Consider the following 57,671-nt stretch of genomic DNA (forward strand, 5'->3'; position numbering starts at 1 on the left):
CGGAACAGATACACGTGTATTTTCGATATTAATAGGTGCAGCTTTAGCAATTGTTTGGCCAAGTAGTAAGTTAAGTCAAAAACTTCCTGATGAGAGTCGACGAATTCTTAACATAACAGGTATTGTGTGTGCTTTATTAGTAATATTATCATTCTTTAAAATGAATGGTGAAAAAGCTTTTGTATATCATGGTGGGATGTACTTATTTTCAATAATCTCTGCAATACTTGTCGCAACAGTAGCACATCCGGGAGCCAATATGAATACCTGGTTTACTAATCCAGTTTTTACATGGATAGGTAAGCGTAGCTATGGAATTTATATTTATCAGTATCCAGTGATGGTTTTCTTTGAGTCAAAAGTTAAGAATATTGCTGCACATCCTTGGTTGTATGGATTAATAGAAATAACAATAATATTTGCTATAAGTGAATTATCTTATCGATATATTGAAATACCTTTGAAAAAATTTGATTATAGTCAAACTCTACTCAAAGTTAAACAAGTCTTTAAACGAGATAAATCACATTTAAATTCCAAAATTGGTGTAGCTGTGGGAGCAATTGTATTTTTGATTGCTGGTGCTGGTTTAATACAACAGCCAACTAAGAAACCACAGGATAATGCCTTGGCAAAACAAATTAAAGAAAACAACGCCAAAGTTAAAAAGAGAAACTCTGAATTAAAGAGTGGTAAAAAGCAATCAACTGAACAAGTTTCCTCATCTTCGAGTTCTGAAGTGAAGAAGTATCAGTTAACCGCTGCTCAAGCTGATAAAGCAAGGAATATGAAGATTACAGCAGTAGGAGATTCTGTATTAGCTGATGGAGCTAGTTCATTACAAGAAATTTTCCCTAACATGTATATCGATGCTAAAGTTGGTAGGCAGTCAGCTGAAGCAGCAAAGATAGTACAACAATTAGCGCAAACTGGAAAATTAGAACAAACAGTATTGATAAGTGAGGGCACAAATGGTGCTTTTATGGGACATGAAATTCAAGATATTATGAATGCTGCTGGTAAAGATCGCCAAGTATATTGGATTAATGTTCATGTACCAACAAGACGTTGGCAAGATCAAGTGAATCAAGATTTGGCATCAGCTAGCAAAAAGTATAAGAATTTACATATAATTGATTGGTTTAGCTATAGCCAAAATCATGCTGATTGGTTCTATAATGATAATGTTCATCCTAATCCACATGGCTTGGAATATTATGGCAGTTTTGTTGCTAAAAAAATAGTTAAATAAAATCTTACATACTCTATAATGGTTAGATAAAATCTGACAGTTATAGAGTATTTTTATTGCAATAAAAAACAATCCTTATGAGATGCAAGGATTGTCGAAAAATAAATTTTTTAGTTTTTAGCTTTGCTTGGTACAACAAGAAATCCTACTAATAAGATTCCAATAACTGCAACAAATGCAGCTGATAATACGTTGCCTGCTAGGTAAATACCCATAGCAACAGTCGCAAACATACCAACGATTGTAAAAATAATGCCTAAACGTTGAATTAGATTTAATTCTTGGAAGTCTTTACGGAAACCAACTTCTAAAAGAAATGCACCGATAAGAGCCATTGTACCGAATAGAATGTGTCCAAATAACATCATAGTATTCACCAACCTTTAATAAATTGTACAAAACAAGTATAACACGAATTATTTATCCTCTACAATATAAAAATATTACTGAGTTTTTTTATTATTTTTTTGCAGCAGATATAAAGGTTTATATGCCAATTCTAATTCAGATTGGGAAATTTTAAATGACATAAGTGGGAGAGTATAATTTTCTTTCTCAACATCTCTAACCCTTAATTTAGCTTTTTTAGGATATTTTTTTAAAATGCTTAATAATTCAGAAAGGGTAACTAATTCTGGAGAAGGAGAAATAAGGATTGTATTAGCATCTTTTACAGTGACTTTTCCAGAGATAATATTTTTATGATCAAATTCTTGAGTAATAACTAATTTAGGATTTAAGAAATCGGTAGCAGTAATGAAGTCTATTATACGCATATTAATTCCCCTCTAGTTTGGCAGTAAAGTATATTATCTATTATAAGATATTTTGAAAAATTTTGAGAAACTTTAAATTGATACGCATTAATGATAGAATTAAGAAGATACTGTCTAATTAGTTAATGATAAGGATGAAAGATAAATGGAATTAGAATTTTTAGGAACAGGTGCTGGATCACCTTCTAAGAGTAGGAATGTATCCGCAGTTGCATTAAAATTATTGGATGAAATCAAAAAGATTTGGTTGTTTGATGTAGGCGAAGGAACACAACACCAAATTTTAAACACAACAATTCGTCCACGTAAGATTGATAAAATATTTATAACTCATATGCATGGTGATCATATTTTTGGATTACCTGGCTTTTTGAGTAGTCGTTCATTTCAAGGCGGCGAAAAAATGGGACCATTAACAATTTATGGACCTAAAGGAATTTCTGATTTTGTTAATATTAGTTTAAAGGTTAGTCAAACAAAATTATCGTATGAATTAAATTTTGTAGAACTTGAAGAAGAAGGTTTACTTTTAGAAAATGATCGATTTAAAGTTTACGCTTATAAATTAGATCATCGTATTGAATGTTGGGGCTACAGAATTGAAGAAAAGGATTATCCAGGTGAATTACAAGTTGAAAAACTTAGAGAAGCTAGAGTTCCATCTGGACCAATCTATGGTCGTCTTAAAGCTGGAGAAGTAGTAACACTTGAAGATGGTAGAACTATAGATGGGAAAGACTTTATAGGTAAAGCTAAGAAAGGTCGAATTGTAACGGTTTTAGGTGATACTAGACAAACACCTAACTTGAAATTACTTGCTAAAGATGCTGACGTGTTAGTTCATGAAAGTACTTTTGGTAAGGGTGAAGGGAAATTAGCACGTAATTATCATCACTCAACTTGTGTTCAAGCAGCTACTTTAGCTAAAGAAGTAGGCGTAAAACAATTACTGTTAACTCATATTTCAGCTCGTTATGTAGGTAAGATGGTGAAAGTTTTAGAAAAAGAAGCTAAGAAAGTATTTCCAAATACTAAGGTTGTTAAAGATTTTGATACCTTTAATATTCCTTTTCCTGAAAGAAAGGACGATGAGCAATGAAAAATTATAAAAGTTTAAAAGACTTAACTAATAAAGTTGTGTTGATAACTGGAGCATCAGGTGGTTTAGGTGAACAAATAGCTTATCAAGTAGCTAAAAAGGGTGCAATAGTTGTAGCTTGTGCACGTCGTAAAGAAAAGTTAGATGTAGTTGTAGAAAATTGTCAAAATTTGTCTAAGAGATTAGCATATGCATACCAACTAGATATTTCCAAGCCAGAAGAAGTAGAAAAAGTTGTTAATGAGGTAGAGAAAGAAGTGGGACCTGTCTCAGTTTTAATTAATAATGCTGGCTTTGGACTAATGGAAGACTTCCTTGACTTTGATATGGATAGAGCAGAAGCAATGTTCAGAGTAAATGTTTTAGGATTAATGTATGCTACTAAATATGTAGCTACAAAAATGGCTGAAAGACAAGTAGGTGCAATAATTAATATTGCTTCTATGGCTGGCAAAATAGCTACACCTAAATCAACTGTCTATTCTGCAACTAAATTTGCAGTGCTAGGCTTTTCTAATGCTCTACGTTTGGAATTGAAACCATTGGGAATTTCAGTAATGACCGTAAATCCTGGACCTATCAGAACAGAATTCTTTGATAAAGCAGATAAAACACATAATTACCTAAATTCTCTAGGAAATATAGTTTTAGACCCAGAGGAAGTAGCTTATAAAATTGTTTCAAAGATTGGAACTAGTCGACGTGAAGTGAATTTACCATATTACATGGAAGTTGCTCATCACTTATATGAAGTCTTCCCACATATGGCTGATTATTTAACAGGTGGTATTTTTAACAAGAAATGAGGAAAAACTCTTGATTGATGCTAAAAAAGAATGGCAAGAAATTGAATTATCAGAAAATGAACATCTTGATGAATTAATTGAAGAAACAGGTTTTCCTAAGATAGTTTTACAAATATTAATAGAAAGAGGATACGATTCTCTTGAAGCTATTAACAATTTTTTAGATCCAGATGCTCGTGGATTGTACGATCCTAATTTTATGCATGATATGGAACTAGGTGTAGATAGAATTCAACAAGCAATCATGAATGGTGAAAAAATAGTCATTTATGGAGATTATGATGTTGATGGAATCACAAGTACTGCCCTTATGTACGAAACTCTTGAAGAATTAGGAGCAGAAGTTGAATATTATATACCTGATAGATTTAAAGATGGCTATGGTCCAAATGTGGAAGCCTATAAGCGTTTGATTGATGAAGGTGTTAGTTTAATTGTAACCGTGGATAATGGGGTAGCTGGACATGAAGCCATTGATTATGCAAATCAACATGGAGTAGATGTAGTCATAACAGATCATCATGAGTTACCCAAAACTTTGCCAGATGCATATGCGATTATTCATCCTCGTCATCCTGAGGGCGATTATCCTTTTGGTGAATTATCTGGAGTAGGTGTGGCTTTTAAGGTGGCGGCTGCTTTACTAGAAGAACTACCACAAGATGTATTAGATTTAGTTGCTTTAGGGACAGTAGCTGATTTGGTTTCTCTAACTGGTGAAAATAGAATCTTAGTTAAGTATGGTCTGCAATTGTTACAACAAACAATGCGTCCTGGGTTGCAAAGTTTATACAAAGTAGCAGGGATAGAAGTTCCTACAATTACGGAAGAGACAATTGGTTTTTCACTTGCTCCACGTTTAAATGCATTAGGAAGAATGGAAAATGGAAGTTTAGGGGTAGAATTGCTAACTACTTTAGATGAGGAAAGAGCTGAAGAGTTAGCAAAAACTACCAACCAATTAAACATAAAAAGGCAAGAAGAAGTTAATAAAATTGTTGAAGAAGCGGTGGCACAATTAGCTAATAAATCTGAAAATCATTTAGTCAATGTAGTGGCTGGAAATAACTGGCATGAAGGTGTAGTGGGTATCGTGGCAAGTAGGTTAGTCGATATGACTGGCAAACCTTCTTTAGTTCTTAGCATTGATGAAAAAACAGGTATTGCTAAAGGCTCAGGAAGATCCATTGAAGCATTTCAAATGTTTGATGCCTTAGATAGTCATCGAGATATTCTCATGAAATTTGGAGGACATCATATGGCTTGTGGCTTGTCTCTAGATAAGGAGAAGTTGTCAGATTTACAACAAGTTGTTGATGAAGAAGGAAAGAAACAAGGAATTGAACATGCTACAAAACCGGTAGTAAAAGTCATTCCTGTTAATTTAGATGATGTTAATTTGGATTTAGAAGCACAATTAGAAGCTTTAGCACCATTTGGTACAGATAATCCTCGTCCTGTTTTTGAATTCAAAGATTACGAAGTGAATACAGTTCAGGCGATTGGGCAACAAAAAAATCATCTTAAACTTCAATTGCAATCCAATAACTCTCAAGTAGATGCTTTGGATTTCGGAATTGGTAGTAAAAAAATTTCTGAAATTGAGCGAAATAAAAATTCAGTTCGTTTGATAGGAACTCTGGGAAAAAATGTTTGGCAAAGTAGGATTAATCTTCAAATTATGATAGAAGATATTTTGTTGGATGATAGTAATACTGGAACAGTTGTTGAGATTCAACGAAAAAATAAATTAACTAAGTCAATGTTTCAACAAAAAGCAACATATGCTTTCTTTGATAAAAAACTATATAATCAAGTAATGCCATATCTAGCAGATAGTAGTGAAACTTATTTATATAATTTTAGCGATGATAAGAAGTTAAATTGTGATACGTTGGTTGTGGTAGATTGCCCAAATAATATAGAAAAATTAAAGTCTCTACTTGCTAAAGCAACTGTTAAGCATTTTATTTTTGTTGGTTATACTAGAGAAAATACTTACTTAAATGGCTTGCCAACTAGAGAACAGTTTGGTAGACTATATAAGTTCTCGCAAACACACACTAATGTAAATATAAGAAGAGATTTACAGAAATTAGCGGACTATTTAAAATTAAAACGTGAACTTTTAGTTTTTATGATTAATGTGTTTTTTGAAGCGGAATTTGTTAAAATAGAAAATGGGTTAATGAGTGGAAACACAAATATAACTCCGCATAGTTTAGAAGATACAAATTCATATCAAGCATATTTACAAAAAATGAAAGCACAAAAATCGCTAATATACAGCAAATCAACAGATTTACAGAAGTGGATATTAAAGTATCTTGATGAAAATAATTAGAGCTGAAAAGGAGAAATTTTAATGGCTTTAGATTTAAGAAACTATATTGCAAGTATTGAAAATTATCCAGAAGAAGGAATTGTATTTAGAGATATTTCTCCATTAATGGCAGATGGTGAAGCTTATCGCCAAGCTACTGACCGCATCGTTCAATTCGCTAAAGATAAGGGCGTTGAAATGATTGTTGGACCAGAAGCACGTGGCTTTATCGTTGGTTGCCCTGTAGCTTGTGAATTAGGTGTAGGCTTTGCTCCAGCACGTAAGAAGGGTAAGCTACCTCGTGAAACAGTTAAGGCTGATTACTCATTAGAATATGGTACAGCTTCACTTTATATGCACAAAGATGCAGTTAAACCAGGACAAAAAGTTTTAGTTACAGATGATTTATTAGCAACTGGTGGTACAATCGGCGCAACAATTGACTTAGTTGAACAACTTGGTGGCGTGGTTGTAGGTTGTGCATTCATCATTGAATTGGAAGATCTACATGGTCGTGACAAGATTAAGGGTTACGATACTTTAGCTTTAATGAAATACTAAATCTTAGTATAGAAACAATAAAAGACCAATATATCAATTCTTCATTTGTGAAGATAGATATACTGGTCTTTTTAATTATTTATGAACTTTTCTTTTTACCATTCCAGGAATAAATAGCAACATCAATGAAATAACTGATACCACAAGTCCTTGATAAAGATATGGGGGAGTAAAGGTTAATTTTACTTGATGCTTGCCTTTAGAAATAGGGAATCCAATAAATGTTTGTTGGATCTTATAAGTAGGAACCTCTTTTCCATCAACATAAGCTTTCCATCCATCATTATAAGGAATAGTAGTTGCAAACCATTGATTTGACTTAACAATATTAATGGTTCCATTTAATGAAGTTGACGAATAATCTTGTATCTTCCAAGAATATTTTTTAATTTGAGTTAGCTTTTGCTTTACTAAATTATTATCTAGTTGATATAGAACAAAATTATTCAACCAAAGATTATCTTTTTTAAATTTAGCAGTAATAGAGATTTTTTTACCTTTATCGTTATTTGCAACATTCACAAGAGTTGTATGTCTAAAAGTAGAATAATTATGAAGTACGCGATCATTAATTAGAAACTCGACATTATCATTATCAAGTGAAGTGCCTAATGTAAGATAATAAGAATTATTGGTTGTCGGAATGAATTCAAAAGTAATACTTGCATCCTTACTTTTATCAATTTTCTTAAAATCTGAGTTGGTTAAAGTTGTTTTTTCTGCTGTATTAGTAAAAATAACTTTATTAAAGTTCATGGCCGTAAAATAAGTTGTTCCAGGCATTGAACTAGATGCAGCGTTGAGCCAATTAGATTGATAAATAACGGGATTGTCAAACAAACGTTGCATCTTTGAAATAGTAGATCCTGCACTATAACCAATACTTGTAGCATATGGATTTTGATAAATTGAAGTACGAGGATTATTTTTTAGTAGTTGGTATGAGCTTAAATCACTACGCTCTGAAGTTTGGATTAAAGGATAACCGTGACTGCTACCTTCAGTAACTTCATTATTATTTTTAGGAGCAATAGCATATTTCATATCAAGTAAACCATCAGTTATCAGACTGCCATTAGAATAAGTAACATAGTTATCACCATCCGGTTGACCAATCATACCATAAAAATCTGGGATATTCTTTTCTAGAGCAGAACTGAAATATGCACCAGCATTGAGATTATGTGTTATACCATCATTTTTAGTTCTAGAATAAATTTGGGCAGTTCTATAAAAGCTAGAATCATGGCGATGTAACCAAGAACTATCAGCAGTAAGTGCAGTTGTTGGATCTGCAAATTCGCGTTTGGATAAATAGCTAATATTATTCAGAGAAAAAATCATATTGGCAGACATTTCAGATACGGCTACTAGGAAAAGTAACAGAAACTTAATGATGCTTCTGTCATTAGTACTATTAATACTTAAAAGTAGTAAAACTAAAAATGCAAAGGTAGCAGAAAAAATTAAAGTCTCAGTAGTAGCATAGTTGAATTTTTTAACATTAATCCATACATAGGAAATAATACCGACTTCTATGAAGAATAAAAGAAAAATTTTCCATGGCTTAACATTAACAATGAAATTAGTGATACCTTGACTTCCCAAGAAAAGCATCCAAAAACTTACAATAAAGGTAAATCTATATGGATACCAAACCGGAAATTGCATTCCATGCCAAAATAAATCTAGTGGTTCAAAGCACATTGAAACTGTAAAGAAAATACTGATTAAAAATGCACTTATTCTGGATTTGATTGTATTTTGACGATTAAAGAAGTACAAAATAAAGGCAAATAATGCAAGACTACCAATAAAAATATTAGGAAACCCAGATGGCATTTGATCAAAATTAAATGAACCAATCGTTAATTTTGATAACATTTTAAGTGGATTATATTCTAATTTAGCTTGGATCGAGCTTTCTGTGTATTGGCCTTTACTGCTAGTAAGGGTTATCGCAGTAGGAATTAAAATAACAGCGGCAATGCCTCCTGCTAGAATTGATCGACTTGCAAATAACCAAGTTCTAGATAGAAATTCTTTGAATTTGGTAGTATATGTTATCTGGTACCAAATAAAGAATAGAACTAGGAAGATACATACCATATATGCCATGTAATAATTATCTATAAGCATTAATGCAAGTAAAAGAGGATAGGCCTTCATCTTACGTTTTTCCATTAAATCATAGAAACTAGCAATAATTAGAGGAAGTAAAATAGCCGCATCCATCCATAATAAATTAAGTTGATTAACAACATTCCACGCCATTAAAGCATAACTAATTGAGAATGTAGGTATCATCCAACCTTTTTGCAATTTTCTTTTAGATAAAAGATATGCAAAAGATAGGCCACAAAAACCATATTTCAAGAGAGTAACGACTAAAACTCCAGCGGTAATCGATTTACCGGGGAAGAAGATGAATAATAAATTAAATGGACTAAGTAGGTAATAAGCCCATTCTCCAATCATTTCACCACCAATAGCTTTTGAGAAAGAGTAGAAGAAACTCCCAGGATGATGAAGTAAGGTTTCTCTAAAAAAAGCAAAGAAGTCTACATATTGTTGTCCTAGGTCAACAGTTAGAATTGTGCTCGAACCAAATGGATACATGTGACGAGCAATAAAATAGGCTAACATTATGACAATAGGGCCAAAAAAGCTAAGTAAAAATGGATATTTATTATTTATAAAAGATTTCATTTTAATCCACATGATAAAAAAGAATCCTTTCTGTTAAAGAATATAATATCTATAGAATATCATAGGTAAAGAGTAGGTAAAAGATAGTAAGTAATATCTTAACCTTTTAGAAAATTTTAACGGAATTTATGCCCAAAATTGTGATAGTATGGTAGGATAGAGAATGGATTTAAATATAATTATCATAGTAAGGTTAAACTTTTGGAATTATATTTGTTAGTCGCAATTTTTTCCAAAATAGATAGGAGAAATTAAAGTGAAATTTTTACGCAGTTCACGGAGAAATAGACGGAATAGTAATCAAAATTCATTAATTCCGTTTAGATTAAATTTTCTCTTTGTTATTGTATTTTTATTATTTGCAGCATTGATTGCTCAGTTAGCATATTTACAAATTGTTAATGGACAGAAATTTTCAAGTGAAGCAGCAAATAATGATACTTATACTGAAACCACTAATGTTCAACGTGGGATGATGTATGATTCAACAGGTAAGTTAATTGTTGGTAATAATTCTTCAAGAGCAATTACCTATACCAAACCCCTTGGCGTTACGAATCAAAAAATGAGAGCAATTGCTGATGAATTGGTAAAATTTGTATCTATCAAAACAGATTCATTAACGAGTGGGATGAAGGCTGAATATTATCTAGCTAATGTAAAGAACTATGACGCTGTAAAAGAGCATATTAAAAATGCTGATAGTTTAGATAGTAGTGAGTTAAATCGTCTAATGATCACTTATGTTAGAAAACACGGTTTAGTTTCTGATATGACTAATAAGGAAAAAGAGGCAGCAATTGTTTATAACAAGATGAGTGGTGCTTATGCTCTATCAAGCGTTTATATTAAGACTAGTGGTGTTAGCGATACTGAAATGGCTGAAGTTGGTGAAAATCTTTCTTCAATGCCTGGAATAAAGATTGGAACAGATTGGACACGTAGTTATCCAGATGGAACATCGATAAAGAATTTAGCTGGGACTGTAACAACTGAAAAGCAAGGTTTACCAGATGATTCTATTAATACTTTCTTAGCTCAAGGATATTCAAGAAATGATAGTGTTGGTTCAAGTTATTTAGAAAAGCAATATCAGGATGTCCTAAAGGGTACTAAGAAAACTACAAAAGTATTTACTCAAAATGGTAAAATTACTAAAGAAGTTGAACAATATGGTGGACAAGCCGGTGATGATGTTCAGCTAACAATTAATGCTAAATTCCAACAAGATATGCAAAAAATAATGGATAGCGCAGTTGCTGGATTAGGTGGTTATTCAAATGGTGGTTATGCAGTAGCGATTAACCCACATACTGGTGGCATTTATGGTATGGCCGGTGTTTATCGTGACCCTAATACTGGTAAGACAACTGTTGATCCTGCTGGGGCAATTAATCAATCTATTACTATGGGGTCTGTTGTTAAGCCAGCTATGATTATTGGAGCTTTGAAGTCAGGCGTTATTACACCTGATAATAATGTATTGACTGATATGCCAATTAAAGTTAAAGATACACCAGTCAAGGGATCATGGTTCAACAAGAGTGGTGGAGCTAATGTGGCTTTAACTGCTTCTGATGCTTTGATGGTTTCTTCTAACTCGTACATGATGCAACTTGCTATGAAGGAAGCAGGATTTAAGTATAGTTATGGTGCAACCTTAACTATGCCAACCTCAATTTTTAAGAAATTAAGAAATAACTTTAATGAGTTTGGCTTGGGTGTAAAAACAGGAATTGATTTACCTGGTGAAGTTTCTGGATTGGAAGGTAAGAGTACAGCTAAATATATTGGTAGTGCCCTTGACCTCTCTTACGGGAACTATGATTCTTACACAACAATTCAATTAGCCCAATATGCTTCCATTTTGGCTAATAAAGGTTATAAAATTCAACCACATTTATTACAATCAATCAGAGCAAATGGCAAAGATGGTAAGATGGGCGCTGTAAAATATGAAGTTAAGCCTAATATCACGGGCGTAATAGATGTTCCAGATTCTTATTGGAATATTATTCACAGTGGTATGTATAAAGTAGTACACGGAACTAGTCAATATGCAACTGGTACAGCAATGAAGGATATTAATCCAGCCATTGCAGCTAAAACAGGTAATGCTGAAACTGTTTATAAGAATACTGATACAACTACATTAAGTGCTATTAGTTATGCCCCTTATGATGATCCACAAGTAGTAGTGGTTGTAGCTTTCCCAAATCTTGCTAGTGATGAAAGTAGTGTTAGAATGAATACTTTGAAGAGTATTTATGAAGCATACTGGAAAGATGTTCAATCTAGCGATGGATATAAAACATCTAAATAATAGTTGATGTTATTTATTACTTAGACTTTTTGAGTTATGTATGCTACAATGATTTCGAAAAGTTAAACCAAAAGAGGTGAGAAGATTTTTTCTTCTCATCTCTTTTTTTAGGTGCTTGAATTTCTATTTGGTAATAGCTATAATTGTCATAATTTATGTTGAGACGGGTGAATTTATGGACTTTTATACATTAATATATCTTCAGGAACAAAATAATGTAGCACAATTTGTCCAATATGGAATTGTTGTAATTATCTTTTTAGTTCTAATTATAGCGACAATTTTGTATATAAAAGATAAATTTCAAACTAAGTATCGTGACTTAAGTATTATCATGGCACTGATATTACTTTTTATGGCAGGAATAAACTTTACTGAATATCAAAATGGTAGAGATACAAGTGTTCAAGCTGCAGAAGCAACAACTTTTTTGAAATCTATTTCTGAAGAATATCACGTTAAAAAAGATCAAGTTGCTATTAACGCACGTGGATTATCAGATGGGATAATTGTGAAAATTAATAAAAAATTTTATAAAGTTAATTTAAGTTCTGATCAAACTAATTATGTACTTGTTCGGACACATCTTATAAATCAAAAAGTAAAGATACATAGATAGAGGTGAAGAACTGGATGGATTATTATTTACCAATTATTATTAAATTTGTATTGGGACTATTGGTATTTATTTTACAGATAAATCTAACAGGTAAAGGAAATTTAGCACCTTCGACTGCTTTAGATGCTGTTCAAAATTATGCACTTGGTGGAATTATTGGAGGAGTAATATACAATGAAAATATTACTATTTTGCAATTTGTTATGGTTCTGATTATTTGGACTATAATTGTATTAACTCTAAAATTCTTTAAAGACCATAATCGTTTTATTCGTAATATCATTGATGGACAACCGGTAACTTTAATTAAAAATGGCAAAATTAGAGTAGAAGAATGTTTAAAACATGGGATATCAGCAAATGATTTAATGTTCAAGTTAAGAAACAAAGGGATTTATGAAGTTGCTAAAGTAAAAAGTGGAATCTTAGAACAAAATGGGCAGCTAACAGTTATTGAATTTAGTGATAAAGATCATGTTTGTTATCCGCTTATAAGTGATGGACAGTTAAATGTTGACGTATTGGAACTTATTAACCAAGATGAAGAATGGTTAATAGGTAAATTGAACAAAATAGGTTATAAAGATTTAAGTGAAATATACATAGCTGAATATGTAAACGGTGACTTGCGTATTGTAAGTTATCCCAAATAGAGAGATCGTACATTTATCATATAAGGATAATTGTACGATTTTTTAATTAAACTTCACAAAAAATTCAAAAAACTATCACGAAATATTTATGTATAAATGATATTGACAAAATAGCGTGGGGGAGGTAGAATGAGGGCGTTATATAGGTACCATATAACATTCCGATTAGGAGGGATAAATTATATGTTTTCTAAGAATAATAAAAAAATGATAGCAGAGCGTAGTGCAGAGAGAACTCTCAAATACGGTCTAGTAAAATTAAATGTGGGGTTAGCATCTGTCTTATTAGCAACAGGTTTGACATTTGCTGGAGGCCAAGCTGCTAGTGCTGATACAGTTACAACAAGTACTGAAGCACAAACAACAGAAGTAGCACCAGGCCAAAATGATGCAACAACAGAAACAACAAACAAGGCTGATGCAGCAACACAAACAGAAAGCCAAGGCCTTACAAAAGAATCAGCAACAGAATCTTTGAAGGATGCTAAAGCTACTCAAGATAAGGCACAAGGTGAAGTTACAGAAGCTACAAAGAATGTAGAAGATGCAACTACTGTTCGTAACGATGCAAAAGATGTTGAAGCATCTGCTCAAAAAGACTTAGATGCTTCACTTCAAGCAAAGAAGGATATTCCAGCCGCAACAGACAAAGTTAAAGAAGATAGTGCAGCTTTAGATAACGCAAGAGATGATGTTGATAAAGCACAAGATAACACAGAAGTTGCTAGAGAAGCAGAAAATACTGCAGTCGTAAATGAAAACGCTGTCCAAGAAAAGGTTAATGCACAACAAAAAACTGTTGATGACTTAAAACCAGCTGCTGATCAAGCAACTGCAGCACAAAATACTGCAAAAGCAGCAGATGACATCGTTTCAGATCAAGCTGCAATCCAAAAAGATACAGAAGATGAAGCAAACTTACAACAAGTTGTAAAGGAAGCTCAAACAACTGTAAATAACTTAGTAGAAACAGCTCGCCAAGCTGCTGAAACAGAAACTCAAGCAGTTGACGCTTTGAAGAAGGCAAAAGAAGCAGAAACAGCTGCTCAAGCAAATGTTGATGCTGTACAAACAGCATTGAAGGATGCTACTGCACAAGCAGAAAAAGATAAGGCTGCATTAGAAGAAGCTCAAAAAGCTGGCGATGCAGCAAGAGCTACTGTTAAGGGATGGGAAGATAAGATTGCTCAATGGCAACAATTCCTTGTAGATGAAAAAGATACTTCTTCAAGTGAACACTTAAATAACTTGAAGAAAGGTATTGCAGCTATGAAAGTTCGCTTAGGTCAAGCACAAGATGCAGTTGCAGAAGCTCAAAAGGCTATTGATTCTGCATTAGATGTTTATGGTGCAAGCCGTGCTAAGCAAACAAAAGCTGAAGAAACTTTAACAAAAGCAAATGCTGCATTAGCAATTGCTAAGATGTCAACAGCTGCAGCACAAACAAAAGAAAAAGCAGCAGCTAAGAGTAATGCTGAAGCACAAGCAGCTCTTGAAGCAGGTAAAGCTGCATTAGAAAAGAGTCAAGCTGAATTAGCAAATGTACAAGATAAGTTGGCTGCAGATAAGGATAAATTAGTTGTAGATCAAGCTAAGTACAATGACTTGAAATCACAAAATAATTTTGCTGATGACGAAGATGTTGCAGCAGCACAAGCAGCAGTAGACGAAGCACAAACAGCAGTAGACAAAGTTCAACCAAATGTTGACAAGGCAAATCATGCTGTACATGCACAAGAAAAAGTTGTTAAAGCAGCACAAGCAGTAGTAGATGAAGCACAAGCAAATCTAGATGCTGTAAGTGAAAAATTAGCACAATGGAAACAAGCTCTTGTAGACGAAAAAGACACTGCAACAAGTTACCACTTAGATAACTTAAAGAAGGGTATTAAAGCTCTTACAATCCGCCAAGGACAAGCACAAGATGCATTGAAAGCTGCTCAAGAAAACTTGGCAAATGAACAAGCTAAATTAGCTAAGTTCCAAGCAGTTCAAGCAAAGAACCAAGCAGCATTAGATTCTGCAAATGAAGCTTTAACAAATGCTAAGAATACATTAGCAGATACTGAAAAGAAGAATGCAGACTTTAAGGATGCTTTGGCAAATACACAAGCAATCAAAGATTATGAAGCAGCAAGTACTACATTAGCTGAATATCAAAAAGAATTAGCTAGTGCACAAGAAGCAGTAGCTAAAGCTGAAGCAGCATTTAACGAAGCACAACAAAAAGAAGATGCAGCTAAAGCAGCTTATGAAACAGCTAAAGAAACATACTTAACTGATAAAGCTAAGTTGCAAGACTTAGAAGCTTTAGCAGCTAAGGAAGATGAATATGTTGTAGCATTTGAACAAGCTTCTGATAAATTGAACGAAGCACAAGCAGCTCTTGATGAAGTTCAAAAAGCATTACAAGATAAGAATGTAAGTTTGAGTGTAGCAAATGGCGAAGTTAAGTACTGGGAAGGTGTATTGGCTGCATTAGAAAGCAAGCCAGCTACGTCTGATGAAGGTACACAAACAGACAAACCAGATACAGGCAAGACTGATCAAGGTGCTAAGGATAACGACGAATCAGGCAAGACTGATCAAGATGCTAAGGATAACGACGAATCAGGCAAGACTGATCAAGATGTTAAGGATAACGACGAATCAGGCAAGACTGATCAAGATACTAAGGATAACGACGAATCAGGCAAGACTGATCAAGATGTCAAAGACAACAATGAACCAGCTAAGACTGCAGACGAAGACAAAGTTGTTGTAAATGACGTTAAGAAAGTTGCTACAACACCTGAAAAGAAAGTTGAAGTTAAGGCAATTGCTAAGAAAGCTGAAGCTCCAAAGGCAGATACTAAGGCAGCTACACTTCCACAAATGGGTGAAAAAGACAACAACGAAGCAGCTGTAGTAGGTCTAGGACTTGCAGGTGTTGCTGGAGCATTAGGTTTAGGTGTCTTGAATAAAAAACGTTCATAATTATTAACTGTTATCAGATAGTTATGTAATTTGAAAGTTTGAGTTATATCAGAAAAATGAGTGAAGATAATAGATAAATTTGGGGAAATTTGTCGATTGATCGGATAGAAACTCTGTATAGAGAATGATTACTATAATAAGTATTAGTAATCATTAATTAAATATAGAAAACAATAACTATTTATTTTTACTTCTATCAAGGAATGTTATTGTATAGATACATTTTAGAGATAAATAATTAGTTGCAGTTTTTGGAACCGGTATGAGCTATAAACTAGGGAGAATTTATAGCAAGTACCGGTTTTTATTATGGCTAGCATTAGGTATTTGAACGTATTTTTGTTACAATTAAAAATAAATGTCTAAAGAAGGTTTTAAATATGACGATTTTTCAAGAACGTAGAAATAGGTTAAGAAATTTAATGTCACAGATGAGTGTCGATGCATATTTGATAACTAACAGGTTTAATATTTACTATCTAAGTGGTTATACAGGCGATGATGGAGTAGTTTTAGTTACTGAACAAAGTGCATATATTATTACTGATAGTCGATTTGAAGAACAAATAAAAACAGAAAATCCTGATATAGACGCAATTATTACACGTGATTATTTGGGCGAAGCACTTAATGTTGTGGCTAAGGAAAATTGTGTAGCTTTGGCATTTGAAAGTACTTTAGATTATGAATCGTTTGATTATTTAGATGAAAATGCAAGTAGTGATGTAGTAGCTTTAACTAAAGTAATTGAAAAAATGAGAGCAGTTAAGGATGAAGATGAAATTTCGACGATAAGAAAAGCTTGTCAACTCTCAAGAAAAGGTTACGAACATATTTTAACTAAAGTACATGCTGGTGTGACAGAAAAAGAAATGGCTTTAGAACTTGACTATTATCTAAGAAAAAATGGAGCTGCAGAAGCATCGTTTGAAACTATTTTTGCTAGTGGGGATCGAACAGCTTTACCTCACGCTACCTATTCTGATAAAAAGATTGGTGAAGGAGAACTGGTAACTTGTGATTTTGGATATTATTTCAATCACTACACTTCCGATATAACAAGAACTTTTGTAGTTGGTAAAGCAAGCGATGAAATAAGAAAAATATATGATATTGTTAGAGTAGCTAAAGAAAAAACAATTGAGGCAATTAAAGCAGGTATTAGTTCAAAAGAATTAGATGAAATTGGTAGAGGATATATTAAGGAACAAGGGTACGGAGAATACTTTACTCATGGTATGGGACATGGAATAGGCTTAGATATACATGAGTTACCTAATATTAGTTATAGTTATCCAGATGTCTTAGAAGCCGGTGAAATAGTCACTATTGAACCTGGTATCTACATTCCAGGATTAGGTGGAGTAAGAATTGAAGATGATATCTTAGTTACGGAAAAAGGATATGAAAATTTAACTGACTTTAAACAGGATTTGATAGAAATCAGTAATTAAGAATGAAATTATTAAAAATATCTTATGAACTAAAAATAATAACTGACAAATTAAGATGTTCATGATATTATTTAAAAAGAACAACCGTATAATAAATAATTAAGTGTTAGGATGGACATTTTAATGGAAAATAAAAAATTACACATTGCATTGTTATTTGGAGGAAACTCATCTGAACATGACGTTTCAAAACGTTCTGCACACAATATTTATGATGCTCTTGATAAAGATAAGTATGATGTATCTGTCTTTATGTTTACTAAAAAAGGTTTCTTGCTTGGTAATAAAGACTCTATGCGTATCTTTGACGGAGAAAATGAAGATGATGTTGTTGCAGAAGTTATCAAAGATGTTGATTTCTCCAACCCATTGGCAAATATCCAAAATTTAGCCGAAGTTAAAGATGTTGATGTATTTTACCCTGTTATTCACGGTAACATGGGTGAAGACGGTACAGTTCAAGGATTATTCCGTTTATTAAACAAGCCTTGGATTGGTAGTGGTGTTGCTTCTTCTGGTGTTTCATTTGACAAGGATTTGACTAAGAAATTACTTACTTTGAATGGAATCAGAAATACAAAGTATGTTTTAGTAACTCCAGAAAATAAAGCTGACTATCCATACGCTAAAGTAGCTGAAGAATTAGGTGAAACATTATTTGTAAAACCTGCTCGTCAAGGTTCTTCTGTTGGTATTCATAAAGTAAGAAATGAAGAAGAATATAATGCTGCTTTAGAAGATGGTTTTAAGTATGATTACAAGATTTTAGTTGAAGAAGCAATCAAGAATCCACGTGAAGTTGAATGTTCAGTACTAGGTAATCGTGATATCAAGGCATCCAAGTTAGGTGCAATCCGTATTCCTGAATCAGATGATTTTTATGACTACAACAATAAATTCGTTGATGCATCTGGTGTGGTATTTGAGATGCCTATCAAGTTACCAGAAAAATTAACTAAAGAAATCCAACAAATGTCCTTAGATGCATTTAGAGCATTGGATAACCGTGGTTTAGCTCGTATGGACTTCTTAGTTGATGAAAATGATGTTCCATACTTTGGTGAAGTAAATACTTTACCAGGCTTTACAAACATTTCCTTATATCCACAATTATGGGAAGTTTCAGGCATTAGTTATAGCGAATTAATTGATCAATTGATTCAATTAGCTATTGATGAATTTAACGATAACGCTAAGATTCACTATGACTTTACAGAATTAGGAACAGAAAAAGTGGGTAAGAAGATTATCGGCGAATAATCTTATATAAATTTTAGAGGCAATCATTGCTAACAAAGCTATGGTTGCTTTTTTTATAGTGAAAAAGAACTTATTTTCGATTTTATACTAAAAAATTAAAAAGTTAGCGTATAATAATATAATGAGATTTTTGATAGAAGGTGAGCTTAAAATGAAATGTGCATGGATTTATGGAGCAGATCAGTTAATGATAGATTATCATGATAAGGAATGGGGACGTCCTTTACATGATGAAAGAGGACTATTCGAACTTTTATGTTTAGAAGGATTACAGGCAGGATTGAGTTGGAAAATAGTACTGAATAAAAGAGAGTTTTTAAGGGAAGCATTTGATAATTTTGAAGTTGAAAAGATTTCACAATATACTCTTGATGATGTCGAAAAATTATTGACTGATCCTAAAATAATAAGAAATAGACGAAAAATAGAAGCAATTATTAATAATGCGAAAATAGTTAATGCGTTACATGAAAGAAATGAATCATTGGATAGTTTTTTCTGGGGAATAATTGATAATCAGCCAATTATTAATAATTTTAAGAATCCGGAAGAAATACCTACAAAAACTAAATTATCTGAACAAATTTCTAAAACGTTAAAGAAAATGGGATTCAAATTTGTAGGACCAACGATTATCTATTCATTTATGGAAGCTAGTGGAATGGTAAATGATCATTTGGTAGGGTGTTATGGTCGTAATTAAAAGGACGTGAGATTTTACGCTCACGTCCTTTAGTTTAATATATATTAGTCTTTACGTTGGAATCCTTTACGTTGTTCTTTTGAAAGGGCAGGCTTGTTATCTAAGTCTGTACGAACAACTAAAACATCACAATCAGCAGTTCTAGTTACGTATTCTGTAACAGAACCAATCAACAAGCGTTCAACAGCATTTAAACCAGTAGCTCCAATCATAATTAAATCAGTTCCTAATTCCTTAGGAAGATCCTTAGCAATGATAACTTTAGGAGCACCGTATTCAACAGAGTAGCTGATGTTTTCTAATCCAGCTTCTTTAGCTTCTTTTACGTAACCATCCATTGTCTTACGTGCTGTTTCAGTTACTTGTTCAACCATAGCTGTATCGAAACTTGAGATGTTTTGGAAAGCACGAGTATCAACAACATGTACAAGTTGAAGTTTTGTTTCCTTACCATTACGCTTAGCTACTTCAACAGCTTTTTTAAATGCTAATTCAGCTTCGTAAGAACCATCAATTGGAACTAAAATATTTTTATATCTTTGTAACATACGAATCACCCTTTCTGTAATACCTTTCATATATATTATACTTGATATAATTTGAAAATAAAAGTGTAAACAGTTACAAAAATATAATTTTATTCAAAATTATTTTATGTAGTTTGCTATTTATTTGTAGTGTTATAGTAAATCAACATAATAAATGAGAGAGAAGCTTCTACAATCGCATCTAAAACTAGGATAATTGAAATAAAAACGATACTTTTAATAATAAAGATAGCAAGTATAGTTAATAACCCTAAAATAATAAGCAAACTTCCCCAGATAGTCATAATAATTTTTAAACTGGGCTCAGAAGTAGGATCAAAAAGTAAGAACTTACGATTGCGATGGGTAAGTAAATAAAATCCAGTATACAAAACAATAACAGCTAGTAAAGCTTCACAAATTATTAATAGTACATCAGTCATAATTGGCCTCATTTCATTGAATAATAGTCAATAAATAAAAAGAGCTGAGACAGTGTCCCAACTCTTTGTCTCCGATGATGCCGTTAATCATCTCTGTAGTTGAACCCGCGTTTAAGCAGGTGGTCCTTCTTGCAATAACTTCAAGTTCTTACGTGAAATAATATACTTTCCATTAAAGATATGAAAGACCAATATTATAAGTGTTCGGTCAACCATACGAATGAGATAACGCGTACATCTCAGAACCTAAGTCAATCATAGCATAATCATATTGATAAAGCAAATTAACTATTTTGGGCATTCTTAAGGCGATGGTACTGCTTTCCTAAACTTTCTTCGTAACGTCCATTTTGTTTAGGACGATAGTATTGCTTGGATTTAAGTTTATCTGGTAAGTATTGCTGTTTAACCCAATCGTGAGGATAATCATGAGGATATTTATAATCAATACCATGCCCCAATTCTTTAGCTCCTGAATAATGTGCATCCTTTAAATAATCAGGTATATCACCATAATTTCCAGCTCGAATATCAGAGAGGGCAGCATCGATTGCTGAAATACCAGAATTAGATTTTGGAGATAGACATAATTCAATAACGGTATCAGCTAAAGGAATTCTAGCTTCAGGAAACCCAATTTTTTCTGCAGCTTGAATTGCTAGAACAGTTCTAGTAGCAGCAGGGAGATTAGCCAATCCAATATCTTCATAAGCAATTGTTATTAAACGTCGACTAATTGATGGGAGATCTTCAGCTTCGATTAAGCGTGCTAAGTAGTGAAGAGCAGCATCAACATCGGATCCACGAATAGATTTTTGAAGAGCAGAGATAACATCATAGTGTGCGTCACCATCTTTATCTTGAACCAAAGCTTTTCTTTGCATACATTCTTCAATGATTTTTAAAGTAAGTACAATATTTCCTTCAGAATTCTTTGGAGTAGATTTAGCAGCTAATTCTAAAGCATTTAATGCACTACGTAAGTCTCCATGTGTTGCGATTGCTAGTTGGTGCATAGCATCATCATTAATTTGTAAGGGTAATTCACCTAAACCATCATCTTTATCAGTAATAGCCCGTTTAATTGCTTGAATGATATCATCTTCATTAAGAGGATGCACTTCAAATATCTGAGTTCGGCTTCTAATCGCGGGGTTGATTGAAATATAAGGATTTTCAGTAGTAGCACCAATTAGAATAATATGTCCATCTTCTAAATGAGGTAGTAAAAAGTCTTGTTTAGGTTTAGTTAAGCGATGGATTTCGTCAAGTAATAGAATAACTGTACCACTAAACTTGGCTTCTTCAACCACTTGTTCTAATTTCTTTTTAGAATCAGTTGCTGCATTCATTTTTCTAAAAGCATACTTAGTTGAACCTGCAATAGCACTAGCAATACTTGTTTTGCCTGTGCCAGGTGGGCCATATAGAATCATAGATGAGAGTAATTTAGCCTCAACCATTCTTCTAATAATTTTTCCCGGACCGACGAGATGTTGTTGACCCACAATATCATCAATGTTTTTAGGACGCATGCGATAGGCTAAAGGTTTCAAAATATCACTTCCTAAATTAATTTATAAATCGAATAGTTTAGATAAAAATCCTTTCTTATTTTCTTTAGAATCATTATTTTCTTCAGTTTTTCTTTCAAAAAGGTCATGGTATTTACTTTCAACATCAATATTTTCAATATGAAGAGCTGATTTGGGAGAACAAATAACAATGGCATTGGCGTCATCATCATGTGAAAAAGAAGCATCAGCTAGATATTCAAATTTAGTATTATTTTCTTTTGAAATTTGAATGATTTTATTAATAATATCAGATGACAATTGCCCGTTAATCTTTATATTAAGTTCTTCTTCAGTATTAGATGAAATTTCTTGTTTAATTGCAGTTAAACAAGCATTTTGATTATTTGAAAATTCCTTAAATGTAATAGTTAAACTGACTCTTTCCCTAAAAGTTCCTAAATACTTACGTTGTTCATCAGGATGTAATTGAGGAGTTCCGTAGAGTCCGTTGTTCAAGTGTTCTTGTAAATTATCATTTGTCATAATTATTCTCCTTTCAAAATAGGGGAGTAGTTAAACATTATCATAATTCTAATTATAAATTTATTAAAACGGATATATAAAAACCCACTATGTTCAAATGAACAATAGTGGGATTAAAAGAGTTATCTCTTTGTTGAGCTAAATATTAACGGTTGTAGAATTCAACAACAAGTGCTTCGTCAATATTTGCGTCAAGTTCTTCACGGTCTGGAAGACGTACTAATGTACCTTCCATCTTGTTTTCGTCGAAGTTAACGAATGGTACACGACCAACAACAGCTTCAAGAGCTTCTTTAACGATTTGTAAGTCCTTAGAACGTTCACGTAAAGAAATTACTTGACCTGGTTCTACTTCGTAAGATGGAATGTCAACGCGCTTGCCATCAACAGTAATGTGACCATGGTTTACTAATTGACGAGCTTGACGACGAGTTGATGCTAAACCTAAACGGTAAACAACGTTATCTAAACGACGTTCCAAAAGAATCATGAAGTTATCACCATGCTTACCTTCACGAATCTTACCAGCTCTCTTGAATAAGTTTGAGAATTGACGTTCTGTTAAGCCATAAGTCATACGTAACTTTTGCTTTTCACGTAATTGCAAACCATATTCAGAAAGACTACCACGACGATCTTGACCATGTTGACCTGGAGCGTATGGACGACGAGATAATTCTTTACCTGTACCAGATAAAGAGAAACCTAAACGACGAGATACTTTCCAGGAAGGACCTGTATAACGAGACATTAAAAATTCCTCCAATAAATTAAAATTAAGTTGGAGTAAAATAATCCGTGTGAACTTAGTATTCGTGCAGTTTATTTTAGACTTTCGCTCTTGCAGCCGAAGAGTTACTAGACGAACTAATTATATAGCAATAAACTGTTGACGTTCTTACCGCTCACTGCTGCATTATTTTACACAAAGTGTATCTTAACATAAACAAATTAAAAGTCAACTAATTTATATGTGTTTTAATAAAGTTTTGGAAAATTCAACTAATTCAGCTTCATCTTCAGGAGAGAAGCGGGATAAGGAAGGAGAATCAATATCTAATACACCAATAATTTTATCATCCTTAATTAGAGGAACCACGATTTCAGAGTTACTTGCTGAGTCGCAAGCAATATGGCCAGCAAATTCGTGGACATTATCTACGCGTAAAACTTTTTGTTGTTGCAGTGCAGTGCCACAAACACCAGAGCCATTTTTAATATGCATACATGCAACTTTTCCTTGAAAGGGTCCAAGATGTAATTCATCGTTTGTTTCATCATAAAGATAGAAACCAGCCCAGTTAATATCAGACAAAGATTGATATAAAAGTGCTGAAGCATTAGATAAATTTGCAATGAAATTAGTTTCATTTGTGAGTAATGCATCCAATTGTTGTGAGAGAAGTGAGTTTGTCATATAAAAAGTCCTTTCTTTACTTTTTTGTAATTGAAAAAATATATACCTAAAGTTATATTAATGATATAATCATTATTAGATTTTAAACTGAAACTGGGTTATTTTCAATTAAAACGAATAGCCTACAATATTAATTAACTAAAATATAGATATAGACGATAAGATGTTAGGTGGGAATTTATTATGGTTTTATTTTTTGTAGTTATTGTGGCGGTCGCCATTGGAATATATGTTGGAGTCATATATTTTCAAAGATCGTTTAGAAAACAAATAAATGAGTATCAAACGCAGCTTGAGGAATTGAGCAACAATACTCTAGATAGCGAAATAAATAAAATTGAAAAATTACATTTAACGGGTGAGAGTCTACGTGAATTTGAGGAGCTCAAGAAAAGCCATAAGAAACTTACTAACCGTGAGATGCCAGAAATTTCGGAAATGATCTTAGATTTGAATGATTTGAATGAACGTTACAAGTTTATGCAAGAACGTTCAGAGTTATTAGAAGTTGGATCTAAGTTACAACATGTTAAAGAAGAAACTCGTCAACTTGAAGAAGCTGTCAATGAGATGAAAGAAAAATCCGAAGAACATCAAAAAGCTGTTACAGAATTAAAAGATAAGTATCGTGATATTCGTAAGACATTATTGGCTAAGAACTTTTCATTTGGACCAAGCATTGACAAATTAGAAGAAAATCTTTCTAAGTTAGAAGAAGACTTTGATAAGTATGCTAAATTAACTGAAAGTGGAGATTTTGTAACTTCTGATAAGCCTTTAAATCAATTAAAAGAAGATACCGCAAGTATGGAACGTGATTTAGAAGTTATTCCTGGAATCTACAAGAATCTAAAAAATGTTTTTCCTGATCAATTATCAGAGTTACGGCAAGGTGTAGCTCAGATGCAAGATGAGGGGTTTGCATTTGATAAAGATATTTTAGGACAGTTAAAAGATCTAGCAGAACAATGTAGTTTAAATAATGAAAACTTGAAAGAATTACGTGTTGATAATGCTAAAGTCTTAGATGAAGATATTGCTAATAAAATTGATGCTATCTATGAAACTTTAGAAGAAGAATATAAGGCTAAGATTTTTGTACAAAAGAAAATTTCGACCTTTGGTAAGTTCATTGAACATGCTGAAAAACAAGAAAAGAATTTATTGTTGGATTTAGATAGATTAAAACAAAATTACACACTCAATCATGATGAGATTGAAAGTGCACAAGGTTTAGCTGATAGGTTAAAGGGAATTCGTAGTTGGTATGATCAATTTATTAAAGATGCTGGGACAAAAGCAATTCTATATTCTTCTATTGCTCAGAGAATAGAAATTGATATGCAAGCTCTAACTGATATAGAAAAGAAACAAAAAGAAATCAATGATAGCGTGGCAAGTTTATGGAAAGAAGAACGTGAAGCACAAAATGCGGTTAAGAATTTTGACTTGGAAATTCACAAAATGAAGCGTGAAATTGAAAAGCTTAACCTTCCAGGATTATCAGATGATTACTTGGATTATTTCTTTAAAGTTAGCGATGAAATCGAAAAATTAGATAAAGATTTAAATCGAGTTCAAATTAATATGGATGAAATTACAAAATCATTGATAAATACTCAAAGTGATTTAGATATTTTGGGTGAAAAGACTGACGAATTGATTTCTAGTTCAATTTTAACGGAAGAAATTTTACAATATTCAAATCGTTATCGAAACAGATATCCAGATGTGGCAGCTGCTTACAACCAAGCAGTACAATTATTTGAGAAGGAATATGAATATGTAAAAGCATTGGATACGATCTCGCATGCAGTAGATAAGGTTCAAGAGGGTGCATCCAAAAAGATTATGGAAGAGTACTCAAAGAATCATCCACCAATGTTTTCCAAATAAAAGTATAGTTAGCTAATTAACAGTAACAACTGCTGATTAGCTAATTTTTTGCTGTTAGAGTAATAATAGTTTTATTTCTACTAACTTTTTGTTAGACTAAGTAATGAGATTTTTGATTTGTAAGAAGGGTAGATATGATTTATTTTGATAATAGTGCAACAACACAAGTACTACCAGAAGTATTAAGTACTTATAATGCTGTTAGTGAAAAGATTTGGGGTAACCCATCTTCACTTCATGCTATGGGAGAACAAGCTTTTAATTTGTTAGAACAATCAAGAAAACAAATTGCTGACTTACTTCATTGCAATATTGATGAAATTTATTTTACAAGTGGTGGAACAGAAGGAGATAATTGGGTCGTAAAGGGAACTGCAATTGAAAAAAGACCCTATGGACGACATATTATAACTAGCAGTGTTGAACACCCAGCTGTTTTAAATTCACTACATCAATTAGAAAAATTAGGTTATGATGTAACATATCTTCCGGTTGACGAAAATGGAAGAGTTTCTGCAGAAGATTTGAAAGCAGCTATCAGAAAGGATACAATTCTTGTTTCAATTATGGCTGTGAATAATGAAGTAGGAGCTATTCAACCATTGAAAGAAATTGCAGCAGTACTGGAAGATTTTCCTAAAATACATTTCCATGTTGATGCAGTTCAAGGTGTAGGTAAAGGTATTCAAGAATTATTAGAACAAGATAGAGTAGACTTCTTAACATTCTCTGGACATAAATTCCATGCACCTCGTGGCATTGGATTCATGTATAAAAAACGTGGTCGTATGATTGCACCATTGATGTCTGGTGGAGGTCAAGAAAAAGCTTTACGAAGTGGTACAGAGAATCTTCCTGCAATTGCAAGTATGGCTAAAGCTTTAAGATTGACTTTAGAAAATGAAGAAAAGAAAGTAGCACAACAAAAAGCTATTAAAGAAAAAATCTATAATCATATTTCTAAAAGATCTAAAGTAACAGTATTTTCTAAATTAAACGATGAATTTGCTCCACATATTTTATGTTTTGCAATCAGTGGAGTTCGTGGAGAAACTATTGTTCATGCTTTTGAAAATTATGATATCTATATTTCAACAACTAGTGCTTGCTCATCTAAAAAGGGAATAACATCTGGGACATTGACTGCAATGAAGATTCCGGATAATATTGCTACATCCGCTGTACGTGTAAGTCTAGATGAAAAAAATACTTTAGCAGAAGCTGACAAATTTATTGAAATTTTTGATGTTCTATATGAAAAATTCAAAAAAATTAATTCTTAATTGAAAGGATAAGAAAATGCAATATACAGAAATAATGGTTCGTTACGGCGAACTATCTACTAAAGGTAAAAATAGAAAAAACTTCATTGATCGTTTAGGATTTAATGTGCGTGAAAGTTTGCATAGTTTTGAAAATTTGGTAATCAAGGCACATCGTGATCGTATGCATATCCAATTACATGGAGAAGATTACGAAGCTGTTATGAAACGTTTAAAGCAAGTTTTTGGGATCCAAAATTTCTCACCATCTATTAAAGTTGAACGTGATATAGAGAAAGTCAAGGCTACTGCGGTAGAAATGGTGAAAGAAAAATTCAAAGAAGGAATGACATTTAAAATCAATACTCGTCGTTCTGACCATAACTATCAATACGATACAAATGAGATGAATGATATTCTAGGTAGTCATATTTTACGTGAAGTTCCAGGTATTAAAGTGAAGATGAAAAATCCTGATATGACTTTACGTTGTGAAGTTCGTGCGGATGGTATTTATCTTTCATATGAAAAGATTGACGGTGCTGGTGGTTTGCCTGTTGGAACTGCTGGTAAAGCAATGTTGATGCTTTCTGGCGGAATTGATTCACCAGTAGCTGGATATTTAGCAATGAAGCGTGGAGTGGATATTGAAATGGTTCATTTCTTCAGTCCTCCATATACAAGTGAACAAGCTTTGAATAAAGCTAAAGACTTAACTGCTAAATTGACACCATATGTTGGTAAGATAAGATTTATTCAAGTTCCATTTACTGAAATTCAAGAAACAGTTAAGGAAAAAGTGCCATCAGGATATTTAATGACAATTCAAAGAAGATTCATGTTGCGCTTAACAGAAGCAATTGCTCAAAGAAGAAAGGGATTAGCTATCTTTAATGGTGAAGCTTTAGGACAAGTAGCATCTCAAACACTTGAAAGTATGGCTGCCATTAACGATGTAACTACTATGCCAATTTTACGTCCAGTAGTTTCAATGGATAAAAATGAAATTATTAAAATAGCTCAAGATATTGATACTTTTGATTTGTCAATTATGCCATTTGAAGATTGCTGTACAATTTTTGCACCACCAGCTCCAAAAACTAAGCCACGTATTGATAAGGCACGTTACTATGAAGAACGTTTAGACGTAGATGCTTTAGTTCAACGAGCACTTGATGGCATTGAGATTACAGAAATTAAGATTGGTGATACTTTCTTAAACCAAGAAAAGAAAGTTTTTGCTGAATTACTATAAAAAGTATCTTGACGTATTACCTAGCAAAAGATAGAATATATCCATATAAGCAATGAACAAGAGGATTAAAAGAAGCTTGGATTAGAGAGAAATCGTCTGGTGAAAGATTTTCGATAGCTATTTTAATTGTAGCTTGTGAGCTGTTATCTTGAATAAAGTAGGGATAACCGGATTTCGATTCGTTAACAAGGATTTAAGTGGAGTTAAAAACTCAATTTAGGTGGTACCACGGCATTGTCGTCCTATTAAGTAGGATGGCAATGCCTTTTTCTTTGCTTAAAATTATGTAGAAAGGAATAATTATTATGACAAAAGAAGTAGAAATGTCAACTAAATACGATCCAAGTCAAGTAGAACCTGGCAGATATAAAGAATGGATCGAAAAAGGTTTATTTAAACCTAATGAAGATAAAGAAGCAAAACCATATTCAATCGTTATTCCACCACCAAATGTAACTGGTAAATTACATTTAGGTCATGCATGGGATACAACATTGCAAGATATGATAATTCGTCAAAAGAGAATGCAAGGCTTTGATACTTTATGGTTACCAGGGATGGACCATGCTGGTATTGCAACTCAAGCTAAGGTAGAGGCTAGATTAGCTGAAGATGGAATTTCTCGTTATGACTTAGGACGTGAAAAATTCGTAGAAAAAGTTTGGGAATGGAAAGGCGAATATGCTGACATCATTCATCAACAATGGGCTAAGTTAGGTTTGTCTTTAGATTACGATAGAGAAAGATTTACTTTAGATGATGGATTATCTAAAGCTGTAAGAAAAGTCTTCGTTACTTTGTACAAAAAAGGATTAATCTATCGTGGTGAATATATTATTAACTGGGATCCTAAAGCTCGTACTGCTTTATCAGATATTGAAGTTATTCATAAAGATGATAAAGGTGCATTTTACCATGTTAAATATCCATTTGCTGACGATACAACATTTAATGGCAAGAACTATATTGAAATTGCTACAACTCGTCCTGAAACTATGATGGGTGACGTAGCAGTTGCCGTAAATCCTGATGATGAACGTTATAAGGATATTGTAGGTAAGACTTTAGTTCTACCATTACAAGGTAGACATATTCCAATTATTGCCGACCAATATGTTGATCCTGAATTTGGTACAGGTATGGTTAAGATTACACCAGCTCATGACCCTAATGACTTTGAAGTAGGTAATAGACATAATTTGGAACGCATCAATACAATGAATGAAGATGCTACAATGAATGCTAATGCTGGTAAATATGAAGGCTTAGACAGATTTGAAGCACGTAAGGCAATCGTGGCTGATCTTGAAGAACAAGGCTACATGTTGAAGATTGAACCAATCGTACATAGTGTAGGACATTCTGAAAGAACAGGGGTACAAGTTGAATCACGTCTTTCAACACAATGGTTTGTAAAGATGAAACCTTTAGCAGAAGCAGCTTTAAAGAATCAAGAAACTGATGATAGAGTAGACTTTGTGCCACCTCGCTTTGAACATACATTTACACAATGGATGGAAAATGTTCATGATTGGGTTATTTCTCGTCAATTATGGTGGGGACACCAAATCCCAGCATGGTACCATAAAGAAACTGGTGAAATTTATGTAGGTGAAGAAGCACCTGAAGATATCGAAAATTGGGAACAAGATTCAGATGTATTGGATACATGGTTCTCTAGTGCATTATGGCCATTCTCAACAATGGGTTGGCCAGATACTGAAAGTCCTGATTTCAAGCGTTATTTCCCAACTAATACATTGGTTACAGGTTATGATATTATTTTCTTCTGGGTATCCAGAATGATTTTCCAAAGTGTTGAATTTACAAAACGTCGTCCATTTAAGAATGTTCTAATTCATGGTTTAATTCGTGATGAACAAGGACGCAAGATGAGTAAATCACTTGGAAATGGTATTGATCCAATGGATGTAATTGATAAGTATGGGGCAGATGCATTGAGATGGTTCTTATCTAATGGTTCTGCACCTGGCCAAGATGTGCGTTTCTCATATACAAAGATGGATGCTGCTTGGAACTTTATCAATAAGATTTGGAATGCAAGTCGTTTTGTTATCATGAACTTAGATAGCGATGTTGAATTAAGTTTACCAGAAGCATCTGAATGGCAATTAGCTGATAAGTGGATTTTGAGTCGTCTTAATGACACAGTTCGCGATGTAACTCGTTTATTCGATAGTTTTGAATTTGGTGAAGCTGGTCGCTCTCTATATAACTTCATTTGGAATGATTTCTGTGACTGGTACATTGAAATGGCTAAGGAAAATCTTACAGGTGAAGATGAAAAACTTAAGAAGAATACACAACGTATCCTACGTTATGTATTAGATCAAATTCTACGCTTAATGCATCCAATTATGCCATTTGTTACAGAAAAGATTTGGTTATCTATGCCACATGATGGTGCATCCTTGGTTGTTGCTGAATATCCTGTTGAACATGCTGAATTTGATAATCAAGTAGCAGAAAAAGACATGGATAATTTGATTGAGTTAATTAAAGCAGTACGTAACAGTCGTTCTGAAGTTAATGCTCCAATGTCTTCAGCAATTGATATTTTAATTAAGACAAAAGATGATGATACAAGAAAAGTGTTTGAAAACAATGTTGATTATATCAATCGTTTCTGTCATCCAAAACGTTTAGAAATAGCTGCAGATATTGAGGCACCTAAGTTAGCTATGACATCTGTTATCACAGGAGCAGAAGTTTACTTACCATTAGCTGATTTAATTGATTTAAATGAAGAAATTTCACGTTTACAAAAAGAAGCTAAGAAATTAGAAAGTGAAGTTACACGTGGTGAAAAGAAACTAGGTAATGAAAAATTTGTTGCCAATGCACCAGAAGCCGTTGTTGCTAAGGAAAAAGAAAAATTAGCTAATTATAAGCAACAACTTGCTGCAACTGAAAGTCGAATTGAAGAGTTAAAAGCTGAAATTTAAAACTGAAAGATATATTGTCCGATATATGGATAATATATCTTTTTTTATCTGTTATAATGGATGATGGTTAATACTATTAGAGAGAGGCAGAGAAATGTTCGTAAATAATTATAATGATGCCTTGGCATTTATTCATGGAAGAACTAAGTTTAAAAAGATCCCAACTTTAGATAGAATGAGGGATTTCATGAAGAGATTGGGAAATCCACATGAAAAAGTAAAAGCTATTCATGTAACAGGTACAAACGGTAAAGGATCGACAACAGCGTATTTGAGAGACTTAATAGCAGAACAAGGATATAATGTAGGAACATTTACATCACCATTTATCGAGAAGTTTAATGAGAGAATATCTGTAAATGGGAAAATGATTAGTGATGAAGAAATTGTTCGTTTGGTTAATATAATTGGACCAGTAGTGAAAGAAATGGATTCAGATTGGCGTGATCGTGAAGGTGGACCAACAGAATTCGAAATTGTAACAGCGATGATGTTTGTTTATTTTGCTGAAGGACATGTTGACTATGCTGTAATTGAAGTAGGAATTGGTGGATTATTTGATTCTACTAATGTTATTACTCCGCTTATGTCAGTTATTACGACTGTTGCAATGGATCATGCTCATATTTTAGGCGATACAATTACTAAAATTGCAACACATAAAGCGGGTATAATCAAGTATAAAAAGCCAATCTTGATTGGTAAACTTCCAGATGAAGCAATAAAAGTAGTTAAACAAGTAGCTAAAGAAAAAGAAGCACCATTATTAATAATGGATAAAGATTTTTCCAGCAAAGTAAAGTTAGAACAAGGTTGGGGAGAAAAGTTTGATTTTTCAGACAGTAGAGGAGAAATAAGTAATATACATATCTCTATGGAAGGATTTCATCAAATAGAAAATGCAACTTTAGCTATTGAAACATTTATTCAATTTGCTGAACTTGAAGGAATTAATTATTCTAATAAAGATATAAAAAATGCAATTCAAAAAACACAATGGCTTGGAAGATTTGAACTTTTAAATAAAGAACCATTAGTGGTGATTGACGGTGCTCATAATACGGCAGCGATGAAAAGAATTTCCCAACTTTTGAAAAAAGAATTTGCGGATAGAGAAGTTTATGTTATTCTAGCTATTTTAGCTGATAAACAACCTAATGAAATGTTAGATGAGTTGTTAAAATTGCCAAATGTACATGTAACTGTAACTCGCTTTGAAGGACCACGAAAAGTAACAAAGTTGGCAGATTTTAAATTACATGATAATGTAAAGTATGTGGAACATTGGCAAGAAGCAATAGGTGAAGTCATATCTAATATGTCACTAGATGATATGTTATTGATAACTGGCTCTCTATATTTTATTTCTGAAGTTAGAAATAACTTTGAAGGATAAACATATAAAAACTCTTCTTTACGTACTTTAATAGTGAGAGGAGAGATTTTTATATGACACTAACTAATAATTATTCAGAAAAATATATAACAGACAAAATTATTCGCTTTGGAGCTGAGACACTAACTAATAAAGAGTTATTGCAATTTATATTAACTACTAAAGTTTCACAAACATCTGCTAAGAATGTGATTAAGAATTTTTTTGATGAGCACCAAAGATTAAATGAACTACAATTTTTTAGTGATGAGAGACTAAAAAATTTGTGTAAGGATGATGAAAAAGTCGCTATAATTAGAGCACTAAGAGAATTTTCAGAACGCTATAAGGAAAAAGAAGGATTAGTTTTGGGGCAAATCTTTTCAAGTTGTATGTTTGGAAATTATATGATAGATAAAATTGGTGATAGTAAGCAGGAATTGTTGGTATGTGTATGCTTAGATACTAAGAATCAAGTATTGAGCGAAAAAGTGATTTTTAAAGGTACATTAAATTCGGCTACGGTACATCCAAGAGAAATTTTTAAATATGCATTAAATTTTAGTTGTGCCAGAATTTTAGTAGCACATAATCATCCAAGCGGGAATGTCGAACCCTCAAAAAATGATATTCAATTAACTAAAAGATTAATTAATGCAGGAAAGATGATTGGAATTGAACTAATTGATCATGTAATTGTAGGTTCTGAAGTGTATTTAAGCTTAGCAGAAGAAAAAATAGTCGAATTTTAAGGTGGGTAACAATATGATTTTAGGAACAGTACATAAATTTAATAGAGAAAAGGGCTTTGGTTTTATAACTCCAGATGATAGCAAAGATGACGTTTTTGTTCATTTTTCAGCAATTCAAACTGAAGGATTTAAAACTTTACAAGAAGGTCAACGTGTAGGTTTTGTAACGATTGAAGGAAAACGAGGACCACAAGCCGCTAATGTAGAACTTATTTCAGATTAACTTTATAAAAAAATTAATAATTTATAAAGTTTATGGATATACTTTAAAGAGTAAAAAAAATCGTGTATCCTATATGTTGAACTTAATTTAAACTAAACGATAATTGTTAAATATGATATAATACTCTTATCGTTATATTACCCTGCTCAGGGATTATGGAAGGGAAGAAAAATGGTGTTCGGAATCGGAACGAAAAACATAGGAATTGATTTAGGAACAGCAAATACAATTGTATATGAAGAAGGTAAGGGTATTGTTTTACGTGAACCTTCTGTCGTAGCTAAAAACATAAAAACAGGAGAGGTCGTTTCCGTTGGTTCAGAAGCCAGAGATATGATTGGTCGTACTCCTGAAAGTATTGTAGCTATTAGACCAATGAAAGATGGTGTTATTGCTGATTACGATACAACAGTATCAATGATGCAATATTACATCCAAAAGGCTTTAGGAAACAAAGCTAACAAGCCTTACGTAATGGTATGTGTTCCTAGTGGTGTAACAGAAGTAGAAAAAAGAGCTGTCATAGATGCAACTCGAGTAGCTGGTGCTAGAGATGCTTATACAATTGAAGAACCTTTTGCTGCTGCAATAGGTGCTGGATTACCTGTTATGGACCCAACTGGTAATATGGTTGTTGATATCGGTGGTGGTACTACTGATGTAGCAACAATTTCTTTAGGTGGGATTGTATCAAGTCGTTCTATTAGAATGGCTGGTGATAAGATTGATGAAGCAATTATTTCTTACGTACGTAAAAACTTCAATCTTTTAATTGGTGAACGTACAGCTGAACAATTAAAAATGGACGTAGCATCTGCATCAGTTGAAGCTGCTAAAGATATTGAAAGTCAAAGTATTCGTGGTCGTGATTTAGTATCAGGATTGCCTCAAACAGTTGAAATTGAAGCTGTTGACGTAGCTAAAGCAATTCAAGAAGTTGTTCAAGAAATTATTGTAGCAATCAAAGAAACATTAGAAGAAACTTCTCCAGAAATTGCTGCTGATGTTATCGATCACGGAATTGTCCTTACTGGTGGTGGAGCTTTATTGAAACATTTACCTGAAGTTATTTCAGAAGCAACTAAAGTTCCAGTATTTGTGGCATCTGAACCTTTAGATTGTGTTGCTATTGGAACAGGTGAATCATTGAAGAGTATCGAAGTCATGAAAGACAAATAAACTAACTATTGAAGTCGTGTCGATTAGAAGGTAGTAGTGATTTCCTTTTAGTGATACGGCTTATTTTTTGAGTAAATCTTACTTGAAAAATAATAGTTATAGGAGGATCATACAATGCAAAAATCTTTTTTTAACAAAAAACTGGTTATTGTATTAATCGCATTAATTATAAGTTTCTTATTAATTGCATTTTCTATTGCTGTAAGAAATAATAGAAAGGCTCCTACATTTGTACAACAGATAGGAAATGATGCAGCTGGAATTGTTGATAGAGTAGTTAGTTATCCTTTAGATGGGGCTAAAAATGCGACATCTTCATTTTTTAATTTAATGAACACTTACCAAGAAAATCAACAATTAAAAAAGCAAGTAGATAGTTTAGCTGCAAAAGATGCAGAAAATCAAACTTTAAGAAAAGAAAACCAACAGTTAAAAGCACAACTAAAATTATCTAAAAGTTTAACTAATTATGATCAAGTTACTGCATATGTTTTAACTAGAACTCCTTCAACTTGGCAAAATCAAGTAACTATTAATAAAGGTTCACTTGCTGGAATTAAAAAGGGTGATTCTGTTTTATCTAGAAAGGGAATTGTTGGACGAATTACAGAAGTGAATAATTCTAATAGTAAGGTAGAGTTAATTTCTACAAATAATGATTCAGCTAATAGATTCGCTGTACAAGTGACAAGTAAATCTGGTGATGTTATCAATGGTTTGATTACTAATTACGACACTAATAGCGGTGATTTGGTAATGGGACAAGTAACTTCTAAGAAGAAAATTGAAAAAGGTACTAAAGTGGTAACATCTGGTATGGGTGGATCTACACCTAAAGGACTATTAGTTGGGACAGTTGAGAAAGTTTCTGATGATGATTATGGCTTACCATCTAAGATTTATATAAAGCCAGCTGTTGATTTGGATGACTTGAGTTTTGTGACAATTGCAGTAAGAACTGATGATTAGAGGTTAAAGTGATGAGAACAGAAAAAATGAATTACTATTTTCCAATCGGACTGTTTTTAGCAATGTTTTTAGATGGTGGTCTGACACAAGTGTTTGCAAAGTATATGTTTACTAACACAATGGCCATGGAAAGCAGGTTAGTATTACTTTTTATAGTAATGGCCGTCTGTTATGGAAATGTAGAGCATTTAGTAATGTGGTCTGCAATCGTTGGTTTATTTTATGATATGTTTTATACGGGTATTTTAGGTGTATTTACAATGATACTTCCTTTGATGGTATATGTAACAAAATATATGTTTCAGTTTTTCACACGATCGTTTATTGTGGTATTATTAATATACTTAATAGATATAACAATTGTGACATTTTTGTTCTTTTGGGCTAATTCACTAGTTGATTTTACGAATGCGACAATAACAGATTTAATTGGTAGAACTTTAGGACCAACTTTAATTTATAACTTAGCTTGGTTTGTAGTTTTATTCCTCCCATTAGAACACTTCTTCGAAACAAATTATTAAAGATGAGGGGTGTATCAATGCAAAAGAGTGTTGTATTAAAGGGTTATAAAGATGGTTATGAAATTGAGTTAAAAGCAGATGCTGCTTTCTCACAGATATTAATTGAGTTAACTGAACTGTTTGAGCGATTAAAACATGAAAAAGAAAAGAATGATGAGAAAATTGCATTTAACATCAAAACAGGTGCAAGATTATTAACCATTGACCAAAAACATGAAATTGAAAAGATAGTTGATAACTACCCTAATTTTTTAGTACATAGAATTGTTTCTGATGTTATTAATATTAAAGAAGCATTGCAAATAATGGACAGTAAGAATGTGCATGTTAATGGCGATGTAATTCGTAATGGACAAGTTAAAGATATAACAGGGGATGTCCTATTTTTGGGAAATCTGCATCAAGGTGGAATCTTGAGAGCAACTGGAAATATTTATGTCATGGGTAGTGTTAGTGGAATTATTCATGCTGGTTTTGATAGTAATGTTCGATCTATTATTTTAGGAGATATTTTTGGGGCTCAACAACTTAGAATAGGAGATTTAGTTGACATTGTTGATGAGGAAAAAGTTACAGTTGGGACAGATTCATTAGTGTTTGTAAATGATCTACATGTTTTGGAATTTACAAGTATTGACAAGTTAAAATCTCTACGTCCAAAGATATTTAATCAGGTAGGAGGCTTTTAAAATGGGAAAAGCAATAGTTATTACCTCTGGCAAGGGCGGTGTTGGAAAGACTACTACAACTGCTAATTTAGGAACAGCACTTGCTTTACTAGGAAAAAAGGTATGTTTGGTTGATTTAGATATAGGTTTAAGAAATTTAGATGTTATATTAGGACTGGATAACCGCATTATTTATAATATTGTTGATGTTGCTCAAGGAACAGCAAAATTACATCAAGCTTTAATTAAAGATAAGCGATTTGATGATAAGCTCTATTTATTGCCAGCCGCTCAAAATACTGATAAGTCTGCCTTAGAGCCAGAAGAAGTTAAAGCAATTGTAGAAGAATTAAAGCCGGATTTCGATTATATCTTATTAGATTGTCCTGCTGGAATTGAACAAGGTTTCATGAATGCTGTCGCTGGAGCAGATGAAGCGATTGTTGTTTCTACACCTGAGATTTCTTCAGTTAGAGATGCTGATAGAGTTGTTGGATTACTTGAACAAAAAGAACTTACAGAGCCACCAATGTTAGTTATTAGCCGTATTCGTCGCCATATGATGAATGACGGAGATATGATGGATGTTGATGAAATTACACATCATTTATCAATTAAATTAATTGGAATTGTTTTTGATGATGATGAGGTTATTTCATACTCTAACAAGGGTGAACCAATTGTGTTGAATGAAAAAAATCCAGCTTCACAAGGATATCGTAATATTGCCCGCCGTTTAGAAGGTGAAACAGTACCTTTAATGACAATTAGAGAAACAGAAAAAGGCGGCTTTATGAAAAAATTCATTAGTTGGTTTAAAAAATAAGTGATAATTTCTTGACAATTTCTAATTAAAATGTTAATTTATTATCATCATAAATAAAGACGATGAACGGAAGAGTAGATGAAGTACGGACGCCGAAAGAGAGTATCTTTATCAGCTGAAAGGGATACCGATCCACTTGATTGAACCACACCCGTGAGTTTATAGGTTGAATATTTTAGTAGGCCTATACGTGTTATTGCGTTAAGATGTGAGTTATACGTATGTGTAACTTGATGAGGCTACTTTCGTGAGAATTTAGCAAAATCGAGGTGGAACCGTACTTTCATAGTGCCCTCTTAGATCGACTAGATCTAGGAGGGCTTTTTGTTTATGATAATAACTTACTTTTTGTTTTACTAGCTAGTTTAATGATTAATTAATTGATTTACATTAGGAGGATAAAGGATGAATTATGTATTAGAAGTGTTACCATCATTATTGGATGGTGCAAAAATGACTTTACAAATCTTTTGTTTGACTCTAATTGGTTCTTTACCATTGGGGTTGATCGTAGGGTTGGCATTAATTTCACGATTTAGATTATTAAAAGCAATTTTAAGATTTTATGTATGGTTGATGAGAGGGACACCTTTATTACTACAATTGATTTTTGTATTTTATGGTTTGCCTTTAGTAGGGTTAACATTAGGACGATTTGATGCAGCATTATTTGCGTTTATTCTAAACTATACTGCATATTTTGCTGAAATTTTCCGTGGTGGTTTACAATCAATTGACAAAGGTCAGTATGAAAGTGCTAAAGTTTTACGCTTAACTTACTGGCAAACAATTAGAAAAATAGTAACACCTCAAGTTGTAAAGATTGTATTACCTTCTATTGGAAATGAAGTTATTAATTTAGTTAAAGATTCTAGTTTAGTTTACGTAATCGGTATTGGAGATTTATTAAGGGCTGGAAATGTTGCAACAAGTAGAGATGTTACACTAGTTCCATTGGTAATGGTAGGTGTTGTTTACCTAGTTATGACAGCAGTTTTAACCTTTATTTTAAGAAAATTAGAACAATACTACAGTTACTGGAAATAAGGAGGTTAGCATATGTTAGAGTTAAAGAATATTAGTAAAAGCTTTGGCGATAAAGTTATTTTAAATAATTTGAATTTAGAAGTTAAAGATGGTGAAATTCTATGTATCGTTGGTCAATCAGGTGGTGGTAAAACAACACTTTTAAGATGTATTAGTGGACTAGAAAAGATTGACGGCGGTCAAATTTTAATTGATGGTCAAGCATTTGATCCATATACAAATGAAAATAATGATTCTGTTATCGGTGTAGTATTCCAAGAATATAATTTATTCCCACACCTTACAGTTTTACAAAACGTAACTTTAGCACCTACTATGGTTTTAAAAAAGAAGAAAGAAATTGCTGAAACTGAAGCTAAGAATTTATTAAATGGTTTAGCTTTAGAAGGAAAGGAAGGATTATATCCATTCCAATTATCTGGCGGTCAAAAACAACGTGTGGCAATTGCACGAGCTCTAGCGATGAAACCACAAATTTTATGTTATGACGAACCAACTTCTGCTTTAGATCCAGGATTGACAGCTACAGTTAAAGATATCATTTTGAACTTGAAAAAAGAAGGAATGACACAAATTATTGTAACTCACGACATGGATTTTGCAGAAGAGATTGCAGATAATATTTTGAAAGTGAAACCCTTAGGCTATTAATGAGAGTGGTGATTTCTTTGAAGAAAATTGTAAAAATTATTACTTGCTTGTTAGCATTCTTAATAGTAGGAACAACTTTAGCAGGTTGTACAAATGTTAGAAAACGTGCTAATGATCAAGATAATTGGAAGAAGATTGAGAAGAAAAAGAAAGTAGTTATTGGTTTAGATGATAGTTTTGTTCCAATGGGATTTCGTGAAAAGGATGGTTCTTTAGTAGGATTTGACGTAGATTTGGCTAGAGAAGTATTCAAGCGTTATGGAATTGATGTAGATTTTCAAACAATAGATTGGTCTATGAAGGAAACAGAACTAAGAAATGGAACTATTGATCTAATTTGGAACGGATATACAGTAAATCCAGAGCGTAAAAAGACTGTAGCTTTCAGTGTTCCATATTTACGTAATCAACAAGTTCTTGTATCTAAAAAGAAAGAAAATGTTTATGGTGCTAAGAGCATGAGAGGAAAGGCATTAGGGCTACAATCAGGTTCATCTGGTTATGAATCTTATATGTCACAACCTAAATTATTAAAGAATTACGTAAAAGAAGCAGTTCAATATGATACATTCAATAATGCATTTTTAGACTTAAATGCTAATAGAATTCAAGGATTATTAATTGACAGTGTTTATGCAGACTATTATGTTGCACACGAACCTGATCCTAATAGCTATCGTATTAGTGATGTTGGATTTGAATCCGAAAATTTTGCTGTAGGTATGCGTAAAGGTGATAAAACTTTACAAAAGAAGATTAATGTAGCATTAGCTCAAATGGCAAAAGATGGAACCTTGCAAAAAATAAGTAATAAATGGTTTGGTACTACCAAAATGGTACCTTTGAAAGAGATTGAGAATCAAAAAATTGATTAAGGAAATTTATTAAAATGAAGAAGAGAAAGCTAATATATTCTTTAATAGTAGGTTTAGTGATATTGATTTTACTTGGGATAACAGGTGGAAGCTATTATTTAGTTAGTTATGCTTTTAAACCAGACCTAACAGTTAAGTCAGGACCAAAAGGAAAAGTTGATAAGAAATTACTAGCAGATCAAAATTGGTTAAAGAAACAAAATTATCAAAATTGGTATGAAGAATCTGCTACAGATAATTTAAAACTTAGAGCTATTTATTTACCAGCGGAGAATAAAACTAATAAAACCATTATCGTCGCTCATGGATATAAAGGAGAAGCGATGCATATGGCTAGATATATTAGACTATTTCATAATTTAGGTTATAATGTTTTAGCTCCAGATGATAGGGCAAGTGGACAGAGTCAAGGTAAATATATTACATTCGGCTGGCCAGATAGACTGGATTATGTGAAATGGATTAAACAAGTTATTGCTAAGAAAGGGTCTGATTCACAGATTGGACTATTTGGTGTAAGTATGGGTGGCGCTACTGTTATGATGGTAAGTGGAGAATGTCTACCTAAACAAGTAAAAGCAATTGTTGAAGATTGTGGATATTCAAGTATAGAATCGGAATTAAGCGAACAATTAAAGCAACAATTTAATCTGCCTAAAGAACCGATGATAACTGCAGCACGAATTATGGGAACAATTCGAGTTGGATATGACTTTGGTAAGGGCAGTTCAACAAAGCAGTTAGAAAAGAATAAGTTACCGATTTTCTTTATTCATGGAGATAGTGATACCTTTGTACCAACGAAAATGGTATATGAAAATTATAAAGCAACTTCAGCCCCTAAAAAGTTATGGGTAACTAAAAATACAGGACATGCAAATTCATATAATAACCATCCTAAAGAGTATCAGAAAAGAGTAAATGAATTTTTTAATAAATATCTAAAATAAAAATGAGACTAGAGAAGTCATAAAAGATTTCTCAGTCTCATTTTTTAATTCATAAAACTTGCAATTGCTGATAGGACAACACTACCAATTGTAAAGATAAGCATTAGCCATACAACAACTAAAGTTATTTTTTGGAAAGTAGAACGCTCTTTCTTTGTTTTTTTAGCCACATTTTTCACCCTTTATCATATTATCATGTTTAACTATAAACTATTATTATGCTAAAAATCAATAGTTGTCACTGATTTTATAAAATTAGATAATCATTGTTGAAATTTATACAAGATGAATTTATAATAATAGAAAAATAGAATTAAAATTTTCTTAATATAATTAAATTTAGGAGAAATATTTTTAAGTTTGAGGAGGAATTATAATGAAAATTATGGTTCAAAAATTTGGTGGAACTTCTGTCCAAGATGATGAATCAAGAAAGTCTGCCATGCGACATATTGAACATGCGGTAAATGAAGGATATAAGGTGGTAATCGTTGTATCTGCAATCGGAAGAAAAGGTGCCCCTTATGCAACTGATTCATTACTTAGCTTGGTAGGTGGTGAAAGAACCAAACTTACTCCTCGTGAATTAGATATGATTGTTTCTGTGGGGGAAGTTATTTCAACAGCAGTTTTTACACAAATGTTAAAAGAAAATGGATTTAACGCCGTAGCTATGACAGGTCCAGATGCTGGTTTTAGAACAAATAATGACTATCAAAATGCTAAAGTTTTAGAAGTGAAGACAGACGCTGTATTAGATGCATTCGCTTCTCATGACGTAGTAGTGGTTTCTGGATTCCAAGGAATGTCAGAAGAAGGGCACGTCACAACTTTAGGTCGTGGTGGATCTGATACATCAGCTGCTTTATTGGCAGTTGCATTAGATGCAGAACGTGTTGATATTTTCACTGATGTTTCTGGTATGATGACAGCTGACCCTCGAATTGTAAAGAACGCGCATTTCTTGAAAACAGTTAGCTATGACGAAGTTGCTAATATGGCTCATGAAGGTGCAAAGGTAATTCATCCACGTGCTGTTGAAGTTGCGCATCAAGCACATTTACCAATGAGAATTCGTTCAACTTGGGATGATGTGGATGAGTTGGGAACATTAGTTACTGATAAGAACCTTAGCATTGAACATTATCGTACAGTTACAGGTATTGCACATCAAACAGGCTTAACACAAATCAACCTTTCAGTTAACAATACAGAAGCTGAAAAGATCTTCAAAGTGTTAGCTGAAAATGATGTAAGTATTGATTTTATCAATATTTCACCTAAGCAAGTTGTTTTCAATACAAGTCGTGAAGATGGATTAAAAGCTAAAAAAATCTTTGAAGAATATAATATACCAGTGAACTTTGTTGAAAATTGTGTTAAAGTATCTATTATTGGTGGCGGTATGGTAGGAACCCCAGGTGTTATTGCTAAAATGGTTACAGCACTTTCAAAAACTGGGGTTGAAATCTTACAAACAGCTGATAGTGATACCACTGTTTGGATTTTAGTGACTGAAGATAACTTCAAACTAGCAGTTAATACCTTACATGAAGCCTTCTTAGAAAATTAAGGATGTGGAGATTGTGTTACGAAGTTGGATAGTTCAGCTGTGTATAGTGGTTTTTCTATGGATAGTATTGACTATGTTTAAAAATAGATTCAAAAATATTTGGCCTCGACGTTTAAAGAAATTAGATGTTTTATGTATATTCTTAATAATTGCAATTCATTTTACTTCTATTGAATTGATAGGAATATCATTATTTCCATATTTGGTGTTTGTAATGTCTGTTGTGGGCTTGATAATGATATTTGCTGGTGCATATAGAAGTGGTGATATTGTTTATGGTGTATTTTGGACCAGATTTATTAGAATTTTAGATTTAGTAACACTGTTTACATACTTTATTGTATTAATAATGACAATTTTTAAGGCTATTTTATTGTAGCGATATAGAGCGATTGGAAGAGATTCCAGTCGCTTTTTTTTATTGGCAAATAAAATTATAAGAATGAACTTAAGTAAATCTATAACTGAAATATATTTGAAATTTTTTTTAAATCAAAAATTAATAATTATTAAGTGGTTTTTAGGGGAAATTATATGGTTAGAAGTGGGGAATTGTGGTACTATAAATATGGTGTTATGTAAGGTGGTGAAGTAGAATGTTCATGGGAGAGTATAGACATACGATTGACGCCAAAGGAAGATTGATCGTACCCGCCAAATTTCGCGAACAATTAGGGGATTCCTTTGTTGTAACACGTGGAATGGACGGGTGCTTATTTGGATATACTCAAGAAGAATGGAACATTCTAGAAACTAAATTACAAAAATTACCACTTACAAAGAAAGACGCCCGTGCTTTCGTTCGTTTTTTCTATTCAGCTGCAACTGAATGTGAAATTGATAAGCAGGGTAGAATAAATATTCCTAAATCTTTACGTACACATGCCGCCTTACAAAAAAAGTGTGTTGTCGTAGGGGTATCTAATCGTTTTGAAATCTGGAGCGAAGATAGATGGGATGCTTTTGCTGATGAGGCAGAAGAAAACTTTGATGATATAGCAGAAAATATGATTGATTTTGATCTTTAGAGGAGGATATATGGCTGAATTTAAGCATATTACAGTATTATTAAATGAAGCTGTAGATGGTCTGAATATTAAGCCAGATGGAACTTACGTTGATTGTACCTTGGGTGGTGGCGGTCATAGTGGTTTGATACTAAGTAAGTTATCAGAAAATGGGAAATTATATTCATTTGACCAAGATATAACAGCTATTAATTTTAATAAGGATAAGTTTAAAGAAGAAAATGAACTGGGAAAGATTAACTTTATCAAAAGTAATTTTAGAAATATTTCTGAAGAGTTAAATAAAAGAAATATTTTGGGAGTAGATGGAATTCTCTATGACTTGGGTGTCTCATCGCCGCAGTTCGACAATGCAGATCGTGGTTTTAGTTATAACTATGATGCTCCTCTAGATATGAGAATGGATCAAAGTCAATCATTAACAGCTAGAGATGTGGTAAATGACTGGAGTTATGAACAATTAGTGAGAATTTTCTTCCGTTACGGTGAAGAAAAATTTGCTAAGTCAATTGCTCGTAGAATTGAGAAAGTTAGACAGCAAACACCAATTGAGACAACTGGTCAACTGGTTGATCTTATTAAAGAAGTTATTCCGGCTAAGGCCCGTAGAAAAGGTGGACATCCAGCTAAAAAAACATTCCAGGCAATTAGGATTGCAGTTAATGATGAATTAGGTGCATTGGAAGAATCTTTGGAGCAAGCTTTAGATTTATTAAATCCTGGCGGTCGTATTAGTGTAATTACCTTCCAATCATTGGAGGATCGATTAGTTAAGGTAATGTTTAAGCAGAAGACAAGTTTACCAGAATTACCTCCCGGATTACCAGTAATTCCGGATAGCCAAAAAGTTGAGTACAAACTGATTACAAGAAAGCCGATAGTACCAAGTGAAGATGAGATTACACACAATAATCGTGCTCACTCGGCTAAATTAAGAATAATTGAAAAATTGTAGTGTAGTAGGAAGTGGTCGTTATGGAACAAACAGCTCGTAAACTTAACCAACAACCAAGAATAGTACATAATAACGAGCCTGAGAAAAAATACATAGTTCAATCATCTCCTTACAGAAGTAAGATGATGAAATTGTTTGCTGGATCAATGGTATGGATAGGAGTTATGACTACCATGGTAATTTCAGCAAATGTTAAATTAACAAATGCACAGTTGAATTTACAAGATACAACAAGCAAAATTACAAAAATCCAAGGTTCTAATACTAATATGAAACAGGAAATTAGTGAGTTATCAAGTAACTCTCGTCTAAGCAAAATAGCTAAAGATAGTGGTTTAAAGATGAATACAAAGAATACAAGGAATGTTACTAAATGAACACAAATAATAAACGTCCTATAAAAGAAAGACAACAAAGGATGATGTACAATCGAAAGTATTTTGGGAGGGGAATATTTTTTATTGTTCTTATCGTTTTTATTGTTTTTATCGGACGTTTTTTTCGTGTAGCTGTAGGACATAAAATATATGGTGTGGATCTAAATAAGAGTACACAACAGCTATACGCAAGTAAAACTGAGATAAAAGCGAAACGTGGAACAATATATGATGCAGCTAATCAACCAATTGCTGAGGATACGACTACTTACTCAATATATATAGTTCTCTCTAAAAGTGCAGTTGCTTATGGAAAAAAAGAATATTTACCGGATTCCCAAAAGAAGAAAGCTGCTAAAGTTTTAAGTGATAATTTAAATATTAGTTATAAAAGAGTATTACAAATTTTGAATCCTAAAGATAAGAATACTTATCAAGTTGAATTGGGAAATGTTGGTAAGAATATCTCTCTTGAAACTAAGAAAAAGATAGATTCTTATCATTTAACAGGTATAAAATTTACACCATCACAGTCTAGGTTATATCCTAATGGTGTTTTTGCTTCACATTTGATAGGGTTAGCTGAATCGGAGGATAAAAAGCTAGTAGGTATTATGGGACTAGAAAAAGTATTTAATAAACAATTATCTGGTCGCGATGGAATAAATAATACTGCTACAGATAGTTACGGTGTTCAGTTGCCGGGATCTTCTAAAAAGAAACGAAGCGTTCAAAATGGCGATGACATCTATACAACATTGGATCCTAAGATTCAAACTGCCTTAGAAAATTTACTTACACAAAAGCAAAAGAAATTTAAGGCTGCATCAATTAATGCGGTTGTTATGGATTCACATACTGGTAAGATAGTAGCAGCTAGCCAACGTCCGACATTTGATGCTCAAACAAAAGAAGGTTTAACAAATGTTTGGAGAAATACACTGTTAGAGGATGCATACGAACCAGGATCGGCTATAAAAGTTTTGACAGTTGCATCTGCAATTAATAGTGGAAATTATGATTCAAATGCAACTTATAGATCTGGACCATATGTGATTGATGGATCTACAGTGAACGACTGGAATCGTTCTGGATGGGGCAATATTACAGTTAAAGAAGGCTTTATGCGTTCATCTAATGCTGTAATGGCTCAACTTGAACAAAAAATGGGTAAGAAAACCTGGATGAGTTATATTAGAAAATTTGGTTTACTTCGCCCAGTAGGTGCAGGTTTAGGTGCAGAATCTAGTGGTAATATCAATTACACATATGCATTTGATCAAGCTAATACGGCTTATGGTCAAGCGATAGATGTTACTGTTATTCAAATGATGCAGGCTTTTTCTGCAATTGCTAATAAGGGTAAGATGGTTAAGCCACGCTTGGTAGATAAAATAGTTGATCCTAATACAGGAAAAACAGTTTATAAATCAAAAACACAAGTGGTCGGTAAACCAATTACTGCAAAAACAAGTAAGAAAGTTTTAGATATGATGGAAGCTGTTGTCTATGACGAAAAAGGTCTTGGACAAGATTATGCAATTGATGGCTATAAGATAGCAGCTAAAACAGGAACTGCCGAAATCGCTAATTCAAACGGAACAGGTTATTTGAGCGGTAGTTCTAATCATATCCTCTCAGTTGTAGGAATGGCGCCTGCCGATAATCCAAGATATATTATGTATTTGACTGTAAAACAACCAAAATCATTTGGAATTAATGATGCTACTAAGAATCTATCAACTATTTTCAACCCAATTATGAAAAAAGTTTTAGATTCAAGTCAAGTAAACAATACTAATTCTGGTACAGTTAAAGTCGAAAATGTTGTTGGAAACTCAGTTGATGATGCTAAAGATAAAATTTCAAAACAAGGCTTGGTACCTGTTGTAGTTGGTAGTGGTGATAAAGTAGAGAAACAATCAGTCGAGGGAGATCAGACTGTTATTTCTGGAGAAAAAGTATTATTATTGACAAATGGAACGAAAACTATGCCAGACATAAATGGATGGTCAAGAAATGATATTGCTAAACTGGCTGATTTAACTGGAATTACAGTTAATTATACTGGATCTGGTTATGCATACTACCAAAGTATAGCGGCTGGAGGAGCACTTAAGAAATCTGATATAGTTGAAGTAAAATTAAAATAGGAGAGAGAAAATGAATTCAATGTTATTGATTATAGCACCGGCTGTATGTGCATTTATTTTGACAGTGATTTTTGTACCAATGTTCATCAGCTACTTTAGAAAAAGAAAAGAAGGACAAATGATTCGTGAAGAAGGTCCAAAATGGCATCAGAAAAAATCTGGTACACCAACAATGGGTGGATTTGTTTTTAACCTAGCAATTCTTGCAGTTGTTTTGGTTTTTGGACTATTAACTAAAAATTTACATGCTAAATTATTAATAATCACCTTTATCTTAGTTTTATATGGCTTTTTAGGTTTCTGGGATGATTCTATTAAATTATGGAAGAAACAGAATGAAGGTTTGAAAGCTTGGCAAAAATTTCTTGGCCAAGTAGTAGGTGCACTTCTTTTCGTATTTGTTTTTGTGCATGAAAAACTTCCATTATCTTTAGCGTTATTTGGACATGAATTACATTTAGGATTAGTGTTGTATACACTATTTGCTATTTTCTGGTTAGTAGGTTTTTCTAATGCAGTGAACTTAACTGATGGAATTGACGGACTAGTTTCAGGACAGGCAATAATAGCTTTTGCAACCTATGGAATTATAGCTTATTATCAAGGCCAATTTGATGTATTACTATTTTGTGCTACAGTAATTGGTGCATTACTTGGCTTTATTATCTTTAATCATAAACCAGCTAAAATTTTCATGGGTGATATGGGTTCATTAGCGCTAGGTGGTGCGTTGGCTGCCGTTTCTTTAATGACACATCATGAATTAGCTTTATTAGTTATAGGTTTCGTCTTTGTTATGGAAACAGCAAGTGTAATTTTACAAGTTGCCTCATTCAAGTTAACTGGCAAAAGAATTTTTAAAATGAGTCCAATTCATCATCACTTTGAAATGTGTGGCTGGAGTGAATGGAGAATTGATATTACTTTTTGGTGTATAGGAATTGTTTGTTCAGCAATCGCATTAGCGTTTATTCTATAAAAATTAAGCATTAAGGAAGTCTTGTATTATGAAAATGATAGAGAAATATCGTGGAAAAAAAGTATTAGTATTAGGATTAGGTAAGAGTGGTGTGAATGCAGCTAAGTTACTGAAAAAGTTAGGTGCAGAAGTTACTGTAAATGATAAAAATACACCATCTGATTTAACTCAAGTAAATGAACTAAAAAATGAAGGAATTGAAGTTATTACTGGTAGTCATCCTTTAGAATTATTAGAGAATATTGATTTAATGGTTAAAAATCCTGGTATACCATACACAAATGTTTTAGTTAGTGGTGCTAAAGATAAGGGAATAAAGATAATTACTGAACCTGAACTAGCTTTTGAAATTAGTGATGCAAGATTTGTAGGAGTAACAGGTACAAATGGTAAGACAACAACTACAACAATGATTTCTTTGATGCTAAATCAAGGTCAAACTGAAGGTAAGGCTTACGTTGCTGGTAATATAGGTGTTCCTGCTAGTCAAGTAGCACAAGAAGCAACAAGTAAAGATACAATTGTTACAGAATTATCTAGTTTCCAATTATTAGGAATTACAGAATATCATCCTAAAGTTGCTGTATTAACAAACATATATGAAGCACATATTGATTATCATGGTACAAGAGAAAATTATGTTAATGCTAAGATGCGTATCGTTATGAATCAAACAGAAGATGATTACTTTGTGGTAAATTGGGATAACGAAGAATGGCAAGAGTTAAGTCAACGTTCTAAAGCAAAAATTGTTCCATTTTCTCGTCTAGGTAAATCTACGGACGGCGCCTATGTGGCAGATGGATATCTATTCTATAAAGAAGATAAAATAATGCCAGTTGATGATATTAAAGTACCTGGTACTCATAATGTAGAAAATGCATTAGCTGCTATTGCTGTTGCAAAGATATTTGGTAAATCAAATGAAGATATTAAAGAAGTTTTAACAACATTCTCAGGTGTACGTCATCGTACGCAATATGTAACAACTCTAAATGGTAGAAAATTCTATAATGATTCTAAGGCTACTAATATGGAAGCGACTGAAAAAGCATTAGCTGGTTTCAATAATCCAGTAGTATTATTAGCTGGTGGATTAGATAGAGGATTTACATTTGAAAAATTAGAACCTTCATTGAAGAATAAAGTTCATGCAATGATTGTATTTGGTGAAACAGCTGATCTGATGGCAAAGGCTGGTAAAGAAGCTGGTGTTGAAAAGATTATTAAAACTAAAGATGCAGTTTCTGCAGTCCCTGAAGCTTATAAAGTAAGTAATGAAGGCGATGTTATCTTACTATCTCCAGCTTGTGCTAGTTGGGATCAATGGCCAACATTTGAAGTACGTGGGGATAAATTTATTGAAGCTGTAGAAAAATTGACAAAAGAGTTGGAGGAAAAATAAATGCGATTATTAATTTCTGGTGGTGGAACAGGAGGCCATATCTATCCAGCACTAGCATTGATAGAAGCTATTAAGCAAATAGAACCAGATTCAGAAATTTTATATGTTGGAACTCATAAGGGGTTAGAAAGTCGTATTGTTCCTTCAGCAGGAGTTCCATTGAAGACAATTAAGATTCAAGGTTTCAAACGCTCTTTATCTTTGGAAAATTTTAAAACAGTATATCTCTTTTTAAAGAGTGTGCATGATTGTAAGAAAATTATTCGTGATTTCAAACCAGATGTTGTTGTAGGAACAGGTGGCTATGTTTGTGGTGCGGTTGTATATGCTGCAGCTAGGATGAAAATTCCAACTTTTGTTCATGAGCAAAATAGCGTTGCTGGCGTAACGAATAAATTTTTAAGTCACTTTGTAGATAAGGTAGGAATATGCTTTGAAGATGCTAGAAAAGATTTTCCAGCATCTAAAGTTGTTTTTACTGGTAATCCTAGAGCCCAACAAGTTGCTGGTATGAAAGATACAGGTAGATTAGAGAAAGAATACAAGCTGAGAAAAGATTTACCAACAGTTATGATTTTTGGTGGTTCTCGAGGAGCAGAAGGAATTAATGCTGCTACTCTAAAGGCAATTCCACAGTTTGCTAAAAAAGAATATCAAGTTTTATTTGTTACTGGTAAAGTTCACTATGATAAAATAATGGCTAAAGATGAAGCTAAAAATTTACCAGATAATGTTAGAATAGAGCCTTATATTGCTGATATGCCAGCAATTTTACCTGAAGTTGCAAGTATTGTTGGTCGTGCTGGTGCAACAAGTTTAGCGGAAATTACGGCTTTAGGAATTCCTACTATTCTAATTCCAAGTCCATATGTAACAAATGATCATCAAACAAAGAATGCGATGAGTTTAGTTAATAAAGATGCAGCATTGATGATTAAAGAGAAAGATTTAACTGCGGATACTTTAGTTAAAAATATCGATGAAATTATGAATGATTCCGATAAAAGATTACAAATGGGTAAAAATGCTAAGGAAGCTGGAATTCCAGATGCAGCTAACCAAGTAATCAAAGTACTAGAAGACATAATGCATAAATAATTATTCAAGATATTAAAGTAAAGGAGGTGATTGCGTGTTTGGTAAACGAAAAGATTCTAAAAATAAAGCCATGAGAGATAATGAAGAACTTACGCCTTGGGAAAGACAGCAATTGTTGCGAGAAGAAAATATAGAGAAAAAACAAAAGAAATCTAAAAAAATCTTGATAAGTAGCAATTTAGTTAAATTTAACGGTCTTAGAAAGAAAAGACTCCAAAAGCGAGTAATAACTCTAGCATCAATTTTTGGAATTAGTGCAGTAATATCTTTATACGCAATCCTTCCAGTTAGTAGAGTGAGTAATATAGAGATAGAAGGTACAGATAGCCAAACAAAAACTGCTATTATAGAGGCCAGTCAAGTGAAAAAGAACGAATCTTTATTCGCGGTTGTGCCTACTAAATTTTTGATTAGTCAACGTATAAAAAATGATGTAGCAACTGTTAAAGATGTTAATATCTCTTTGGAAAAAAACGTCGTTAAGTTTAAAGTTACTGAATATGATATTGTCGGATATATTCAAAGAAAGAATACTTATTACAAGTTAACTTCAAATGGACGTGAATTGAATGTAGGTCAAAAGGCAACCAATGGAAATTACCCATTATTTCTTGATTTCAAAAAGAAAACTTTATTACATGAAGCAGCACAACAGGTAGGAGAGATGCCTAAAAAAGTAAGATTTGGAATTTCTGAAATACATTCTAGTCCAACAAAGGTAAACCCTAAACGAGTGAGATTAGTGATGAATGATGGAAATGAAGTAATAGGAAGTATAGATACTTTAGCAACAAAAATGAGTTATTATCCAAGCATGGCTAAAGCTCTAGGTAAAAAAGGTGTGATTGATCTAGAAGTGGGTGCATATGCTTATCCTTATGATAATAAGTAATAAAGTTGTTTCAAATGTTTAACAAAGTAAAGTACACATCTATTGCTTAATGTGGTAAAATTTATATATTGACTAAATATAAATAAAAATAGACAAAAATTATAGCTTAAAATTTGAGTGTAAGAGGAGGTCAAAATGATGGATAATTCTGAAATATATGTGGGATTGGACATCGGAACGACTTCAATAAAAGTCATCATCGCAGAACATGTGAAAGGACAAGCAAATATCATTGGTTACGGTAATACAAAATCTGCTGGCTTAAATCGTGGTGTAATTGTAGATATTGATCAAGTTGTTGCAACAATAAGAGATGCTGTTAATCAAGCTGAAAAAAAAGCTAACTTGGATATTTCTGAAGTAACAGTTGGAATACCTGCTAATTTGCTACAAATTGAAAAATGTCATGGTATGGTTTCCGTCAGTGATGAAAATGGTAACTCACAAGAAATTACGAAGAATGACGTATATAAAGTAACACAAGCTGCTTTGGTACAAAATCTTCCTCCTGAACGTGATGTTATTGATATCATTCCAGATGAATTTATTGTAGATGGTTTCGATGGAATTAAAGATCCCCGTGGTATGATGGGGGTTCGTATGGAGATGCACGCTGTTATGTATACGGGTCCTAAGACTATTTTACATAATATCAAGAAATGCATACAAAAAGCAGGCTTAAAAGTTAAAGCAACTGTTGTAGCTCCATTGGCTACTGCTAGATTAGCAATGTCTGATGCAGAACAAGATTTTGGATCTATTTTAATTGATATGGGTGGTGGACAAACAACCGCAGCTGTAATTCACGACCATAAATTAAAGTATACATATGTAGACCAAGAAGGTGGCGATTATGTCACTAGAGATATTTCGGTAGTTCTTAACACTTCCATTGAGAATGCCGAAAGTTTGAAGCGTACTTATGGTTTTGCAATGGCTAATCAAGCATCTTCTGAAGATGTATTTCCTGTACAAGTTGTAGGGAAACAAGAACCTGAACAAGTATCAGAAGAATATTTGGCTGAAATTATAGAAGCTCGTATGAGACAGGTGTTTGAAAAGATAAATCGTTCTTTAAACGATGTTAATGCTTTTCAATTACCGGGTGGAATAATTTTAACTGGTGGAATGGCTGCTTTACCAGGAATTAGAGAATTAGCAGAAGAAATTTTTGGAGTAAGCGTTAAAATTTATATTCCACAAGAAATGAATTTACGTTTCCCATCATTCTCTCAAGTGATAGGATTAGTAAACTATGTAACTAAAATGAGTGATATTGAACGCTTAGTTAAAGGTAGTTTGGAAGGAAATACAATTGATATAACAGCAGATACTATTCCATATGCTGATAGCATGATTAGTAATAATTTTGATACAACAGCTGTATCTAATGATTATATGGATGATTATGTAGAAACTGCAGATGTTGAACCTCAAGACTTACAAGAAACACAACCTAAGCATAAGCAAAATAAAAAGAAAAATGGTATATTGTCGAAAGCTAAGAATTTTATGGAATCTTTCTTTGACTAATTAATTGGAGGGTAAAAGAATGGCAATGGAATATTCATTAGATTCAAGTCAAAATACAGGCGCAAATATAAAAGTAATCGGTGTTGGTGGTGCAGGTGGTAACGCTGTTAACCGTATGATTGCTGATGATGTTAAAGGTGTTGAGTTTATTGTAGCTAATACTGATGTTCAAGCTTTACAACATTCAAACGCTGAAACAAAAATTCAATTAGGGCCTAAATTAACACGTGGATTAGGTGCAGGTTCCAATCCTGAAATCGGTAGTAAAGCTGCTCAAGAAAGTGAAGAAGCAATTGCTGAAGCTCTTTCTGGTGCAGATATGATTTTTGTTACTGCTGGTATGGGTGGCGGTACAGGTACAGGTGCTGCTCCTATTATTGCAAAGATTGCTAAAGAACAAGGTGCTTTAACAGTTGGTGTTGTTACACGCCCATTCAGTTTTGAAGGACCAAAGCGTGCAAGATTTGCTGCTGAAGGTGTAGCACAAATGAAAGAACACGTTGATACTTTAGTTATCATCGCTAACAACCGCTTATTAGAAATCGTAGATAAGAAGACACCAATGTTACAAGCATTCCAAGAAGCAGATAACGTATTACGTCAAGGTGTACAAGGTATTTCTGATTTAATTACATCACCTGGTTACGTTAACTTGGACTTTGCTGATGTTAAGACTGTTATGCAAAATCAAGGTTCTGCTTTAATGGGTATTGGTACTGCTAACGGAGAAAATAGAACAGCAGAAGCTACAAAGAAAGCTATTTCTTCACCTTTATTGGAAGTATCAATTGACGGTGCAGAACAAGTTTTACTTAACATCACAGGTGGTCCAGACCTAAGTTTATTTGAAGCACAAGATGCTTCAGATATTGTGGCTCAAGCTGCTACAAGTGATATTAACATTATTTTCGGTACTTCTATCAATGAAGAACTTGAAGATTCAGTTATCGTAACAGTTATTGCAACTGGTATTGATAAAAAGAAAAAAGAAGCACCAAAGCGTACAAGAATGAGTAATCCACTTAACAATACAGGTATTAATCATTCAACAACTGGTGTGAATGAAACAACAACTAGAAGTCAAGGAGATCCATTAGGTGATTGGGATTTAAGTCGTGAAATGAATAATCCTCGTCAAGCTACACAAAATGAACGTGGAAATGATTTCCAAAACGTTGAAAAGAAAGATTTCGATGTGTTCCAAGCTGATTCAGATGCAGATGATAGCAACGATGATTCTTTAAATACACCACCATTCTTACGTCGCCGTCGTCGTTAAGATTTCCTTTGAAGGAGTGTTAAGATGTCATTAAGTGAAAAGCTAAGTAATTGGTTCAATGGAGTTCCAGAAGAAGAGTATTACGAGGAAGTTACTGATAGCAAACAAGCAGTCAGTACTAATACTGATGTTAATAGAGCTTCTGAACCAGAAAAAGATAATAATAGACAGGTGATGTCTTTGATGAGTTCTAAAAACAATAGTACAACAGTTCAAAGAGAACAAAAGATCATGGTCTTTGATCCAAGTGTTTTTTCAGACGTTAAGAATATCGGTAAGATGATTTTAAATGGTAGAGCTGTGATTGTTAATTTTAGAAAAATGGATGAAAATCAAATTCATCGTGTAATAGATTTTCTTTCGGGCTTAATTTTTGCTGTTAATGGTGACATGCAAAGAATAGGTGAAAAAATATTCTTGTGCACCCCTAAAAATTTTAAGATCGAAGGAGATTTGTCTAATCTTACAGGTAGATGATATTAGGTATAGGTTAGGAGTAATTAATTGATATTTTTAGTTGATAGAATTTTTAATCTGTATTCGACATTAATCTTAATTTATGTATTAATGTCATGGTTTCCAGGTGCATATCAAACTAAGTTAGGTCAATGGTTAGGAAAGATAGTTGAACCATATTTAAGTTTGTTTAACTTCATTCCCCCAATTGCTGGCTTGAGTTTTGCACCAGTAGTAGCGTTAATTGTTCTACAACCTGTTGAATGGGGTGTAGACTTTATACTTGGACTGTTAGGACTTTATTAATCATGGATAGTAACATTTTGCAGCATTTTAGAAAAGATGAAGAACCATTAATTTCACAATTGTCTGATTACATTATGCAGGCAGAAAACGAATATCGACCAATATTAACGCATTTCCTGAATCCAAGGGAACAATATATTGCTCAGTCGTTGATACACAAAAATCAAGATGTAAAAGTTTCTTTTAGTGGTGGTTATGAAAATGCTGAAAGAAAACGAGCAATATTTTACCCAAGTTATTACGAGGTACGGGATGATGATTTTAATTTAGAATTAATTATTATTAAATATCCTGTGAAATTTACATCGTTAACTCATGGACAAATTTTAGGAACTTTAGCTAATAGTGGGTTAGATAGAGAAGTAATTGGTGATATAATAGAACAAAGTGATACTTGGCAATTTCTTTGTGAAAAAGAAGTAAGTGACTACTTCAGATTGCAAATTGATAGAGTGGGTAAGATTAAAGTTAGACTTGAAGATGCACCACTCGATGAAATTGTAGTTCCAGAGTTAAATTGGCAAGAAAAAATGGTAACATCTTCTTCTCTAAGAATAGATAGTTTAGTTAGTGTTACGTTCAACATATCAAGGGAAAGTAGCAAGAATTTAATTAAAGCTGAAAAAGTACAGTTAAATTGGATGACTGTTGCTAGACCAGACTATGAAGTTAAGTATGGAGATATATTATCGATTCGTGGTTATGGTAGACTTAGGATCGATGACCTATTAGGTGTAACTCGTAAGGATAAATTAAGAATTAGAGTTTCTGTATTGGAGAAGAATAACTGATACGTTTTTGGAGGTGTTGGGGATGGCTTTGACCCCTTTAGATATTCATAATAAAGAATTTCATGTAAAATTACGTGGCTATGATCAAGATGAAGTTAATGATTTCTTAGATCAAATTATTAAAGACTATGAAAATACTTTAAAAGAAAATGACAGATTAGCAGATAGTTTGCAACAAAATAAAGAAAAATTGAAATATTTCAATGATTTAAAAGATTCATTGAATCAATCAATTATTGTGGCTCAAGAAGCTGCTGATAAAGTTAAGGCAAACTCACAAAAAGAAGCTGAAATCATTAATCATGAAGCACAAAAGCAAGGTCAAGATATTATTGATCAAGCTAATGCTAAGGCAAAACACATCATTGATGAAGCTTCTAAAAAAGCTAAGAAGATTGCAATTGAAACTGATGATTTGAGAAAACAAGCTCGTATCTTCCGCCAAAGACTTCAAGTAATGATGGAATCACAACTTGAAGTAATTAAGGGTAGTGACTGGGATGAAATTCTCAAGCAAGGCGATGTAAGTAGTTTTGAAGAAATTCAAGATGCAATTCGTCATGATGATTCACTTGACAATTTTGGTCAAAATGAAGTACAATCAGACGCAAGTAGTGATGGAGCAGAGGTAATTGTTCCAGGCCAAATTGATGCACCAGCTGATGTTGTTACTCAAGATGTCCCAGAACAACCTCAAGAAGAATCAGTTTCTCAACAAACAAATGAAACTGTTGTTATTTTCCCTGATGATGATCAACCTCAAGGAAAGCACTTTGCTCCTGAAGATTAATTTATTTCTGAAAGAACGCGAAAATCATATTATATAGGCAGCGAGTCGATGGTCGGTGAAAGTTCGATATATCCCTGATATGATTTTTATCATCTTTCAAATACTTTCCTGAAATAATAGTAGGGTAAGTCGTTTCATCGCGTTAATGATGACTAAAGAAACTACTAATTAATGATAGTTAAAATTTGGGTGGTACCACGGAAATCTCGTCCCTTGCTGGATGGGATTTTTTTGTTTCCAATTTTTAACTGAGAGAGAAAGGATGGATCTTATGAAAATCAAAGATACTTTAAATTTGGGTAAGACAAAATTCCCAATGCGTGGTAATTTACCTGTTCGCGAAGTTGAAAGACAAAATGAATGGGAAGAAAATAAAGTTTATGAACAAAGACAAAAATTAAACGAAGGAAAACCAAGTTTTGTGTTACATGATGGACCTCCATATGCTAACGGTAATATTCATATGGGTCACGCAATGAACAAGATTTCTAAGGATTTCATCGTTCGTTCTAAATCAATGATGGGATTCCGCGCACCTTATGTACCAGGTTGGGATACACACGGTTTACCAATTGAACAACAATTGAAAAAAGCTGGTGTTGATCGTAAAGCATTATCTGTAGCTGAATTCAGAGAAATGTGTCGTCAATATGCTTTAGAACAAGTTGATAAGCAAA

General features: G+C 33.0%; 55 protein-coding genes, 1 other RNA gene and 2 other annotated features (2 of these 58 running past the window's edge). Of the genes, 45 read left to right on the plus strand and 11 right to left on the minus strand.

The window, feature by feature from the left end:
- Positions 1-1,252, plus strand: the 3' portion of a protein-coding gene (locus NOU10_RS00880; RefSeq protein ID WP_255905774.1) for an acyltransferase family protein. Its footprint begins 602 nt before the window's first position; 1,252 of the gene's 1,854 nt are visible here — the last part of the coding sequence; its start codon lies off the left edge, out of view; its stop codon occupies positions 1,250-1,252.
- A 110-nt stretch (positions 1,253-1,362) separates the two neighbouring features.
- Here NOU10_RS00880 and NOU10_RS00885 read toward each other — a convergent pair whose 3' ends face one another.
- Together NOU10_RS00885 and NOU10_RS00890 are read right to left on the minus strand one after the other, a co-directional pair.
- The gene (locus tag NOU10_RS00885; protein WP_003700511.1) at positions 1,363-1,620 is read right to left on the minus strand and encodes a hypothetical protein; all 258 of its coding nucleotides are present in this window, start codon (positions 1,618-1,620) and stop codon (positions 1,363-1,365) included.
- A gap of 75 nt (positions 1,621-1,695) precedes the next feature.
- On the minus strand, positions 1,696-2,028 hold the full coding sequence (locus NOU10_RS00890) for a hypothetical protein (RefSeq protein ID WP_255905775.1): 333 nt from the start codon (positions 2,026-2,028) through the stop codon (positions 1,696-1,698).
- 145 nt (positions 2,029-2,173) lie between these two features.
- Between NOU10_RS00890 and rnz the strand changes: the two genes are divergently transcribed.
- Genes rnz through NOU10_RS00910 form a run of 4 tightly spaced genes read left to right on the plus strand, consistent with a single transcriptional unit; the run spans position 2,174 to position 6,817 of the window.
- Positions 2,174-3,127, plus strand: coding sequence for a ribonuclease Z (gene rnz / locus NOU10_RS00895; RefSeq protein ID WP_003707484.1), 954 nt, complete (start codon positions 2,174-2,176; stop codon positions 3,125-3,127).
- A complete protein-coding gene (locus NOU10_RS00900) occupies positions 3,124-3,933 on the plus strand; it encodes an SDR family oxidoreductase (RefSeq protein WP_255905776.1) in 810 nt (269 codons plus the stop codon). The genes rnz and NOU10_RS00900 overlap by 4 nt, the downstream gene beginning before the upstream one ends.
- Positions 3,934-3,943: 10 nt before the next feature.
- On the plus strand, positions 3,944-6,277 hold the full coding sequence (gene recJ, locus NOU10_RS00905; RefSeq protein ID WP_255905777.1) for a single-stranded-DNA-specific exonuclease RecJ: 2,334 nt from the start codon (positions 3,944-3,946) through the stop codon (positions 6,275-6,277).
- 21 nt (positions 6,278-6,298) lie between these two features.
- The gene (locus NOU10_RS00910) at positions 6,299-6,817 is read left to right on the plus strand and encodes an adenine phosphoribosyltransferase (RefSeq protein WP_255905778.1); all 519 of its coding nucleotides are present in this window, start codon (positions 6,299-6,301) and stop codon (positions 6,815-6,817) included.
- A 75-nt stretch (positions 6,818-6,892) separates the two neighbouring features.
- Here the strand turns inward: NOU10_RS00910 and NOU10_RS00915 are convergent, their stop codons facing one another.
- Positions 6,893-9,538, minus strand: a complete 2,646-nt coding sequence (locus tag NOU10_RS00915) for a YfhO family protein (RefSeq protein WP_255905779.1) — start codon at positions 9,536-9,538, stop codon at positions 6,893-6,895.
- Positions 9,539-9,782: 244 nt separating this feature from the next.
- Here NOU10_RS00915 and NOU10_RS00920 point away from each other — a divergent pair, with 244 nt between their 5' ends.
- From NOU10_RS00920 to NOU10_RS00950, 7 genes are all read left to right on the plus strand, one after another.
- Positions 9,783-11,849 (plus strand): penicillin-binding protein 2, encoded by a 2,067-nt coding sequence (locus NOU10_RS00920; RefSeq protein WP_255905780.1) that lies wholly within the window; start codon positions 9,783-9,785, stop codon positions 11,847-11,849.
- Between the two features lie 175 nt (positions 11,850-12,024).
- Positions 12,025-12,468 (plus strand): DUF3290 domain-containing protein, encoded by a 444-nt coding sequence (locus tag NOU10_RS00925; RefSeq protein WP_255905781.1) that lies wholly within the window; start codon positions 12,025-12,027, stop codon positions 12,466-12,468.
- 14 nt (positions 12,469-12,482) lie between these two features.
- Positions 12,483-13,121: a DUF421 domain-containing protein gene (locus tag NOU10_RS00930; protein WP_255905782.1), complete on the plus strand. Its 639-nt coding sequence runs from the start codon at positions 12,483-12,485 to the stop codon at positions 13,119-13,121.
- A gap of 183 nt (positions 13,122-13,304) precedes the next feature.
- Positions 13,305-16,097 carry a YSIRK-type signal peptide-containing protein gene (locus NOU10_RS00935; protein ID WP_255905783.1) on the plus strand — a complete coding sequence of 931 codons (2,793 nt, stop codon included), beginning with the start codon at positions 13,305-13,307 and terminating at the stop codon, positions 16,095-16,097.
- A gap of 380 nt (positions 16,098-16,477) precedes the next feature.
- Positions 16,478-17,551 (plus strand): Xaa-Pro peptidase family protein, encoded by a 1,074-nt coding sequence (locus tag NOU10_RS00940; RefSeq protein ID WP_223688710.1) that lies wholly within the window; start codon positions 16,478-16,480, stop codon positions 17,549-17,551.
- Positions 17,552-17,674: 123 nt separating this feature from the next.
- Positions 17,675-18,811 carry a D-alanine--D-alanine ligase family protein gene (locus tag NOU10_RS00945; RefSeq protein WP_003703932.1) on the plus strand — a complete coding sequence of 379 codons (1,137 nt, stop codon included), beginning with the start codon at positions 17,675-17,677 and terminating at the stop codon, positions 18,809-18,811.
- Between the two features lie 151 nt (positions 18,812-18,962).
- Positions 18,963-19,514: a DNA-3-methyladenine glycosylase I gene (locus tag NOU10_RS00950; protein ID WP_003706473.1), complete on the plus strand. Its 552-nt coding sequence runs from the start codon at positions 18,963-18,965 to the stop codon at positions 19,512-19,514.
- A gap of 44 nt (positions 19,515-19,558) precedes the next feature.
- Here the strand turns inward: NOU10_RS00950 and NOU10_RS00955 are convergent, their stop codons facing one another.
- The 7 genes from NOU10_RS00955 to NOU10_RS00985 form a co-directional block, all read right to left on the minus strand.
- Positions 19,559-20,062: a universal stress protein gene (locus NOU10_RS00955; protein WP_003703973.1), complete on the minus strand. Its 504-nt coding sequence runs from the start codon at positions 20,060-20,062 to the stop codon at positions 19,559-19,561.
- Positions 20,063-20,178: 116 nt separating this feature from the next.
- Positions 20,179-20,484, minus strand: coding sequence for a hypothetical protein (locus NOU10_RS00960; protein ID WP_003700488.1), 306 nt, complete (start codon positions 20,482-20,484; stop codon positions 20,179-20,181).
- Between the two features lie 64 nt (positions 20,485-20,548).
- Positions 20,549-20,733, minus strand: a non-coding RNA gene (gene ssrS, locus NOU10_RS00965) — 6S RNA.
- 35 nt (positions 20,734-20,768) lie between these two features.
- On the minus strand, positions 20,769-22,040 hold the full coding sequence (locus NOU10_RS00970; protein ID WP_255905784.1) for a replication-associated recombination protein A: 1,272 nt from the start codon (positions 22,038-22,040) through the stop codon (positions 20,769-20,771).
- A 21-nt stretch (positions 22,041-22,061) separates the two neighbouring features.
- Positions 22,062-22,544, minus strand: a complete 483-nt coding sequence (locus NOU10_RS00975) for a YueI family protein (protein WP_255905785.1) — start codon at positions 22,542-22,544, stop codon at positions 22,062-22,064.
- A 145-nt stretch (positions 22,545-22,689) separates the two neighbouring features.
- Positions 22,690-23,295 (minus strand): 30S ribosomal protein S4, encoded by a 606-nt coding sequence (rpsD, locus tag NOU10_RS00980; RefSeq protein ID WP_003703954.1) that lies wholly within the window; start codon positions 23,293-23,295, stop codon positions 22,690-22,692.
- 216 nt (positions 23,296-23,511) lie between these two features.
- Positions 23,512-23,961, minus strand: coding sequence for a GAF domain-containing protein (locus NOU10_RS00985; protein ID WP_255905786.1), 450 nt, complete (start codon positions 23,959-23,961; stop codon positions 23,512-23,514).
- Between the two features lie 183 nt (positions 23,962-24,144).
- On the opposite strand from NOU10_RS00985, the gene ezrA reads away from it, so the two are divergent.
- The 16 genes from ezrA to NOU10_RS01065 all read left to right on the plus strand — a co-directional run bounded on the left by ezrA (position 24,145) and on the right by NOU10_RS01065 (position 41,379).
- The gene (gene ezrA, locus NOU10_RS00990) at positions 24,145-25,857 is read left to right on the plus strand and encodes a septation ring formation regulator EzrA (RefSeq protein ID WP_255905787.1); all 1,713 of its coding nucleotides are present in this window, start codon (positions 24,145-24,147) and stop codon (positions 25,855-25,857) included.
- 134 nt (positions 25,858-25,991) lie between these two features.
- Positions 25,992-27,140 (plus strand): cysteine desulfurase family protein, encoded by a 1,149-nt coding sequence (locus tag NOU10_RS00995; RefSeq protein WP_003706468.1) that lies wholly within the window; start codon positions 25,992-25,994, stop codon positions 27,138-27,140.
- A gap of 16 nt (positions 27,141-27,156) precedes the next feature.
- Positions 27,157-28,374, plus strand: a complete 1,218-nt coding sequence (gene thiI / locus NOU10_RS01000) for a tRNA uracil 4-sulfurtransferase ThiI (protein WP_255905788.1) — start codon at positions 27,157-27,159, stop codon at positions 28,372-28,374.
- Between the two features lie 43 nt (positions 28,375-28,417).
- Positions 28,418-28,622, plus strand: a binding site (T-box leader).
- Positions 28,623-28,679: 57 nt separating this feature from the next.
- Complete coding sequence (locus NOU10_RS01005; protein ID WP_087367233.1) at positions 28,680-31,340, plus strand: valine--tRNA ligase; 2,661 nt, start codon at positions 28,680-28,682, stop codon at positions 31,338-31,340.
- A gap of 94 nt (positions 31,341-31,434) precedes the next feature.
- On the plus strand, positions 31,435-32,736 hold the full coding sequence (locus NOU10_RS01010) for a folylpolyglutamate synthase/dihydrofolate synthase family protein (RefSeq protein WP_255905789.1): 1,302 nt from the start codon (positions 31,435-31,437) through the stop codon (positions 32,734-32,736).
- Between the two features lie 53 nt (positions 32,737-32,789).
- Complete coding sequence (gene radC / locus NOU10_RS01015) at positions 32,790-33,467, plus strand: DNA repair protein RadC (RefSeq protein ID WP_087367227.1); 678 nt, start codon at positions 32,790-32,792, stop codon at positions 33,465-33,467.
- A 13-nt stretch (positions 33,468-33,480) separates the two neighbouring features.
- Positions 33,481-33,690 carry a cold-shock protein gene (locus tag NOU10_RS01020; RefSeq protein WP_003700473.1) on the plus strand — a complete coding sequence of 70 codons (210 nt, stop codon included), beginning with the start codon at positions 33,481-33,483 and terminating at the stop codon, positions 33,688-33,690.
- A gap of 174 nt (positions 33,691-33,864) precedes the next feature.
- The gene (locus tag NOU10_RS01025) at positions 33,865-34,869 is read left to right on the plus strand and encodes a rod shape-determining protein (protein ID WP_003710333.1); all 1,005 of its coding nucleotides are present in this window, start codon (positions 33,865-33,867) and stop codon (positions 34,867-34,869) included.
- A 114-nt stretch (positions 34,870-34,983) separates the two neighbouring features.
- Positions 34,984-35,838 carry a rod shape-determining protein MreC gene (mreC, locus tag NOU10_RS01030; protein WP_255905790.1) on the plus strand — a complete coding sequence of 285 codons (855 nt, stop codon included), beginning with the start codon at positions 34,984-34,986 and terminating at the stop codon, positions 35,836-35,838.
- A gap of 11 nt (positions 35,839-35,849) precedes the next feature.
- On the plus strand, positions 35,850-36,362 hold the full coding sequence (mreD, locus tag NOU10_RS01035) for a rod shape-determining protein MreD (protein WP_003706463.1): 513 nt from the start codon (positions 35,850-35,852) through the stop codon (positions 36,360-36,362).
- A gap of 17 nt (positions 36,363-36,379) precedes the next feature.
- On the plus strand, positions 36,380-37,051 hold the full coding sequence (locus NOU10_RS01040) for a septum site-determining protein MinC (protein ID WP_255905791.1): 672 nt from the start codon (positions 36,380-36,382) through the stop codon (positions 37,049-37,051).
- Position 37,052: 1 nt separating this feature from the next.
- Entirely contained in the window at positions 37,053-37,856 is an 804-nt protein-coding gene (gene minD, locus NOU10_RS01045) for a septum site-determining protein MinD (protein ID WP_255905792.1), read from the plus strand.
- A gap of 53 nt (positions 37,857-37,909) precedes the next feature.
- Positions 37,910-38,155 (plus strand) — a binding site (T-box leader).
- A 106-nt stretch (positions 38,156-38,261) separates the two neighbouring features.
- On the plus strand, positions 38,262-38,903 hold the full coding sequence (locus NOU10_RS01050; protein WP_095758582.1) for an amino acid ABC transporter permease: 642 nt from the start codon (positions 38,262-38,264) through the stop codon (positions 38,901-38,903).
- A gap of 12 nt (positions 38,904-38,915) precedes the next feature.
- Positions 38,916-39,554 carry an amino acid ABC transporter ATP-binding protein gene (locus NOU10_RS01055; protein WP_003706461.1) on the plus strand — a complete coding sequence of 213 codons (639 nt, stop codon included), beginning with the start codon at positions 38,916-38,918 and terminating at the stop codon, positions 39,552-39,554.
- Positions 39,554-40,429, plus strand: a complete 876-nt coding sequence (locus NOU10_RS01060; protein ID WP_003707534.1) for an amino acid ABC transporter substrate-binding protein — start codon at positions 39,554-39,556, stop codon at positions 40,427-40,429. Before NOU10_RS01055 ends, NOU10_RS01060 begins: the two co-directional genes overlap by 1 nt.
- Positions 40,430-40,443: 14 nt before the next feature.
- A complete protein-coding gene (locus NOU10_RS01065) occupies positions 40,444-41,379 on the plus strand; it encodes an alpha/beta hydrolase (RefSeq protein WP_095759735.1) in 936 nt (311 codons plus the stop codon).
- A 44-nt stretch (positions 41,380-41,423) separates the two neighbouring features.
- Here NOU10_RS01065 and NOU10_RS01070 read toward each other — a convergent pair whose 3' ends face one another.
- Entirely contained in the window at positions 41,424-41,549 is a 126-nt protein-coding gene (locus tag NOU10_RS01070) for a DUF4044 domain-containing protein (protein ID WP_003706458.1), read from the minus strand.
- A gap of 206 nt (positions 41,550-41,755) precedes the next feature.
- Between NOU10_RS01070 and dapG the strand changes: the two genes are divergently transcribed.
- From dapG to ileS, 17 genes are all read left to right on the plus strand, one after another.
- The gene (dapG, locus tag NOU10_RS01075; RefSeq protein ID WP_255905793.1) at positions 41,756-42,952 is read left to right on the plus strand and encodes an aspartate kinase; all 1,197 of its coding nucleotides are present in this window, start codon (positions 41,756-41,758) and stop codon (positions 42,950-42,952) included.
- A 13-nt stretch (positions 42,953-42,965) separates the two neighbouring features.
- Positions 42,966-43,331, plus strand: a complete 366-nt coding sequence (locus tag NOU10_RS01080; RefSeq protein ID WP_080739331.1) for a DUF3397 domain-containing protein — start codon at positions 42,966-42,968, stop codon at positions 43,329-43,331.
- A gap of 217 nt (positions 43,332-43,548) precedes the next feature.
- The gene (mraZ, locus tag NOU10_RS01085) at positions 43,549-43,980 is read left to right on the plus strand and encodes a division/cell wall cluster transcriptional repressor MraZ (protein ID WP_003706454.1); all 432 of its coding nucleotides are present in this window, start codon (positions 43,549-43,551) and stop codon (positions 43,978-43,980) included.
- A 10-nt stretch (positions 43,981-43,990) separates the two neighbouring features.
- On the plus strand, positions 43,991-44,935 hold the full coding sequence (gene rsmH / locus NOU10_RS01090) for a 16S rRNA (cytosine(1402)-N(4))-methyltransferase RsmH (protein WP_255905794.1): 945 nt from the start codon (positions 43,991-43,993) through the stop codon (positions 44,933-44,935).
- Positions 44,936-44,955: 20 nt separating this feature from the next.
- Positions 44,956-45,312: a cell division protein FtsL gene (gene ftsL, locus NOU10_RS01095; RefSeq protein WP_255905795.1), complete on the plus strand. Its 357-nt coding sequence runs from the start codon at positions 44,956-44,958 to the stop codon at positions 45,310-45,312.
- A complete protein-coding gene (locus tag NOU10_RS01100) occupies positions 45,309-47,465 on the plus strand; it encodes a penicillin-binding protein (RefSeq protein ID WP_255905796.1) in 2,157 nt (718 codons plus the stop codon). Before ftsL ends, NOU10_RS01100 begins: the two co-directional genes overlap by 4 nt.
- A 10-nt stretch (positions 47,466-47,475) precedes the next feature.
- On the plus strand, positions 47,476-48,444 hold the full coding sequence (gene mraY / locus NOU10_RS01105; protein WP_003707547.1) for a phospho-N-acetylmuramoyl-pentapeptide-transferase: 969 nt from the start codon (positions 47,476-47,478) through the stop codon (positions 48,442-48,444).
- A gap of 28 nt (positions 48,445-48,472) precedes the next feature.
- On the plus strand, positions 48,473-49,849 hold the full coding sequence (murD, locus tag NOU10_RS01110; RefSeq protein ID WP_255905797.1) for a UDP-N-acetylmuramoyl-L-alanine--D-glutamate ligase: 1,377 nt from the start codon (positions 48,473-48,475) through the stop codon (positions 49,847-49,849).
- Positions 49,850-50,947: an undecaprenyldiphospho-muramoylpentapeptide beta-N-acetylglucosaminyltransferase gene (gene murG / locus NOU10_RS01115; RefSeq protein WP_255905799.1), complete on the plus strand. Its 1,098-nt coding sequence runs from the start codon at positions 49,850-49,852 to the stop codon at positions 50,945-50,947. It begins immediately after the preceding gene.
- Between the two features lie 34 nt (positions 50,948-50,981).
- Positions 50,982-51,839: a cell division protein FtsQ/DivIB gene (locus NOU10_RS01120; protein WP_098183627.1), complete on the plus strand. Its 858-nt coding sequence runs from the start codon at positions 50,982-50,984 to the stop codon at positions 51,837-51,839.
- Between the two features lie 138 nt (positions 51,840-51,977).
- Positions 51,978-53,372 (plus strand): cell division protein FtsA, encoded by a 1,395-nt coding sequence (gene ftsA, locus NOU10_RS01125; protein WP_241690385.1) that lies wholly within the window; start codon positions 51,978-51,980, stop codon positions 53,370-53,372.
- A 25-nt stretch (positions 53,373-53,397) separates the two neighbouring features.
- Positions 53,398-54,651 (plus strand): cell division protein FtsZ, encoded by a 1,254-nt coding sequence (ftsZ, locus tag NOU10_RS01130; protein ID WP_034997999.1) that lies wholly within the window; start codon positions 53,398-53,400, stop codon positions 54,649-54,651.
- 24 nt (positions 54,652-54,675) lie between these two features.
- Positions 54,676-55,128 carry a cell division protein SepF gene (locus tag NOU10_RS01135; protein WP_003703335.1) on the plus strand — a complete coding sequence of 151 codons (453 nt, stop codon included), beginning with the start codon at positions 54,676-54,678 and terminating at the stop codon, positions 55,126-55,128.
- A gap of 27 nt (positions 55,129-55,155) precedes the next feature.
- A complete protein-coding gene (locus NOU10_RS01140; protein WP_003700446.1) occupies positions 55,156-55,413 on the plus strand; it encodes a YggT family protein in 258 nt (85 codons plus the stop codon).
- Positions 55,414-55,415: 2 nt separating this feature from the next.
- Complete coding sequence (locus NOU10_RS01145) at positions 55,416-56,204, plus strand: RNA-binding protein (protein WP_255905800.1); 789 nt, start codon at positions 55,416-55,418, stop codon at positions 56,202-56,204.
- Positions 56,205-56,226: 22 nt separating this feature from the next.
- Positions 56,227-56,994, plus strand: coding sequence for a DivIVA domain-containing protein (locus tag NOU10_RS01150; RefSeq protein ID WP_160993836.1), 768 nt, complete (start codon positions 56,227-56,229; stop codon positions 56,992-56,994).
- 271 nt (positions 56,995-57,265) lie between these two features.
- A protein-coding gene (ileS, locus tag NOU10_RS01155) for an isoleucine--tRNA ligase (RefSeq protein ID WP_255905801.1) crosses the window boundary here: on the plus strand, positions 57,266-57,671 show its 5' end (the start). The gene runs 2,390 nt beyond the window's last position; 406 of the gene's 2,796 nt are visible here — the first part of the coding sequence; the start codon lies at positions 57,266-57,268; its stop codon lies off the right edge, out of view.

Source organism: Ligilactobacillus sp. MP3, assembly GCF_024436335.1.
GTDB lineage: Bacteria > Bacillota > Bacilli > Lactobacillales > Lactobacillaceae > Ligilactobacillus > Ligilactobacillus salivarius.

What these genes read in the sequence shown, in the direction of transcription:
- NOU10_RS00885 (WP_003700511.1), bottom strand. Translation starts at nt 1,620, where the DNA reads ATGATGTTATTTGGACACATTCTATTCGGTACAATGGCTCTTATCGGT.
- NOU10_RS00890 (WP_255905775.1), bottom strand. Translation starts at nt 2,028, where the DNA reads ATGCGTATAATAGACTTCATTACTGCTACCGATTTCTTAAATCCTAAA.
- rnz (WP_003707484.1), top strand. Translation starts at nt 2,174, where the DNA reads ATGGAATTAGAATTTTTAGGAACAGGTGCTGGATCACCTTCTAAGAGT.
- NOU10_RS00900 (WP_255905776.1), top strand. Translation starts at nt 3,124, where the DNA reads ATGAAAAATTATAAAAGTTTAAAAGACTTAACTAATAAAGTTGTGTTG.
- NOU10_RS00910 (WP_255905778.1), top strand. Translation starts at nt 6,299, where the DNA reads ATGGCTTTAGATTTAAGAAACTATATTGCAAGTATTGAAAATTATCCA.
- NOU10_RS00915 (WP_255905779.1), bottom strand. Translation starts at nt 9,538, where the DNA reads ATGTGGATTAAAATGAAATCTTTTATAAATAATAAATATCCATTTTTA.
- NOU10_RS00925 (WP_255905781.1), top strand. Translation starts at nt 12,025, where the DNA reads ATGGACTTTTATACATTAATATATCTTCAGGAACAAAATAATGTAGCA.
- NOU10_RS00930 (WP_255905782.1), top strand. Translation starts at nt 12,483, where the DNA reads ATGGATTATTATTTACCAATTATTATTAAATTTGTATTGGGACTATTG.
- NOU10_RS00935 (WP_255905783.1), top strand. Translation starts at nt 13,305, where the DNA reads ATGTTTTCTAAGAATAATAAAAAAATGATAGCAGAGCGTAGTGCAGAG.
- NOU10_RS00940 (WP_223688710.1), top strand. Translation starts at nt 16,478, where the DNA reads ATGACGATTTTTCAAGAACGTAGAAATAGGTTAAGAAATTTAATGTCA.
- NOU10_RS00945 (WP_003703932.1), top strand. Translation starts at nt 17,675, where the DNA reads ATGGAAAATAAAAAATTACACATTGCATTGTTATTTGGAGGAAACTCA.
- NOU10_RS00950 (WP_003706473.1), top strand. Translation starts at nt 18,963, where the DNA reads ATGAAATGTGCATGGATTTATGGAGCAGATCAGTTAATGATAGATTAT.
- NOU10_RS00955 (WP_003703973.1), bottom strand. Translation starts at nt 20,062, where the DNA reads ATGTTACAAAGATATAAAAATATTTTAGTTCCAATTGATGGTTCTTAC.
- NOU10_RS00960 (WP_003700488.1), bottom strand. Translation starts at nt 20,484, where the DNA reads ATGACTGATGTACTATTAATAATTTGTGAAGCTTTACTAGCTGTTATT.
- NOU10_RS00975 (WP_255905785.1), bottom strand. Translation starts at nt 22,544, where the DNA reads ATGACAAATGATAATTTACAAGAACACTTGAACAACGGACTCTACGGA.
- rpsD (WP_003703954.1), bottom strand. Translation starts at nt 23,295, where the DNA reads ATGTCTCGTTATACAGGTCCTTCCTGGAAAGTATCTCGTCGTTTAGGT.
- NOU10_RS00985 (WP_255905786.1), bottom strand. Translation starts at nt 23,961, where the DNA reads ATGACAAACTCACTTCTCTCACAACAATTGGATGCATTACTCACAAAT.
- ezrA (WP_255905787.1), top strand. Translation starts at nt 24,145, where the DNA reads ATGGTTTTATTTTTTGTAGTTATTGTGGCGGTCGCCATTGGAATATAT.
- NOU10_RS00995 (WP_003706468.1), top strand. Translation starts at nt 25,992, where the DNA reads ATGATTTATTTTGATAATAGTGCAACAACACAAGTACTACCAGAAGTA.
- thiI (WP_255905788.1), top strand. Translation starts at nt 27,157, where the DNA reads ATGCAATATACAGAAATAATGGTTCGTTACGGCGAACTATCTACTAAA.
- NOU10_RS01005 (WP_087367233.1), top strand. Translation starts at nt 28,680, where the DNA reads ATGACAAAAGAAGTAGAAATGTCAACTAAATACGATCCAAGTCAAGTA.
- NOU10_RS01010 (WP_255905789.1), top strand. Translation starts at nt 31,435, where the DNA reads ATGTTCGTAAATAATTATAATGATGCCTTGGCATTTATTCATGGAAGA.
- radC (WP_087367227.1), top strand. Translation starts at nt 32,790, where the DNA reads ATGACACTAACTAATAATTATTCAGAAAAATATATAACAGACAAAATT.
- NOU10_RS01020 (WP_003700473.1), top strand. Translation starts at nt 33,481, where the DNA reads ATGATTTTAGGAACAGTACATAAATTTAATAGAGAAAAGGGCTTTGGT.
- mreC (WP_255905790.1), top strand. Translation starts at nt 34,984, where the DNA reads ATGCAAAAATCTTTTTTTAACAAAAAACTGGTTATTGTATTAATCGCA.
- mreD (WP_003706463.1), top strand. Translation starts at nt 35,850, where the DNA reads ATGAGAACAGAAAAAATGAATTACTATTTTCCAATCGGACTGTTTTTA.
- NOU10_RS01040 (WP_255905791.1), top strand. Translation starts at nt 36,380, where the DNA reads ATGCAAAAGAGTGTTGTATTAAAGGGTTATAAAGATGGTTATGAAATT.
- minD (WP_255905792.1), top strand. Translation starts at nt 37,053, where the DNA reads ATGGGAAAAGCAATAGTTATTACCTCTGGCAAGGGCGGTGTTGGAAAG.
- NOU10_RS01050 (WP_095758582.1), top strand. Translation starts at nt 38,262, where the DNA reads ATGAATTATGTATTAGAAGTGTTACCATCATTATTGGATGGTGCAAAA.
- NOU10_RS01055 (WP_003706461.1), top strand. Translation starts at nt 38,916, where the DNA reads ATGTTAGAGTTAAAGAATATTAGTAAAAGCTTTGGCGATAAAGTTATT.
- NOU10_RS01060 (WP_003707534.1), top strand. Translation starts at nt 39,554, where the DNA reads ATGAGAGTGGTGATTTCTTTGAAGAAAATTGTAAAAATTATTACTTGC.
- NOU10_RS01065 (WP_095759735.1), top strand. Translation starts at nt 40,444, where the DNA reads ATGAAGAAGAGAAAGCTAATATATTCTTTAATAGTAGGTTTAGTGATA.
- dapG (WP_255905793.1), top strand. Translation starts at nt 41,756, where the DNA reads ATGAAAATTATGGTTCAAAAATTTGGTGGAACTTCTGTCCAAGATGAT.
- mraZ (WP_003706454.1), top strand. Translation starts at nt 43,549, where the DNA reads ATGTTCATGGGAGAGTATAGACATACGATTGACGCCAAAGGAAGATTG.
- rsmH (WP_255905794.1), top strand. Translation starts at nt 43,991, where the DNA reads ATGGCTGAATTTAAGCATATTACAGTATTATTAAATGAAGCTGTAGAT.
- ftsL (WP_255905795.1), top strand. Translation starts at nt 44,956, where the DNA reads ATGGAACAAACAGCTCGTAAACTTAACCAACAACCAAGAATAGTACAT.
- NOU10_RS01100 (WP_255905796.1), top strand. Translation starts at nt 45,309, where the DNA reads ATGAACACAAATAATAAACGTCCTATAAAAGAAAGACAACAAAGGATG.
- mraY (WP_003707547.1), top strand. Translation starts at nt 47,476, where the DNA reads ATGAATTCAATGTTATTGATTATAGCACCGGCTGTATGTGCATTTATT.
- murD (WP_255905797.1), top strand. Translation starts at nt 48,473, where the DNA reads ATGAAAATGATAGAGAAATATCGTGGAAAAAAAGTATTAGTATTAGGA.
- murG (WP_255905799.1), top strand. Translation starts at nt 49,850, where the DNA reads ATGCGATTATTAATTTCTGGTGGTGGAACAGGAGGCCATATCTATCCA.
- ftsA (WP_241690385.1), top strand. Translation starts at nt 51,978, where the DNA reads ATGGATAATTCTGAAATATATGTGGGATTGGACATCGGAACGACTTCA.
- ftsZ (WP_034997999.1), top strand. Translation starts at nt 53,398, where the DNA reads ATGGAATATTCATTAGATTCAAGTCAAAATACAGGCGCAAATATAAAA.
- NOU10_RS01135 (WP_003703335.1), top strand. Translation starts at nt 54,676, where the DNA reads ATGTCATTAAGTGAAAAGCTAAGTAATTGGTTCAATGGAGTTCCAGAA.
- NOU10_RS01145 (WP_255905800.1), top strand. Translation starts at nt 55,416, where the DNA reads ATGGATAGTAACATTTTGCAGCATTTTAGAAAAGATGAAGAACCATTA.
- NOU10_RS01150 (WP_160993836.1), top strand. Translation starts at nt 56,227, where the DNA reads ATGGCTTTGACCCCTTTAGATATTCATAATAAAGAATTTCATGTAAAA.